Origin of the sequence: Methanoregula sp. (genome assembly GCF_052325125.1) — an archaeon.
Lineage (GTDB): Archaea > Halobacteriota > Methanomicrobia > Methanomicrobiales > Methanospirillaceae > Methanoregula.
Map to the genome: position 1 here is coordinate 56,750 of NZ_JBKQWO010000048.1, position 48,232 is coordinate 104,981.

Annotated in this window: 52 protein-coding genes and 2 tRNA genes; 36 read left to right on the top strand and 18 right to left on the bottom strand. The window is 53.9% G+C overall.

From position 1 onward, the window contains the following. Positions 1 to 41: 41 nt before the first annotated feature. Both ACLQMU_RS10760 and ACLQMU_RS10765 read right to left on the bottom strand, forming a co-directional pair. On the bottom strand, positions 42 to 368 hold the full coding sequence (locus tag ACLQMU_RS10760) for a hypothetical protein (RefSeq protein ID WP_422150533.1): 327 nt from the start codon (positions 366 to 368) through the stop codon (positions 42 to 44). A 172-nt stretch (positions 369 to 540) separates the two neighbouring features. Then, positions 541 to 810, bottom strand: a complete 270-nt coding sequence (locus tag ACLQMU_RS10765; protein WP_424040630.1) for a DUF1922 domain-containing protein — start codon at positions 808 to 810, stop codon at positions 541 to 543. A 193-nt stretch (positions 811 to 1,003) separates the two neighbouring features. On the opposite strand from ACLQMU_RS10765, the gene ACLQMU_RS10770 reads away from it, so the two are divergent. After that, a complete protein-coding gene (locus tag ACLQMU_RS10770; protein WP_422150531.1) occupies positions 1,004 to 1,756 on the top strand; it encodes a coenzyme F420-0:L-glutamate ligase in 753 nt (250 codons plus the stop codon). A 37-nt stretch (positions 1,757 to 1,793) separates the two neighbouring features. On the opposite strand, the gene ACLQMU_RS10775 is transcribed toward ACLQMU_RS10770, so the two are convergent. Continuing rightward, positions 1,794 to 1,964 (bottom strand): preprotein translocase subunit Sec61beta, encoded by a 171-nt coding sequence (locus ACLQMU_RS10775; protein WP_422150530.1) that lies wholly within the window; start codon positions 1,962 to 1,964, stop codon positions 1,794 to 1,796. A 48-nt stretch (positions 1,965 to 2,012) separates the two neighbouring features. Here ACLQMU_RS10775 and ACLQMU_RS10780 point away from each other — a divergent pair, with 48 nt between their 5' ends. The 7 genes from ACLQMU_RS10780 (at position 2,013) to ACLQMU_RS10810 (ending at position 9,238) form a co-directional block, all read left to right on the top strand. After that, the gene (locus tag ACLQMU_RS10780; RefSeq protein ID WP_422150529.1) at positions 2,013 to 3,059 is read left to right on the top strand and encodes an amidohydrolase family protein; all 1,047 of its coding nucleotides are present in this window, start codon (positions 2,013 to 2,015) and stop codon (positions 3,057 to 3,059) included. Between the two features lie 29 nt (positions 3,060 to 3,088). After that, positions 3,089 to 3,517 carry a universal stress protein gene (locus ACLQMU_RS10785; RefSeq protein ID WP_422150528.1) on the top strand — a complete coding sequence of 143 codons (429 nt, stop codon included), beginning with the start codon at positions 3,089 to 3,091 and terminating at the stop codon, positions 3,515 to 3,517. A gap of 5 nt (positions 3,518 to 3,522) precedes the next feature. After that, positions 3,523 to 4,371, top strand: coding sequence for a CBS domain-containing protein (locus ACLQMU_RS10790; RefSeq protein ID WP_422150527.1), 849 nt, complete (start codon positions 3,523 to 3,525; stop codon positions 4,369 to 4,371). 84 nt (positions 4,372 to 4,455) lie between these two features. After that, complete coding sequence (gene psmB / locus ACLQMU_RS10795) at positions 4,456 to 5,097, top strand: archaeal proteasome endopeptidase complex subunit beta (protein ID WP_422150526.1); 642 nt, start codon at positions 4,456 to 4,458, stop codon at positions 5,095 to 5,097. A gap of 24 nt (positions 5,098 to 5,121) precedes the next feature. Beyond that, positions 5,122 to 7,041 (top strand): beta-CASP ribonuclease aCPSF1, encoded by a 1,920-nt coding sequence (locus ACLQMU_RS10800; protein WP_424040632.1) that lies wholly within the window; start codon positions 5,122 to 5,124, stop codon positions 7,039 to 7,041. A gap of 12 nt (positions 7,042 to 7,053) precedes the next feature. After that, positions 7,054 to 8,145, top strand: coding sequence for an MFS transporter (locus tag ACLQMU_RS10805; RefSeq protein ID WP_422150524.1), 1,092 nt, complete (start codon positions 7,054 to 7,056; stop codon positions 8,143 to 8,145). 94 nt (positions 8,146 to 8,239) lie between these two features. Further along, the gene (locus tag ACLQMU_RS10810; RefSeq protein WP_422150523.1) at positions 8,240 to 9,238 is read left to right on the top strand and encodes a tetratricopeptide repeat protein; all 999 of its coding nucleotides are present in this window, start codon (positions 8,240 to 8,242) and stop codon (positions 9,236 to 9,238) included. A 179-nt stretch (positions 9,239 to 9,417) separates the two neighbouring features. On the opposite strand, the gene ACLQMU_RS10815 is transcribed toward ACLQMU_RS10810, so the two are convergent. The 4 genes from ACLQMU_RS10815 to ACLQMU_RS10830 form a co-directional block, all read right to left on the bottom strand. Continuing rightward, entirely contained in the window at positions 9,418 to 10,602 is a 1,185-nt protein-coding gene (locus ACLQMU_RS10815) for an ArgE/DapE family deacylase (RefSeq protein WP_422150522.1), read from the bottom strand. A 24-nt stretch (positions 10,603 to 10,626) separates the two neighbouring features. Further along, on the bottom strand, positions 10,627 to 11,136 hold the full coding sequence (locus tag ACLQMU_RS10820; protein ID WP_422150521.1) for a hypothetical protein: 510 nt from the start codon (positions 11,134 to 11,136) through the stop codon (positions 10,627 to 10,629). 99 nt (positions 11,137 to 11,235) lie between these two features. Then, the gene (gene moaA / locus ACLQMU_RS10825; protein ID WP_422150520.1) at positions 11,236 to 12,162 is read right to left on the bottom strand and encodes a GTP 3',8-cyclase MoaA; all 927 of its coding nucleotides are present in this window, start codon (positions 12,160 to 12,162) and stop codon (positions 11,236 to 11,238) included. Then, complete coding sequence (locus ACLQMU_RS10830; protein WP_422150519.1) at positions 12,134 to 12,715, bottom strand: RlmE family RNA methyltransferase; 582 nt, start codon at positions 12,713 to 12,715, stop codon at positions 12,134 to 12,136. The genes moaA and ACLQMU_RS10830 overlap by 29 nt, the downstream gene beginning before the upstream one ends. 92 nt (positions 12,716 to 12,807) lie before the next feature. On the opposite strand from ACLQMU_RS10830, the gene ACLQMU_RS10835 reads away from it, so the two are divergent. Together ACLQMU_RS10835 and priL are read left to right on the top strand one after the other, a co-directional pair. Then, positions 12,808 to 13,551 (top strand): DNA polymerase sliding clamp, encoded by a 744-nt coding sequence (locus ACLQMU_RS10835; RefSeq protein WP_422150518.1) that lies wholly within the window; start codon positions 12,808 to 12,810, stop codon positions 13,549 to 13,551. Next, on the top strand, positions 13,552 to 14,637 hold the full coding sequence (gene priL / locus ACLQMU_RS10840; protein WP_424039736.1) for a DNA primase regulatory subunit PriL: 1,086 nt from the start codon (positions 13,552 to 13,554) through the stop codon (positions 14,635 to 14,637). A gap of 349 nt (positions 14,638 to 14,986) precedes the next feature. Here the strand turns inward: priL and ACLQMU_RS10845 are convergent, their stop codons facing one another. Beyond that, complete coding sequence (locus ACLQMU_RS10845; protein WP_422150181.1) at positions 14,987 to 15,163, bottom strand: hypothetical protein; 177 nt, start codon at positions 15,161 to 15,163, stop codon at positions 14,987 to 14,989. Between the two features lie 489 nt (positions 15,164 to 15,652). On the opposite strand from ACLQMU_RS10845, the gene ACLQMU_RS10850 reads away from it, so the two are divergent. From ACLQMU_RS10850 to ACLQMU_RS10890, 9 genes are all read left to right on the top strand, one after another. After that, a complete protein-coding gene (locus tag ACLQMU_RS10850; protein ID WP_424039734.1) occupies positions 15,653 to 15,802 on the top strand; it encodes a hypothetical protein in 150 nt (49 codons plus the stop codon). Positions 15,803 to 15,862: 60 nt separating this feature from the next. Continuing rightward, positions 15,863 to 16,420: a thiamine-phosphate synthase family protein gene (locus ACLQMU_RS10855; RefSeq protein ID WP_424039732.1), complete on the top strand. Its 558-nt coding sequence runs from the start codon at positions 15,863 to 15,865 to the stop codon at positions 16,418 to 16,420. Positions 16,421 to 16,430: 10 nt separating this feature from the next. After that, positions 16,431 to 16,622: a 30S ribosomal protein S17e gene (locus ACLQMU_RS10860; protein ID WP_422150178.1), complete on the top strand. Its 192-nt coding sequence runs from the start codon at positions 16,431 to 16,433 to the stop codon at positions 16,620 to 16,622. 8 nt (positions 16,623 to 16,630) lie between these two features. Beyond that, positions 16,631 to 17,560 (top strand): 4-hydroxy-tetrahydrodipicolinate synthase, encoded by a 930-nt coding sequence (dapA, locus tag ACLQMU_RS10865; RefSeq protein WP_443673700.1) that lies wholly within the window; start codon positions 16,631 to 16,633, stop codon positions 17,558 to 17,560. A gap of 7 nt (positions 17,561 to 17,567) precedes the next feature. Beyond that, positions 17,568 to 18,335, top strand: coding sequence for a 4-hydroxy-tetrahydrodipicolinate reductase (gene dapB, locus ACLQMU_RS10870; protein ID WP_422150176.1), 768 nt, complete (start codon positions 17,568 to 17,570; stop codon positions 18,333 to 18,335). Positions 18,336 to 18,407: 72 nt separating this feature from the next. Then, positions 18,408 to 18,581, top strand: a complete 174-nt coding sequence (locus ACLQMU_RS10875; protein ID WP_422150182.1) for a DUF362 domain-containing protein — start codon at positions 18,408 to 18,410, stop codon at positions 18,579 to 18,581. 259 nt (positions 18,582 to 18,840) lie between these two features. Continuing rightward, positions 18,841 to 19,857 (top strand): aspartate-semialdehyde dehydrogenase, encoded by a 1,017-nt coding sequence (asd, locus tag ACLQMU_RS10880; protein WP_422150175.1) that lies wholly within the window; start codon positions 18,841 to 18,843, stop codon positions 19,855 to 19,857. A 26-nt stretch (positions 19,858 to 19,883) separates the two neighbouring features. Further along, on the top strand, positions 19,884 to 20,156 hold the full coding sequence (albA, locus tag ACLQMU_RS10885) for a DNA-binding protein Alba (protein WP_424039982.1): 273 nt from the start codon (positions 19,884 to 19,886) through the stop codon (positions 20,154 to 20,156). Between the two features lie 117 nt (positions 20,157 to 20,273). Then, positions 20,274 to 20,747, top strand: a complete 474-nt coding sequence (locus ACLQMU_RS10890; RefSeq protein WP_422150173.1) for a hypothetical protein — start codon at positions 20,274 to 20,276, stop codon at positions 20,745 to 20,747. 194 nt (positions 20,748 to 20,941) lie between these two features. Here ACLQMU_RS10890 and ACLQMU_RS10895 read toward each other — a convergent pair whose 3' ends face one another. From ACLQMU_RS10895 to ACLQMU_RS10910, 4 genes are all read right to left on the bottom strand, one after another. Beyond that, positions 20,942 to 22,075 carry a DUF373 family protein gene (locus ACLQMU_RS10895; protein ID WP_422150172.1) on the bottom strand — a complete coding sequence of 378 codons (1,134 nt, stop codon included), beginning with the start codon at positions 22,073 to 22,075 and terminating at the stop codon, positions 20,942 to 20,944. A 72-nt stretch (positions 22,076 to 22,147) separates the two neighbouring features. After that, positions 22,148 to 23,008: a coiled-coil protein gene (locus ACLQMU_RS10900; RefSeq protein ID WP_422150171.1), complete on the bottom strand. Its 861-nt coding sequence runs from the start codon at positions 23,006 to 23,008 to the stop codon at positions 22,148 to 22,150. A 473-nt stretch (positions 23,009 to 23,481) separates the two neighbouring features. Next, entirely contained in the window at positions 23,482 to 24,648 is a 1,167-nt protein-coding gene (gene ftsZ / locus ACLQMU_RS10905) for a cell division protein FtsZ (protein ID WP_424040874.1), read from the bottom strand. Positions 24,649 to 24,658: 10 nt separating this feature from the next. Next, on the bottom strand, positions 24,659 to 24,838 hold the full coding sequence (locus tag ACLQMU_RS10910) for a ribbon-helix-helix domain-containing protein (RefSeq protein ID WP_422150169.1): 180 nt from the start codon (positions 24,836 to 24,838) through the stop codon (positions 24,659 to 24,661). A 196-nt stretch (positions 24,839 to 25,034) separates the two neighbouring features. Between ACLQMU_RS10910 and ACLQMU_RS10915 the strand changes: the two genes are divergently transcribed. From ACLQMU_RS10915 to ACLQMU_RS10925, 3 genes are all read left to right on the top strand, one after another. Next, positions 25,035 to 26,033, top strand: a complete 999-nt coding sequence (locus ACLQMU_RS10915; RefSeq protein ID WP_422150168.1) for a pyridoxal phosphate-dependent aminotransferase — start codon at positions 25,035 to 25,037, stop codon at positions 26,031 to 26,033. After that, the gene (locus ACLQMU_RS10920) at positions 26,021 to 26,671 is read left to right on the top strand and encodes an NTP transferase domain-containing protein (RefSeq protein WP_422150167.1); all 651 of its coding nucleotides are present in this window, start codon (positions 26,021 to 26,023) and stop codon (positions 26,669 to 26,671) included. Before ACLQMU_RS10915 ends, ACLQMU_RS10920 begins: the two co-directional genes overlap by 13 nt. A gap of 97 nt (positions 26,672 to 26,768) precedes the next feature. Further along, the gene (locus ACLQMU_RS10925; RefSeq protein ID WP_424039357.1) at positions 26,769 to 28,001 is read left to right on the top strand and encodes an ornithine cyclodeaminase; all 1,233 of its coding nucleotides are present in this window, start codon (positions 26,769 to 26,771) and stop codon (positions 27,999 to 28,001) included. 466 nt (positions 28,002 to 28,467) lie between these two features. Here ACLQMU_RS10925 and ACLQMU_RS10930 read toward each other — a convergent pair whose 3' ends face one another. Then, on the bottom strand, positions 28,468 to 29,454 hold the full coding sequence (locus ACLQMU_RS10930) for an archaeosine biosynthesis radical SAM protein RaSEA (RefSeq protein ID WP_424039359.1): 987 nt from the start codon (positions 29,452 to 29,454) through the stop codon (positions 28,468 to 28,470). A gap of 30 nt (positions 29,455 to 29,484) precedes the next feature. On the opposite strand from ACLQMU_RS10930, the gene ACLQMU_RS10935 reads away from it, so the two are divergent. The 5 genes from ACLQMU_RS10935 to hypE all read left to right on the top strand — a co-directional run bounded on the left by ACLQMU_RS10935 (position 29,485) and on the right by hypE (position 32,593). Beyond that, positions 29,485 to 30,570, top strand: a complete 1,086-nt coding sequence (locus ACLQMU_RS10935; RefSeq protein WP_424039361.1) for a hypothetical protein — start codon at positions 29,485 to 29,487, stop codon at positions 30,568 to 30,570. Between the two features lie 132 nt (positions 30,571 to 30,702). Next, positions 30,703 to 30,787, top strand: a tRNA-Ser gene (locus ACLQMU_RS10940). A 247-nt stretch (positions 30,788 to 31,034) separates the two neighbouring features. Further along, entirely contained in the window at positions 31,035 to 31,259 is a 225-nt protein-coding gene (locus ACLQMU_RS10945) for a HypC/HybG/HupF family hydrogenase formation chaperone (protein ID WP_422150163.1), read from the top strand. Beyond that, on the top strand, positions 31,259 to 31,597 hold the full coding sequence (locus ACLQMU_RS10950; RefSeq protein WP_443673701.1) for a hydrogenase maturation nickel metallochaperone HypA/HybF: 339 nt from the start codon (positions 31,259 to 31,261) through the stop codon (positions 31,595 to 31,597). Before ACLQMU_RS10945 ends, ACLQMU_RS10950 begins: the two co-directional genes overlap by 1 nt. Then, positions 31,598 to 32,593, top strand: coding sequence for a hydrogenase expression/formation protein HypE (gene hypE / locus ACLQMU_RS10955; protein ID WP_443673702.1), 996 nt, complete (start codon positions 31,598 to 31,600; stop codon positions 32,591 to 32,593). A gap of 128 nt (positions 32,594 to 32,721) precedes the next feature. On the opposite strand, the gene ACLQMU_RS10960 is transcribed toward hypE, so the two are convergent. From ACLQMU_RS10960 to ACLQMU_RS10970, 3 genes are read right to left on the bottom strand one after another with little or no spacing between them, the layout of a single operon-like run. Beyond that, entirely contained in the window at positions 32,722 to 33,279 is a 558-nt protein-coding gene (locus ACLQMU_RS10960) for a DUF447 domain-containing protein (protein ID WP_422150160.1), read from the bottom strand. Beyond that, on the bottom strand, positions 33,267 to 34,073 hold the full coding sequence (locus ACLQMU_RS10965) for a triphosphoribosyl-dephospho-CoA synthase (RefSeq protein ID WP_443673703.1): 807 nt from the start codon (positions 34,071 to 34,073) through the stop codon (positions 33,267 to 33,269). Before ACLQMU_RS10965 ends, ACLQMU_RS10960 begins: the two co-directional genes overlap by 13 nt. Next, positions 34,060 to 35,199 carry a methanogenesis marker 9 domain-containing protein gene (locus ACLQMU_RS10970; protein ID WP_424040051.1) on the bottom strand — a complete coding sequence of 380 codons (1,140 nt, stop codon included), beginning with the start codon at positions 35,197 to 35,199 and terminating at the stop codon, positions 34,060 to 34,062. The genes ACLQMU_RS10965 and ACLQMU_RS10970 overlap by 14 nt, the downstream gene beginning before the upstream one ends. A 182-nt stretch (positions 35,200 to 35,381) precedes the next feature. Between ACLQMU_RS10970 and cfbA the strand changes: the two genes are divergently transcribed. From cfbA to ACLQMU_RS11000, 6 genes are all read left to right on the top strand, one after another. Beyond that, the gene (gene cfbA, locus ACLQMU_RS10975; protein WP_422150157.1) at positions 35,382 to 35,783 is read left to right on the top strand and encodes a sirohydrochlorin nickelochelatase; all 402 of its coding nucleotides are present in this window, start codon (positions 35,382 to 35,384) and stop codon (positions 35,781 to 35,783) included. 8 nt (positions 35,784 to 35,791) lie between these two features. Continuing rightward, positions 35,792 to 37,018 carry a coenzyme F430 synthase gene (gene cfbE / locus ACLQMU_RS10980; RefSeq protein ID WP_424040053.1) on the top strand — a complete coding sequence of 409 codons (1,227 nt, stop codon included), beginning with the start codon at positions 35,792 to 35,794 and terminating at the stop codon, positions 37,016 to 37,018. A 5-nt stretch (positions 37,019 to 37,023) separates the two neighbouring features. Beyond that, positions 37,024 to 38,100, top strand: coding sequence for a Ni-sirohydrochlorin a,c-diamide reductive cyclase catalytic subunit (cfbD, locus tag ACLQMU_RS10985; RefSeq protein ID WP_424040054.1), 1,077 nt, complete (start codon positions 37,024 to 37,026; stop codon positions 38,098 to 38,100). Further along, a complete protein-coding gene (gene cfbB / locus ACLQMU_RS10990) occupies positions 38,097 to 39,470 on the top strand; it encodes a Ni-sirohydrochlorin a,c-diamide synthase (protein WP_422149751.1) in 1,374 nt (457 codons plus the stop codon). The genes cfbD and cfbB overlap by 4 nt, the downstream gene beginning before the upstream one ends. A 623-nt stretch (positions 39,471 to 40,093) precedes the next feature. Continuing rightward, the gene (gene ilvE / locus ACLQMU_RS10995; protein WP_424040056.1) at positions 40,094 to 41,077 is read left to right on the top strand and encodes a branched-chain-amino-acid transaminase; all 984 of its coding nucleotides are present in this window, start codon (positions 40,094 to 40,096) and stop codon (positions 41,075 to 41,077) included. Positions 41,078 to 41,180: 103 nt separating this feature from the next. After that, positions 41,181 to 41,255 (top strand) — tRNA-Glu (locus tag ACLQMU_RS11000). Positions 41,256 to 41,489: 234 nt separating this feature from the next. Here the strand turns inward: ACLQMU_RS11000 and ACLQMU_RS11005 are convergent. Beyond that, a complete protein-coding gene (locus tag ACLQMU_RS11005) occupies positions 41,490 to 42,260 on the bottom strand; it encodes a hypothetical protein (protein ID WP_422148925.1) in 771 nt (256 codons plus the stop codon). Positions 42,261 to 42,509: 249 nt separating this feature from the next. Here ACLQMU_RS11005 and ACLQMU_RS11010 point away from each other — a divergent pair, with 249 nt between their 5' ends. From ACLQMU_RS11010 to ACLQMU_RS11020, 3 genes are all read left to right on the top strand, one after another. Then, positions 42,510 to 43,502, top strand: a complete 993-nt coding sequence (locus ACLQMU_RS11010; RefSeq protein ID WP_422148924.1) for a hypothetical protein — start codon at positions 42,510 to 42,512, stop codon at positions 43,500 to 43,502. A gap of 52 nt (positions 43,503 to 43,554) precedes the next feature. Then, positions 43,555 to 44,238, top strand: a complete 684-nt coding sequence (locus ACLQMU_RS11015; RefSeq protein ID WP_424039748.1) for a winged helix-turn-helix transcriptional regulator — start codon at positions 43,555 to 43,557, stop codon at positions 44,236 to 44,238. Positions 44,239 to 44,514: 276 nt separating this feature from the next. Next, complete coding sequence (locus ACLQMU_RS11020; protein WP_424039746.1) at positions 44,515 to 47,355, top strand: PAS domain S-box protein; 2,841 nt, start codon at positions 44,515 to 44,517, stop codon at positions 47,353 to 47,355. 484 nt (positions 47,356 to 47,839) lie between these two features. On the opposite strand, the gene ACLQMU_RS11025 is transcribed toward ACLQMU_RS11020, so the two are convergent. Then, a partial coding sequence (locus tag ACLQMU_RS11025; RefSeq protein WP_443673704.1) for an acetate uptake transporter occupies positions 47,840 to 48,232 on the bottom strand: 393 nt, incomplete at its 5' end.

The following is a 48,232-nucleotide window of genomic DNA, read 5'->3' on the forward strand; positions in this document are numbered from 1 at the left end:
AGTAGGGGTTCGTGTAATCATCCGGCCCCCATCATCCAATCTCACCGACAACGGTCGGATAAACCCGGAGCCTCCGCCACACCCGCTCGTGCTGCGTACGAAGCCGGATTTCTCCTTGGGAACCATGGAGGGAACGGCAGGGCACGGACCTCGCGGAGATCATCAGGAATCAGTTTTTCGCAGATCGTGTTCGGGTCGATCCGGTACCGGATCTGCCGGACACGGACGATGCAGGCCGCATCCGGCTTGAAGATAAAGTGGTCGTACGCAAGGTCCGGGTGTTCGTTTGTCTGCCAGCGGCAGCCCATCTTCTCCGCGAACTTTTTTGCCTCGTCAATGGCCGCGACCGGCTTTTTCCCCCGGGTCATTTTTTAGTGTGGGGGGGGGTGAAGGGTTTGTGGTCGGAGTGGTGGGACAGACGCTCCCTTTTGGTGTACTGGCCTTTTATCCGGCCGGACTTTAAAAAATCCCGCCGATTCCGGTTCCACCGGACCGGTTTTTCATGGATGCCGCAGCCTTACAGGCAGGCAAAAAACGGGTTTAATGGCACTTTTTCCTGAACCACTCGGCATAATGCCGGCGCAATTCTTCGGACTCTTCCGGGGTGAAATCCTTTTTTTTATTAGCGTGAAGGTGGTTTTCCATCTGCCGGATGATGTGCTCGGCATCGTGATAATCCTCCACCTCGAGGTATGCCGGGACTTTGGCCACTTCGTAGGCATGGCCGCAGACCGGGCACAGTTTCCACTTCTGGAACCGATCTACGTACGTAAAAGCCCTGCACCCCGGACAGCGGAGAATATGGTACATAAATATGAGGTCATCAGTGTATCCCGTATAAAAATATATTGATGATATGGTCCAAACGACCGGCCGGTCCGCAGCGTTATTTTTGCCAGAAGGAATCGATGCCGGCAGAGGGTTTTGTACCCCCACGGCCCCTTGCAGTAAAACGGCCAAACGAAATCCCTATATCGTGCCATCAACCCATAGAACCAGTACTATGGAAAATATTATTGTGACCGGGGTCCGGGGACTCCCGCTCATCAGGGCAGGTGATAATATTGCGGCGATGATTTGCGAACGGGTAACGGTGGAAGACGGCGATATTATCTCCTTAGCATCGACGGTGTATTCAAAATCGAAGGGCTATACAAAACCTCTTGCTGAGATCACGCCCTCGGCGCGTGCACTGCGGCTGGCAGAACTTAACGGGGAGGACCCCCGGTTTGTCCAGGCTGTGCTCGATGCTTCACAGGATATTATCATGGAACATCCTTTCATCCTCTCTCTCCTCCCGTTTGGCCATATTGGAGTTCGGGCAGGAGTGGACCAGAGCAATATAGATGACGGCATGGTAATCTTCCTGCCTCCGGATCCCATGAAAGCTGCGACAGAGTTGAGTGACGAAATCAAGGTGATCACGGGAAAAAAGGTCGGCGTAATTATCACCGATACCTGCGGGAGGTCATTCAGGCGCGGGCAGACCGGCCACGCCATCGGATGGAGCGGGTTTACCGCGATCCGGGATTTCAGGGGAGATACGGATCTCTTCGGTCATGAACTCAAGATCACGGAGGAAGCAGTGGTAGATGAGATCGCAGGGTTTGCTAATTTTGTCATGGGCGAGAGCAACAATGGTGTTCCGGCCGTCCTCTTCCGCAACTGCCCGCCATGGACCGGTCATGACAGCCTGTATTTCACAAAGAACGAGGATATTACCCGCAGGCTGCTCAAAAAAGCCTGTCCCTCATGAGGAAAAATGGTGATCCAGTCTGGTTGACAGACCAGAGTTATGCATGCGTTGAATAGAGGAGATTGAAGATCATGACGATAATACCGATAATGGCAGCAACAACCATGACCGTGATGGGACTGATGTGGATCGCCCGCCGGTCCTCGCTCTCGTAATAGTTAACGAGACCTGCCGATGAAAGTAATCTTCCGCCTTGTTTCTTTGCCATACATATATATTTCATTTTTCGATATATAAAAGAGAGTCACGATAACCAATGAACCCCACGCAGATTCTGTCCGGTCTGGCGCTGATCGGTGAAGAGCTCGCACTCCGTCCGGTAGATATTGTGATCGACGAAGGCCGGATCACCGCAATTGATGAAAGAACCCGGGCCCCCCCAATCTGGATCTGCCCGGCGTTTTTTAACGCCCATACTCACCTTGCCGATACTGTCGCCATGGACTGCGGGAGTACTGGCGATCTGGACAGTATGGTGACGCCACCTGATGGCCTCAAGCACCGGCTCCTCGCCACCGCTTCGTCCGCAGATCTTATCGCGGCGATGCGGGCGTCTGTCGCGGGTATGATAAGATCCGGAACATTCGGATGCGCGGATTTCCGCGAGGGTGGCAGGAACGGTGTACATGCACTCCAGAGGGCAGCGACAGGCCTCGACTTCCTGCCTGTTATTTTCGGCCGGGATGGTGGTGAAGATATTGCTGACGGCCTCGGAGTCAGCAGTACCCGCGATGTGGAGGGGGTGGAGCAGCAGGTTGCGGCTGCCCGGAACGCTGGCAAACGGATCGCGTTTCATGCCGGTGAGCGGGACAACGAAGACGTAGATGCCGCACTTTCGTTTGAACCGGATCTTCTCATCCACATGACCCACGCGACAAAAAAACAGATCCGGGCATGTGCGGAACAGGAGGTCCCCATAGCTGTCTGCCCCCGCTCCAACTGGGTGCTGGGTGTTACCGCATCGACCCGGTATCCACCCCTGAAGATGATGCTCGAACTCGGTTGTACTGTGATGCTTGGTACTGACAATGTGATGTTTGTGCCGCCGGATATGTTTTCAGAGATGGCGTTTGTCTCGACAATATACAAAATCGATCCAAAGGCCGTGCTCCGGTCTGCAGTGGCAGGCTCACGGTTTGCCGGCGCACCGTTTTTCATCCGCAAAGGGGCACGCGCAGCTCTTTTTACGCTCGATCCCACCCATTCTGCGCTTGCTTTCAGTCACGACCCCTTAACTTCCATTGTAAAACGTGCTCAACTTGGGACAATCGGGAATAACGTTTTTAATTTGAAAACTCAATAAAAATGGCATGTTTGTTTTGGGTGATGTCCGTGTTTACTAACATACTTGTTGCAATCGATGGTTCAGAAGCAAGCGACCATGCCCTCGAACAGGCAGTCGATGAGGCAAAAGTATGGAATGCCAAGCTTCATGCCGTTTATGTCGTAGAGACCGGCCTCTTTTCATCGCTCCCGTCAGATAGCACCGTAGAGATCATGTACCGCGTACTTGAGAATGAGGGCAACGCAGTTCTTGAGAAAGCAAAAAAGACTGCCGCAAAAAGCGGTGTTGTTCTTGTCACGCATATGAAACAGGGCCATGCAGGAACCGAGATCATCGCGCTTGCCCAACAAGAGAAGGTGGACCTGATCGTTTCCGGCTCCCACGGGAAGAGCCAGACCGATCGCCTTCTTATCGGAAGTGTCAGCACATACATTACCGCACACAGCACAGTCACAACCATGGTGGTGAGATCATAACGGATATGCTTGTTAAAGATTACATGACTTCGGATGTCGTCAACGTAGACATCCCCGGCAACCGTGACGATGTCCTCAAGATCCTCAAAAGGACCGGTATATCCGGTGTGCCAGTCCTGAAAAACAAGAAACTGGTCGGAATTATCACCCGCAAGGATCTTCTGCGCAAACCGGAAGAAACCCAGCTCGGCCTTCTCATGACATCAAAACCGATCACGATCGAACCTGATACGGATATTCACGAAGCTGCCAGGCTGCTCGTCACGCATCGCATCAGGAGGCTGCCGGTGGTTGAGGACAACAAGCTTGCCGGCCTGCTCTCGGTCGCAGACCTGATTCATGCTATCGCCCAGATGAAAATAAAAGAGGAGATCAAGGACACCTATACGAGCACGACCTTCGCACTCTGGGAGGATACCCCGCTCCCGCTCGTAGGGCGGGTCATGGAAATCTCGGGGGTGGATGCGATCCCGATCCTGAACTCCGACAGCGTGCTGCAGGGCATTATCTCGGAACGCGATCTCATCAGGAATTCAAGCATCGAGGATTCGGTGGGGGTGAGTGACTTCTCCAACGGCACCGATGACGACGAATGGACCTGGGAGAGCATACGGGACAACCATACAATTAGTTTCGGTATTTCCCGGGTACAGCTGCCAAACCGGCCGGTAAAACTTGCAATGGTCAAGAATGTCGTGGCTGTTCCCAAGAATTCTGAAGTCAGCGAGTGCGCGCTAAAGATGCGCCGGTCGCGGGTCGACCAGCTTCCGGTGGTCAACGGTGATAAGCGCCTGGTGGCCATGCTCTATGACCGTGATCTTATCCGCGTTCTCTGTAAAGAGGACGCAGAATAACAACCTTTAAATTTCCTGATATCATCTAATACCATAAAACGCTTTTAAATGATTTTTGGCGTTCATTTGTTTTTGAGGTGTGATATGCCTGAACAATACCAGGAATCTATGACAGGGACTACTACGGTGGGTCTGATATTTACCGGAGGGGTTATCCTTGCCACGGAGAAGCGTGCAACCATGGGATACATGATTGCAAGCAAGCGTGCAAAGAAAGTCTACCAGATTGCAAACCTTATCGGCATGACGATCGCAGGCGGCGTGGGTGACGCACAGCAGCTTGCCCGGATCATCACCGTCGAGTGCAACCTGTACCAGATACGAAGATCACGGGCAATCACCGTCGGGGCCGCTTCAACCCTGCTCTCCAATTACCTGAACCAGAACCGTTATTTCCCGTATTACGTCCAGCTGCTCGTCGGAGGTATCGATGAACATGGGCCCGGGGTCTATTCGGTCGATGCCATGGGTGGGGCAACAAAAGAAGAGGACATCGTCTCTACCGGTTCCGGTTCGCCTATGGCTTATGGTGTGCTGGAAGACCGGTACCGCTCCGGCATGAATGAGGACGAAGCCATCGAACTTGCAGTACGGGCCCTCAAGTCAGCAATGAAGCGTGATGCCGGTTCCGGTGAGGGCATCCATGTCGTTGTCATCACCAAAGACAAGTATCAGGAACTCAGCGAGGAGCAGCTCAAAAAATACCTCGCCAAAAATCCAGTATAATCTTTTTTTAGGACGTTCATTGTTATGTTGATTGAAGATCGGCTTAAAGAGCTCAGGGATAAGATTAACGAGCGGGTGCCCGCAGGTATAAGGGTTACTGAGGTTGAATTTGAAGGACCGGAACTGGTCATCTATATGGATGACCCCAAACGGTTTGCAGATGAAGCAGACCTGATCCGGGTCCTCGCCCGCGACCTCCGGAAACGGATTGTCGTCCGCCCGACTATCCTTGAAGACCCCGAGAAAGCGGTAACGGAAATACGGGCAGTTGTTCCCGAATCTTCAGGTATTACCGATATTTTTTTCGACCCGGACACCGGAGAGGTCTTAATAGAAGCAGAAAAACCCGGTGTCGTCATCGGGAAAAATGGGATCACGCTGCGGGAGATTACCAAGCACATCGGCTGGACCCCCAAAGTGGTCCGCACCCCCCCTATTGAAAGCAGTACCGTTAAACAGATTCGCCAGTACCTGCGCTCCGTTAATGAAGAACGTAAACAGTTCCTGCGCACTATCGGGCGACGGATCCACCGCGACATTCCGGGCCGCGACGAGGCAAACAAGGATGCGACCAGAAAAGATCAGTGGGTGAGGGTCACTACCCTTGGCTGTTGTCGCGAAGTCGGCCGGGCTGCTTTTTTGCTTACCACCCCGGACAGCCGCGTGCTCATCGACTGTGGGGAAAAACCGGACAACTCAAACGGTGCGCCCTACCTTTACGTTCCCGAAATCCACCCCCTGGCCCAGCTCGACGCTGTTGTCCTCACTCACGCGCATCTCGATCACTGTGCACTTGTCCCCCTTCTTTACAAGTACGGATACGAAGGTCCGGTCTATTCAACTCCGCCGACCCGGGACCTCTCCGCAATGCTCCAGCTGGATTATCTGGATGTCATCAACAAGGAGGATCGCAAGATCCCCTACAGCTCAAACGAGGTCAAAACCTACATCAGCCATTCGATCACGCTTAATTATGGCAGCGTGACCGACATTGCGCCGGATATCAAGCTCACCTTACATAACGCAGGACATATTCTTGGCTCCGCAATTGCCCATTTTCATATCGGCGACGGACTGTACAATATCGCGTTCACCGGTGATTTCAACTACAGCAAAAGCCGGCTCTTCAACCCCGCCATCAACCAGTTTCCCCGGCTGGAGGCGCTTTTTATGGAAAGCACCTACGGTGGTTCAAACGATTTTCAGCCGGCACGCTCTGATGCAGAGCTCAGGCTTTACGAGACCATTAATAAGGTGCTGTCGCGGGGCGGCAAGGTAATTATTCCGGCATTTGCCGTAGGCAGGTCGCAGGAGGTCATGCTCGCCCTTGAGGAGGGGATGCGCCTTGGCAAGATACCGCATGTCAAGATCTACCTGGATGGCATGATCCGTGAGGCCACAGCGATCCACACCACCTACCCCGAGTACCTCAACAACGATCTCCGGAACCTGATCTTCCGGGAAGGGATGAACCCCTTCCTCGCGGATTGTTTCCAGCAGGTAGATTCTTCCGATCTCCGTGAGAAGGTGATCAATGGCGATCCGTGCGTGATCATTACCACAAGCGGTATGCTCAACGGCGGACCGGTCATGGAGTACCTTCTTAATCTGGCAGAGGACGAGAAAAACGCACTCGTCTTTGTCGGGTACCAGGCTGATGGCACTCAGGGACGGCGTATCCAGAAAGGATGGCGCGAGGTGCCCATGGGCCGTAAAGGTACGATCACCATAAACCTCGAGATCGATACCATCGACGGGTTCTCGGGTCATTCGGACCGCCGGCAGCTGATGAATTATATCGGCCAGATCCAGCCGCGACCCGAAAAAATCTTCTGCATCCATGGCGATGAGAACAACACCATCGATCTTGCCAGCTCCATCTACAAGCGGTACCACATCCAGACGCACTCGCCGATGAATCTTGAGACATACCGCATGGTATAGCCCGGATCCGCCATGAGGGCGTACCTTCTTGTCGTCTGCCTGGGCGTCTTTTGCGTTATGGCGCTCTCAAATGCGATTGTCCCGGTCCTGCCTGCATTTGCCACCGGGTCCGCATGGGAGGGTGCCATCTATGCCGCATATTTTCTGGGCGCGTTTATCTCGACGCTCCCTGGAGGATTCCTTTCCGACCGGTATGGCAGGACACCGGTCATCCGCACCGGTCTTATGCTGACCGTCATAAGTGGTATCCTTCTTTATTATACCTCCGGACCTCTTCCTGTAATCACGCTGCGGTTGCTTGAAGGGCTCGGCGCCGGTCTCTTTATCGCTGCCGGGATGTCCTACGTCAATTCGCAGCCGGATCATACCCGTATGAGCGGTTATTATCTTGCGATGCTTAACATCGGGCTTGTATCGGGGCTTGTTGCATCCGGCTGGCTTGCCGTACGGTTTATGCAGCCTGCTCTTGGGATTGGATTATTTGCTGCACTTTCATTGGTAGTACTGGTCGCGGGTATTTTTACCCGCGAGATCCCGGAACAAATCTTCCAGCCGGGTATCCAGACTCAAAAACCTGCAGGGTGCTACAGACAGGATCTTAAGGAGCTTGTCTCGCTTGTCACATCCCGGAGCCGGTTGTGGTATTCCGCAATTGTCCTTGTCGGTATCACGGGAGTCGTTTCCTCGTTATACCCGGAGTTCTCCGGTCAATCCGCGGATATCCTTGGTCTCTGGATTGCCGGTATGAGTGTTGCAACCATTGCAGCTGTCCTTATCGTGTCCCGGTTTACGGTTCACGCAATCCCGGTCATCCGCTGGTCTGCAGTGTTCATGACAGGCGGGGCCCTTCTTGCTTACCTGTCCCCGCTCGGGTTTATCGTGCTTGGCGCTCTTGCCGGAATTGTGATGATCGCCCAGATGGCAATTCTCGCCGAGGAGCGGAACCGCCAGGGACTCGTCATGGGTCTCTTTTCAACATTCAGTTACCTTGGCATGACGATCCTTCCCTTTATCGCCGGACTGGTAGCAGCTGCTGCAGGTTTTTTCGATGCGTTCCTTGTCGCTGCATTACTTGGTGGAACGGTTGCCCTCTCGATTGGCTAAGCGTACCCCCAACCGGCGCAATAAAACCTGCATCACCTGCCGGCGTGCTAAAATATACAATAGATTCATCTGTTTTAAAAGAGAATTTTCGGTTATGCAGACGAGCGCAAAAGTTGGCATACTGCTTGTTATTGTTATTTTTCTCATTCCTGCCGTGGCAGCTGAGGATTCCCTTGAGTGGTACACAAAAGCCCAGAATGCGGCAGTGAACGGGGATTACACGGATGCAGTTACTTATTATAACAATGCGATCGCGCTAAATCCCACCTATGACGCGGCAATGGCCGGAGAGGCAGATGCGCTCAATGCCCTGGGCCAGTACTCAGCAGCACTTACGGCAGCAAACCAGGCGCTCGCCATACAATCGAGTCCGACTGCGCTGGGTGCCCGTGCAGATGCACTCTTCAACCTTGGCCAGTACAACGATGCCATTGGTGCATATGTGAATTATACAGCAATCGTAACAAATCAGGCAGATGCATACTGCAATCTTGCCTACTCGTACGCACAGGTTAATAATTCCAATATGGCGCTCACAACCTATGCCCAGTGTACGAATCTGAACCCGTCAGACCCGCTGATCTGGAACCAGATCGGTCTCGTGGACATGTCCCTCGGCCAATACCAGGCGGCCCTTACCGCTTTTAACAAGGCAACCGGTCTCACGATCACCAATGCCGAGATCTGGAATAATAAAGGGGAAGCTCTCGCTGCCCTCGGCCAGTACCAGGATGCGATCAGTTGCTTTAACACCGCGCTCAGCCTGAACCCGGCCTATACCCAGGCTCAGGAAAACAGGAATGCATCGCTCGGGAAGGGACAGACCGTTATCATCACGGGCAATCCAACGCCTACGATGGCGCCATGGTACCTTGGCGGGGTGGCCCCGACGAGCGTAACGACAACCCCGGCTGTAGCGACACCAGCAACAGTAACCGGATCGCAGGCTGCCCAGACAACCACAATATCCCAGACAACCATGGAAACGCCGGTTGCAACCCGGACTACGTATTCACCATTGTCACCGGCCCTTGCCCTCGCAGGGCTTGCAGCGGCGGCAGTTACACTGGCATGGAAAGGGAAAAACAGGTAAACCCGGATGGATCCGGGAGCAAATGCATCAGGACCCTTCTTTTTTTCCAACCAGCAGGATCGCCCGTGGTGCATTGACGGGCCATGGGAAATATCGACACGCGAAAGATATCCACCGGGTTCTTTTCTGAAAATGCCGGGAATCAGGCACCCGCCCTGCTGATCAATAAAAATCCCGGTTCAAACCGCCTGACTGCGTGAACCATATACCCTCATGATCCGCAGGTAGATTTCTGCAGATTTTTCAAGCGCTGCCACCGTGACCCGTTCATTGGTGCCGTGAAGCGTGGTAAGTTCGCCCGGGCCGTATTCGATCACCCGGAAGCCCGCAGATCGCAGGTGACGGGCATCACTCGCCGCCCACTGGAGAATGGGAGATGCCGGTCTTCCCTGCACCGCTTCAATCTCCCTGCAGACAATCGAGACAAAATCGCACGAAGGATCGGTCAGGGATGGTTCGTGAAGGGTCTCTTTTACGATGGAGGCATAGGGGGCATGCACCATGATCTCCCTGGTCAGATCCCGGATATCGCATCCCCAGGGAATACGCATCTCGAGATCGAGATCGCAGTGCTGGGCCACGATGTTGACCTTCTCCCCCCCGGCAATAACGCCCGGGTTAAACGTGACCCGTTCCAGGATCTCGCTGCCCTTGTCCATCATGAACTCCCCGGCAAATACCTGTGAAGATGTCCTGATAATCTCCAAGAGGTTCTCATCCATGGGAAATTCCCGTTTGTGGAGGGATTGCACATAATCAAGCAGCTTTGTTGCCTCCATCACCGCACTGATACCGACAAGGGGGTACAGGGATCCATGACCGGGCGTGCCGGTGAACCTGAGTTCCAACCGGCAGAGCCCCTTCTGGCCTATACACGGATGGAGTGCAGGGCTTGGCTCGGCGATAAGGCAGTCACAGGGAGAAAGCATATTTTTTTCAAGCAGGTACCTGATCCCATATTCTCCCCCGGTTTCCTCATCACAGACAAATACAAGGGTCGCCGGAAGGGCTTCTCCTGCCTCTGCCAGCTCATCGCACGCGGAGAGGATCGCTGCACAGCCGCCTTTCATATCGCTTGATCCCCGGCCCCAGACATACCCGCCTTCTATGGTGCCGGAAAACGGTGGATGGATCCAGCCTTCATCAAGGGCCGGTACAACGTCCACATGCCCGCAGAGCATGAGCGGTTGTGGTTTCCCTGTGGTCACCAGGTTGCACCGCCCCCCCGGGGTACAGATGACCTGCACCCCGATGCCCCGGGCTTCAAGGAAATCCCTGATGTATTCGATAGGCCCCGAGGTATCACCCAGCGGGTTCTCGCTTCGGAGAGCGACAAGGTCCGAACAGATCTTCTTGGGCTCCATCAAGAGGGATTCTCCGCACCGGGGTCAGGCTTTTTTCTGTGCAAGGAATTCGACAAGGAGCCGGGATAGCGATGCACCCTCATACAGGCTCTTGAGGAACTCCTGCTCGAAAAATTCGTCGATAACGATGAGAAAGAAATTGGTCGGTACGGCCTGCTTGCTATCCGGATCGGGAACGATCCGGAAACTCCGGTAGCTGGCAGGATCTTCAGGGTCGTAAATGATCTGCCAGAGCGCAGGCAGTTTTGCAAATTTCTCCGGCCGTGCCCCTTTCAGCCACGCTATAAAAGCGGGAAAATGCACGCGATCTCCCTTCTTTTCCTCATCTATACGCCAGCGCATGTACTCTGCGCCCATAATATTTTTCGGTGACTGGTAGTTGTATGCGTAGATGCTGCAGGTGTAGTCAATATGGGCAAGGGCATCGACAAAGAAGAAATACAGGGTCTTGTCAAAAAGCGACGTATCATGAAGGATCAGGGATTTTTCGTAGAGATGAGCTAGGACATGGACGTACTCATTGTCAGTGGTCATACGATCCTAGTGTATGCCGGAATTGTAGATAAATCCCAGTAACTATGCACCTGGTCAGGAACGTCCATGACCGGCCATCACCTTCCGGTTGCAGGATGGTTATTTGAAAAACGGTTCCCGCTGTTCGACCGCCTGCCGGAAGAGGGCTTCGAGCTCTGCACCCTTCTTGCCCCGGATCGTGATATGGTTATCAGTCCTCAGCAGGCATGGCTTGAGCTTGCCATCAGAAGTGACCCGGAGCCGGTTGCAATAGGCGCAGAATTCGGTATTGTGGAGCGGGCGCACCACCTCGACCTCGGCACCGTCTAGACAGTACTTTTTCCGGTGGTGCATCCTGCGCGTGAGTACCTCGCTCGATCGTGAGGCCAGCATCGCCTCGACGCCGCGCAGGTCACCGTGATAGTCGCAGTCATTGAAATGCATCAGCTCGATGAGCTGGAGGACGAGGTCCCGGTTGCCCCTCACGAAATTCAGGAAATCATCGATTTCGTTATCGTTGATCCCGGAGAGGATCACCATGTTGAGTTTGACCGGGGTGAGGCCAGCCCTGAGCGCTGCATCGATCCCGGCAAGAACCTCGTCCAGCCGGTCGCACCCGGTGATCCGCTTGTAGGTCTCCGGGTTCAGGCTGTCGAGACTGACGTTGACCCTGCGAAGCCCGGCGCTTTTGAGATCCTTAGCCATGCCTGCAAGCAGGATACCGTTTGTCGTAATGGACGACTCGATCTCTTTGGGAACCGCCCGGATTATATCGAGAATATCCGGCCGTATAAGGGGTTCTCCCCCGGTAAACTTGATGCTCCGGATCCCGAACTTTGCCGCGACATTCATGATCTCAATGATCTCTTGTGCGCTCATTTCAGCAGCCGGGTTCTTCTCCCCTTCGGCATGGCAGTAGATACAGGAGAGGTTGCAGCGGGAGGTAAGACTGATGCGGAGGTTGGTCACCGGTCGTCCATACGTGTCCTTGAGCGTCGCGATCGTGGGCATCACCTTTTCAGCCTTTGAAGTTCTTTCCGATAACATAAATCTCTGTACTCCCCTTGCGGGTTGCTTTGGCGGAGTACGTTTTCACGACATAGAAGTGCTCTCTTGTCTGACCAAGGAGTTCGGGAAAATCCACACCCTGGAAGGATTTGATCACAAAGTTGCCGCCGGGCTTTAGTACGTTGCAGGCAAAGGCGAGCGCCTCTTCGCCGAGCGCTATGGCCCGGGCCTGGTCGTAACTTTTGTGACCGGAGAGTTTTGGGGCTGCATCGCAGACTACCACGCTGACAGAGCCAAGCATTTCGAGTGCCTTCTGCTGGATCACCGGTTCGGTAAGGTCTCCTTCGATAGTGTCGATACCCTCGAGGGTTGCAATCGGGTTCAGGTCTATCCCAAGGACTCTCCCGTCAGTGAGCGTGCGCAAAACCTGAAGCCAGCTCCCCGGGGCAGCACCGAGATCGATAATATTATCGTCCCTGCGTATAATGGCAAACTTGTCCTGGATCTCGATAAGCTTAAAAGAAGCACGGGATCGGAACCCTTCATGTTTTGCCCGAAGATAAACCTTGTCCCGTGACCATTGCGAACCCATACCAGACCACCAGAAATCCTGAAAACAAACCCAAAACGCTATAATTAAAGTATGACGATATACTGTATAAGACAGTTGTTAAGGGGAAAGCGATGTTAAAAGCAACCATTGACGCAGAGATATTCCGGGAGGCCATTGACGCGATCTCGGCACTCGTTCCCGAGTGCCGGCTGCACACGGCAGAAGACGAGATCTCGACCCGTGCTGTGGACACCGCCAATGTCGCCATGATCGCATTTACGCTCAAAAAAGAGGCGTTTGATACCTTCAAGGCAACGAAAAGCGAGCTGGGGGTCGATATTTCCAAGATGAAGAACATCTTCAACATGGGCGGGAAAGGCGATCTTATCAGTCTTGAGCTCGCGGACAATGCCCAGAAAATGGCAGTCAGCGTCCACGGCTACCACTACTCGATCACCCTGCTGGACACGAATACGATCAGGAAGGATCCCAACTCCCCGACTATCAACCTCCCGGGAAAGGTGGTGATCGCTGGTGAAGACCTCAACAACGCGATCAAGGCCGCTGCGGTAATATCGGATAAGATTGCCATGGGCATCAACCCGAAGGACCAGACCTTTTACATGGTAGCCGAAGGCGATACCGATCATATCCAGCGCGAATTCGGAAAAGACGAACTTAAGTCCCTCATTCCGGTTGAGGCACGCTCGCTCTTTTCCCTTGACTATCTCCGGGACATGGGCAAGGTGATGTCACATGCAGCCGAAGTCGAGGTCTGCCTTGGCGTCGATCACCCGGTCCGGTTCTCATTTGATATTGCCGGCGGCAACGGGCACGTAGAGTACCTGCTTGCGCCTCGCATTGAGGCTGAATGAATGGAATTTGTGCCTTCCGGCAAGGAACTTTCCCATTTTCCGTTTTTAAAAAAAGCCCAGGATCCAATCCGATCCCGTTTCGCATCTCTCGGTAAGCTTCTTGGCACCCCGAAAGGTGAGATCCTGGTTTCAGAGGCAGTAACCCGCATCCGCGAAGCGGTCACCCCGAAAAAAACACGGGTACCGGAAGTGCTCGCCAGTCCTGAAGACGAGATTGCCGCGTATGCGCTCGCACGAATCATTGTCTCCTGCATCAACGATAAACAGCTTATCGACCGGCTTACAAGATATGAAGCCGAACGTGCTTATTATTTTCTCGTGAATGAAGAGGAATGGAACAGTAGTTACGTGCAGGGTGATGGGGAGTATTCAAGGTTATGGGGGGCGATCGCAGACGAACTAAACATACGAATCGCACAGGACCGGATGCCGGTCCCCGATTACGTGGAGCTCGTCGCCCCCCTGCACGATGACCGGTACCGGCTTGTCAACCGGCATGTGGTACAGGGATTTGTCACTGTCAACAAGAACGAGCGCTACGAACTCTTAAGGGAGCGTATCCGCGTACTCCTGCGCCGCGATCTTCCCCACCGGGTGCCAAAAGATATCTGCGAGCAGCTCGCACCGCATGCGGCGGATATCAAGAAGGTGTACCAGGAGCAGATGTTGCGGCAGTTCGGCAGAGTGGAAGAAAGTGCCTTTCCGCCCTGTATGCAGGCACTCATTACTGCCCTTTCTGCCGGCACAAACCTCACGCATGCCGGCCGGTTCTCGCTAACGGCTTTTCTCCACAATATCGGTATGGATACAACCGGAATTGCTGAACTCTATGCCCGTTCCCCGGATTTCGATATTGAGAAGACCATGTACCAGGTCGAGCATATAACCGGACGCGGGGGGTCCGGCACCGAGTACACGACCCCGGCCTGCGCTGCGATGCAGACCACCGGTCTGTGCGTCCACCGTGATCTCCTCTGTGAAAAGGTCAGCCATCCGCTCAGTTACTACAAGGTGAAAAAATTGCGACCGCTTAAACCTGCACCTGCGAAACTACAGGTTCCTGATAAAAATTTGAAAAATTCCTGAATAATGGCCTTGAAGAAAACCTTGATTTCCTCAATAAACAGAAATATGTTTTTCCGCGCATTTTAAAAAAATCCGGATCTGCACATAGTACTTAACCTTACAGCTGAGCTGTAACTTAACAGTTAAGCTGTAAAGTTACAAACTATCTCACGTCAGAGATGGGGGAAAAAAGAGTACAACCGCGATCTCGTTACCAGGAGCGACCGTAGAAATCCGGATCTTCCCGCTCCGCAAAAACAGCTCCTGATCCAGAATATTTTTCTACGCGATCATTTCCTGAAAAATCTGGTTTTAACAGCCTGTGACTGTTTAAACAAAACCCGAAAAAAGAAAATCCGTTTTTTGTTTTTCAGGTAATCTTTTCGTTGACCATATACCCGGCACCAGAGAGAAACAGAATAAAGACGATAATGGCAATCAGGTAGGCTGGTCCGGCGCTGATAACCAGCGGGAGCACCGCGAGAAGAATGACCAGTACCACAAAACCGGTCACGCCTATAAGAACATCAAGCAGTCGTGCATCCATCCAGACCATTTTGGCGTTTATCGGTTATATGCATATCCGTGAGGGAGAGCCGTCATGCTGATGATACCGGGCGGCATATCTTTGTTCAGGGACCGCTCCGCAGCGATTGCTTTGCTTGAACAGTATGTACATGATACCAGGCTCAAAAAACATTGTCTTGCCACCGGTGCCGGGATGAAGTCGCTTGCCGCGCATCTTGGGGAAGATGAGGCAGTCCGGGAGACAACAGGTCTCCTGCCCGACATCGATTTCGAACTTGTGCGGGGGGATATGCAGCTGCATGGTGAGAAAGGTGCGGAGATCCTGGAGGGAGCAGGGTATCGATCCCGGTCTGGCCCTGATTGTTCAGCGGCACAATCACCATCTCTATTCAGGAACTTACGAAAAACCGGTAGAGATTGCGCTTCAGGCTGCAGACAGTGCATCCGGCCTCGTGATTGCGTGCGCGCCTGTAAAAGGGGGCAGACTTTCTGACTGACTGTAAAGACCGTGACAAAAAAGGCAAATGAAAAATCCCTCGCTGCCGGGTGCGACCGCGGCCGTATCGCGCTGATTGCGCCTATTCTGGCGCTGCCGGAGTTCTATGCCGTTGCAATCGAAGGGCTGATGGGAATACGTGAAGAACCGGGTCTTACCTGACCTGCCTGAAGCTCGCCGAAGAGCATAATAATCTCCCGGATCAACAGAGGTGCGGGTACTATGACCAGTCCGGAACAGCAAAGAAACGAAGTCCTTACCCATCTGACGCGTGCCGTGATCCTCCTTAAGGAATCGATGGATGTACGACTGGTTGCCGGCACCGGTACAAACATCTGTTATGCCGTCAGCGGGGCCAGGGACAGTACAGGTGTGGCTACTGTCTCCGGGGGGCTGGTGGTTCAGGGCAATACCGTCAATGCAGCAGGCGCGTGCGGGTTTGGTGCGGATGTCCGTATTGCAACAATCCTTCTCACGGCCTTAAAATTTAACCCTGATATACGTTGTGTGGCAACGATCCGGTATACTGACGCTGTCGGTCGCATCCTCGAAGATATGTTCCTTGAGTGCTGCACTATTGACAGCCGCATGAGATCCCCCGGGGTAAGTACGATGGACTGGGGGGTGGCCTCCTGCTGCAAAGAGGGCGTACCGGAAGCAATTGTCGATCCGGGCATTTCAAAAAGTGCGTCTGTTGTCCACCTGTTTGGTGAAAAACCTGCAAATGTCGCGGGCAATATTATTATGTTGTCGAACCGCATTATACGTATAGAACTTTGAGGAATATTTCATGGGAATAAAGCCATCGTATATCAAGACTATCGGCACCGCACTCCTTTCCACGCAGAAAGAGAACTTTTCAAACAACTTTGACGCAAACAAGCAGCAGCTGGGGGCATCAGCATCAATCGAGAGTAAGCGTGTCCGAAATCGCGTCGCCGGGTATATTACAAGAAAAATTAATACAAAAAGACACCCATAACGCTAGTTATGTTCGAAGGTGTCCTTCCCGCAATAATTACCCCTTTTAAACGTAATTCCGCGATGGACCTTGACGTACAGGGTCTGGAACGAAACATTGAGTATCTCTTGTCCTGTGGAATCCACGGGATCGTGCCCTGCGGCTCGACCGGCGAGTCTGCAACACTCACGTTCGGGGAACACGAAAAGGTAGTCAATGTTACTATTGACACCGTCAACGGCAAGGTACCCGTCCTCGCCGGGACGGGTTCAAACAATACGGCGGAAGCAGTCATTCTTACGAAGGCGGCTAAGGACGCTGGTGCCGATGGTGTGCTCGTCATCAGTCCGTATTACAACAAACCTAACCGTGCGGGGCTTGTAAAGCATTATACAAAACTTGCCGACCTTGACATCCCGGTGGTCATCTACAATGTCCCCGGCCGCACGGGCCAGAACCTCGAACCCGAACTGATTGCCGAGCTTGCACAGCACTCAGGTATTGTCGGGATCAAGGAAGCCAGCGGCAACATCGGGCAGGTCTCGCGGATTATCGAAATGACCCGGGATGAGGACTTTGCCGTCATCTCCGGCGATGACAACCTCACCCTCCCGATTATGGCTCTTGGCGGTAAAGGCGTGATCTCAGTCGCTGCAAACGTGGATCCGAAACGCATGGTTGCCATGTGCGAGGCGGCTGCAAAAGGAGACTGGAAAAAAGCGCTTGCCCTGCACTTTGCTCTCTCGCCGCTCTTCCGCTCGATGTTCATCGATACCAACCCAATCCCGGTCAAAAAAGCCGTGGAACTCGTAGGTATGGCAGGGGGACCGGTCCGGCTGCCGCTTGATAACCTTGACGAGAAAAAGACCGCAGACTTAAAAAAAGTCCTGGCAACGATCCCGGCAGCAAAAAAGACTGTCGCAAAGAAAAAACCGGCCGCAAAAGGCAGCCGGAGGTGAACCGATCATGGTCAGGGTCGTTATCTGCGGCGCCTCCGGCCGCATGGGCCAGACGCTGGGAAGGATGGTTAAGGAATCGCCGGATCTCGAACTGGCCGGCGGGATCGATCTGCGCCCGGGCAGTTTCTTTGGCGCAGAGATCGTAGCAGCACAGGACATCGAAGCGCTTCTTAAAAGCAAAAAGCCCGATGTGCTGATCGATTTCACCGTCGCCCACGCGGCAGTGGAGAACGTAAAAGCCGCGGCAAAGAACAACGTGGCCGTGATCGTGGGGACAACCGGGTTTACGCCGGAACAGCGCGAGGTTATGGCCGCGGCCATCGAAGGTCATGTCCCCGCCGTGATCTCAAGTAATTTTTCAGTCGGGGTCAATATCTTCTGGCAGCTCGTGCGGGAAGCCGGGAAACTGCTGGGGGATTACGACATCGAAGTAATCGAGGCGCATCACCGGAACAAGAAAGATGCCCCGAGCGGCACGGCAAAGACAATCCTGCAAATCCTTGATGATGAAATCGGCTCGCGCAGGAAGCTCTACGGACGCGAAGGTATGATGGAGAGGGGAAACGAAATCGGCGTTCATGTGATCCGGGGAGGAGATATTGTGGGGGATCATACGGTGATGTTCTCGAAGAACTTCGAGACGATCGAACTTTCCCACCGGGCATACGACCGGTCAGTCTTTGCAAGCGGGGCCCTGCGGGCTGCCCGCTGGGTGACAGGCAAAAAACCGGGCATCTATGGCATGAACGATGTCCTTGGCCTCCAGAAAACCTGACCGGCCGTCACCCTGTCTAAATCGAAACCTATTTTTTATCTCTGACCGCATTATAACGATGGAGTGAACTCTTTGGTAGCAGTTGTTGATACGACAAAATGTACCGGATGCGAAACCTGCGTGAGTGAATGCCCGGCATCTGCAATATCCATGGAAAACGAAAAAGCCAAGGTTGACAAGGATATGTGCGTGGACTGCCAGACCTGCGTGGATGTCTGCCCGTCTGAAGCGATCCATATGGAATAATTTTCTCTCAGCACAGCGATCTTTTTTTGACCGCCCCTGCGGGATTTTTAACGGTACAAACGGGAAAGGACGACATGTATTTCCGTTTCGAGACCCCTGCCGTATCCTGATCATCCGACAGGATTTTTTGGCTTTTCAGGAAAACAGATGGGCAAACGTTAAAAAACAATGTTTTTATTATCGCAGGTGAAATGGGATTTTACAACCCGCCATCATTTCAAACGGGAAACACAAAAATCACACACAGGACCTGTCACCTATGATCAATGTTGGAGTGCTCGGGGCTACGGGCGCGGTTGGTCAGCGATTTGTCGAACTCCTTGCGGATCATCCCTGGTTCAATCTGACAACCCTCGCGGCCTCGGAACGAAGTGCGGGAAAGCAATACGGAAAAGTAGTAAACTGGCGTCTTGAAACGCCCTTTCCGGAGAAAATCGCGAAACTGAAGGTCACCAGCATCACCCCATCCGCGATGAAGGATGTGGACCTTGTCTTCTCCGCGCTTCCTGCTGAAATCGCAACGGATATTGAGAACACTTTTGCCGATGCGGGCATCGCGGTCTGCAGCAACGCGAGTTCTCACCGCATGGAACCGACCATCCCCCTTGTAGTGCCCGAGGTTAATCCCGAGCACCTGGGGTTAATCGATGTCCAGCGGGACGCGGGCAGGGATGGGTTTATCGTGACCAACCCCAACTGTTCAACAATCATGCTTGTCACGGCCCTCGCGCCATTGAGGAAATTTGCGTTCACCGATATCCGGGTCGCCACAATGCAGGCAATATCGGGAGCCGGTTTTGCCGGTGTGGCGGCAATGGCCATCTATGACAATGTCATTCCCTACATAGGCAAGGAAGAAGAGAAGATGGAAACCGAGACCCTCAAGATCATGGGTACCCTGAAAAGTAAAAAAGTAGTAAATGCAGCATTCAACGTGAGCGCAAGCTGCCACCGCGTCCCGGTCATTGACGGACATACCATGGCGGTCTGGGCAGATATTAAAGAACCGGTTGAAATGGTAAAAAAAGCCTATATCGATTATAAGCCTCCCATCAAGGGCCTGCCCACCCAGCCGGCAGAATCCGTCCACCTGTTTTCTGAGGATGATCGACCTCAGCCCCGGCTCGATCGGATGCGTGGCCATGGCATGACCGTCTCAGTCGGCCGGTTGCGCGAAGGCCTCCGGTTTGTAGCCATGGGACACAATACGATCCGCGGTGCGGCGGGAGCAAGCGTGCTGAATGCAGAACTGATTGCAAAGAAAAAGTACCTGTGATCTTTATGGAAAACACCATGCAACCGATGAAGGAAAACACCGTGTTTGTGGGAAACAAGCCGGTGATGAATTACGTACTTGCAGTCGTGACACAATTCAACAACGGTGCAGGCGAGGTCGCCATCAAGGCCCGGGGCAAGGCAATCTCCCGGGCGGTCGATACGGCGGAGATCGCCTTAAACAGGTTCCTGGATGGTGTGACAAAAAAGGATATCGTTACCTCAACCGAGGTCATCGATACCGACACCGGCAAGACCAACGTCTCGAGCATCGAGATTATTCTTGCAGCAAAAAAGTAAATTTTTTCAGATCCGTGTTCATTTATTGCAGGTATTATTAGCCTGCGATATGGCGAATATACAGATGCGTATATTAACCGTAAACCATTTAACTGGTGCCTTCAAATTGTTAGTGCTATGGGTGCACGTGCTGCCGCATTTCTCTGTCTCTTTTTCGTAGGACTCATTATTGCGCCGGCAATCGCAGCCAATGATGAACGATACGGCTATATCACCGTCGATTCCGTACAGGTCCAGTTAATGAACGATACGGCACTCGTCGATGTCCATTATTCTGTTGATGAAGGAACGCGACTCATTTTCTTTTTGCTGGGAAAACAGGATCTCAAAAACAAATTGCTGAAAATACTCAATTATAATGATGCCCAGATGCAGCATATTGATCTCACTGATGCCGAGTTTGTAGTAAACCAGGTGGCATACTCATATGGCGACGGGATATACTGGTACCCCGCACACCAGTTCAACGTCGTTATTCCGAAACTGACGGTCATATCGCCTCAGGTTATACGGAATTACACCAATACGAACCTGTTCCCGGATGGAATGGGATATTTTGGGACGTCAACGATAAATGAAACGTCAGCCTGAACAGGTGCCGGGAAAAAGATCTGCAGCCGTTTGCGAACGAATTATTTACCTGTCCTTAATCAGGATTCCGCTTTTTTACGCATTTCCCGGGAACAATTCATATCCCGGCATTATTCCGGTTTTCTCGTAAACCATCGTATTTTTCGGTAAAAAAAAAGCTTTCGATAAAATACTGCAGGCGATCTGATGGAAGATCAGATGGTCTCGATAATGGCTTCTTTCTGTTCTTCGGCCAGTCGTTTCGCAAGGACATACTGCACGAAGACACCGACGATTGCACAGGCAAGCCCGAAGAGTGTCGAGTACATAATATACATGCCGGCGGCTGCAGGTCCTACCGGAAAGTCCGAGACGCTGCTGACGGCGAGGATATAGGTGCTGGCACCGTACAGGATGAGTCCGATTGCTGTTACAAAAAACGGGAAAACGATAACTTTTACAAGATTCTCCCGCTCGTTGATGTAGACGTCAATGATTACACCAAGCGATGTGACCAGACCGGCGACGATCAGCCACATGATTGCCCCATACAGGAAACTCATGACGTACAGGAGGACACCCAAGCTATTGTCGGCTGCATAATAATTCAGGACCGTAAAAAAACCGATGGTAAATCCTATGACAACAAGCACGATGGTGGTCGAGTACGTAACAAAGGAAAATTTACCACGGGACATAGACGCCCGGAGTGCATTAAGAATTCCGTGGATAATTTCATCCAGGCCAAAACCCTTGTAGAGCAGGTACATCCCGATCACCCCGATCACGATAATGGTTGCCGTTCCCGGGTACCCGAGGATAAAGGCGCTTGCGTACAACAGCATGGCAAGGCCAAGGGGAACAAAAACCACTCTCGAAACTTTGGGATCGTCGAGAAGTTTTTTCAGGATATAATACGTCCCCTCCAGGTTGGGCATCTGGCTGACAATCACCCGGCGGATACTCGCCACCGGAATCCTGGACTGGATGATAGGTATGACGTATTCATCTTCTGCGCCGTCAGAGACAAGGATGCAGGAAGTCGGTTGTGTCTTTTTTATGATATCATCGAGAGTCGATGCGATCTTTCGGTCCCCTTCAACCATGTGAAGGTGGTTGCCGGCGATTACTGCAACGATCGCTTCTTCACCTTTAGCGATGAGTTCGTCATAGATTTTTACCGCGGAAAATATTGCATTGACATCGGAGTCTTCCGGGTCGGCAAGGGCAAGCCCGTCAGCAGCTTTCAGGCACTCCTGTCTCCCGATAACCGGGCTTTCGATCTTTGCCTTCCACCCGATATCATCGTCCCGATCTACACTCAGAACAAGAGTCCGGCCTTCAGTCATTCGTATATTAAAATCACCGTAAATCTATTAAATTATACCTACGGTAAGAAAAAAGAATTAACAGGGAGGGGATCAGATGAGTTTTGATCGCTGGAGCAGGAGAATATCGTCCGTCGTAAGTTTTTCCCCGGCCCGGAAGTTTTTGAACAGGTGTTCGGCTTCCTGGCGGACTGCTTTTTGCTCTTTAGTCACTTTGACCTTCTTTGTTTTCTTGCGCAGGCCGGATATGACCTTGTCATAATCGCGCAGTTCTTTCTGGCAGGCAATGAAGAATTTGTGCTCAGCGTCAGCTGATTCCTGTGCTTCGACAAAACTCTTGTGGGCCGCATCAGCAGCCTCGCGTGACTTGTCTGCCTTACGGTAGGATTCGACCATCAGATCGTGATGTTTCTGGGCAAGTTCCGCGAGTTCCGTCACTTTTGCATGAAGATCGGATGCCAGCTTGCGGAAATCCCGGGCAGAGGAAATCTTCGTGCGCATTTCCTTGTTCTGCTCGAGTTCGGCTTCCTGCTCCCTGACCTGGCCTTTCATCTGCTTGATCTTTTCGATAAGCTCGCGCTCTTTGTCGGTAGTAAAGACCTCGGTCTGCTGCCGGTACTCCATGTATTCTATCTGCTTCTGGAGTTCCTTGATACCCCGGTTCTTGAGCGACCCGTGCTCTTTTTTAAAGGCCTCGATATCTTCGAACAGCACATTTGCCTTATCGTTTAATTCGTTACGCTGTCCTTTGAGGTCAAGGACTTCTTGGTTGTACTTATCCCGGAGATCCTTGTTCTTCTGGGCCTCTTCCACAAACTCCCGAGTCTGGTTGTTGAGCGTGTTTCTTTCCCGCGCAGATTTGCTGGCGGCGGCATTGAGCTCGTTTCTTCGGTTCTTGTGCTGTTCAGACTCGGCGAGGATCTTCTTTCGCTTTTCCATTAAGTCATTCAACATGCGGTACCACTCCTCATCCTATCTCCTGTAAGGGATGTGCAGGCACAGTGTCAGAGGCATTAACCAGCAGGAGCACGCGCAAAAGATGCGCATCTCTCCTGTGACCGCTCTGCATACATGATGCAGGGCGAAAAACATCAGAAAAGGATCGTTGCGAAGATTGTTTGCAAGACTTCCAAGAGAAGCCTTTGTTCGACACACGGTTCATGATGTTCAACTCCCGGTACACGGATGACACCCTTGAGGGGTGTCGCCCACCATTCTCCCTCCAGATGATCTGGTCGAATGTACTATATTTTAAAGGCGGGGACTCCTATTAAGCATTTCGCCGGATTCTCTGGCGAGAATTCCGGTAATGCGGGGGAAAGGGGATTTTCAAATAATTCATCGAAAAATGCCCGGTAGCGGTGGCATACTGCCAACGCTCCCGGAACCGGGGTAAATAGTTTTTTATTTGTTGTTGTGCGTGGATCTCATCCGACCCATTCGAGGACGCCGCCACCGCTGGTCTGGTCGCGTGGTGCAACCTTCCGGCTCTGGGGCATCTCGACCTGTTTTGGGCTCGAGCGCTTGACATCCATCTCCTGGACCATGGTCTTGTAGGACTGGCGGGTACCGAGGATCTGGGCGCTCTTGACGCCGGTCATAATGGCGAGGACCCGGATCTTGCCTTCCATGTCGGGCCTGACACGGGCACCCCAGATGACATCTGCGTGGGGATCCAGTTCGTACGTGAGCGAGGTTGCGACCTCTTCTGCATCCTGCAGGGTAAGGTCGGTACCACCGGTGATATGGATCAGGCTGCCGGTTGCGCCGCGGTAATCGATATCAAGCATCGGGTTGCTCAGGCACTCGCGGACGACGCTCTCTGCCTTGTTCTGCTGCTTGCTCTCCCCGACAAGCATGGATGCGACGCCACCCTTGGACATGATCGCCCGGACATCCGCGTAATCGATGTTGATGAGCGAGGGTTCTGTAATGGTCTCGGAAATACCCTTGACCGTTTCACCGATCAGCTGGTCCATGACGGAGAAGGCCTGGCCGAGCGGCAGGTTGGGAACGAAGTTTTTCAGCCTGTTGTTGTCGAGAACAATGACCGAGTCCGCTGATGCGGCAAGCGCTTCAAGTCCTTCCTCTGCACGGATCAACCGGGCCTTCTCGACCTGGAACGGATAGCTGACCATACCGACCACGATTGCGCCCTGCTCCTTTGCAACCTGGGCAACGACCGGGGCGGAACCGGTACCGGTACCTCCACCCATACCGGCGGTGATGAACACAAGGTCTGCGGATTCAAGCAGCGCCTCAAGAGTCGGGCGGGCCATCTCGGCTGCACGCTTACCCACATCGGGATAACCGCCCGCGCCGAGACCACGGGTCAGGGATTTCCCGATAAGGACACGTTTGTCGGCCTGGATCATGTCCAGGTGCTGCTTGTCGGTGTTGATGGCAATCGTTTCCGCACCGGAAACACCCATGTGGTGGATACGGTTTACCGTGTTGTTCCCGCCGCCACCACAGCCGATAATCACAATTCTTGGCTGCCCGAGGAAGTCATCATCCGGTGCATTCGATCCGGACTTGTTTACCTCTTTTTCAAGTTCGGAATTTTTTAACGCATCGTTAATTATGCTCTGCATTTCTACCCTCTCATACCTTGAATGAAACCTGGTCATTATCCTTTAAGACACGGCCCGATCGTTTCTCAACGAGCTCACGGACAGCGGCCCGGACCGCTTCTGAAACATTGGGATACTCGCCCGCGTCCACCATCTGCTGGAGCAGGCTAATCTGTTGTTCGGGTAACCGGAGCGTGATTCGTTGCATCATCGTATCTCCATTTCCGACATATGTCTGCTTTATGTCATTCATATGTCTGACAAGGGGAACTCTTGTGTCTGACTTAACCAGATAAACCAAAATGAAACACAATGATATAAATACCTTCCGATTTGGTTTCGGTCTCTTCTCCAAACGCATTTATGACTTCCCGGCCAAGTATTTTTGAAAAAAAGCGGGCGATTCGATGGCTGTTGATTTCCCAAAACCTGTAGTCCACGGAGGAACCGGAAAGCGACAGCGGGAAAATACAGGTAAAAACCTGCTGGATTTCAGCGCAAGCCTCAATCCCCTGCCCCCCCGGTTTGCATGGAGCTGCGATCCCGCGTACCTTTCATCATATCCGGATAACGAATATACCCGGCTCAAGGAGTGCATAGCGAAGGCATTCCACCGGAATCCTGAAGAGATCTGCGTAGGGAACGGCTCCATCGAGCTTATCCGTGTCTTCTGCTCGGTCGTGCTCTCCGGGAAAAAGACCTATTTTACTGAATCCCCCACGTTCGGGGAGTACGCGCTCTCCGCCCGTCTCGCAGGCGCGGCAGCGGCGGACACATCAAAGGCTGCCACGGTCTCCTTTATCTGTAATCCCAACAACCCGACCGGCGAACTGCGCAGCCGTTCCGGACTGACGGCATGCCTCAGGGATGCATCGTCACACGAAGGTCTGCTCTTTATGGACGAGGCGTTTATCGAACTTGCAGACCCGGCCGAGAGCCTGGTGGATGTGCGCGGGGAACCGCTCTTTGTCCTGCACTCGCTTACCAAGAGTTTTGCTGTTCCCGGTATCCGCTTCGGGTATGGTTTTGGCGAACCGGACCTTATTGAAAAGATCGAGACCGCCCGCCCGCCCTGGAGCGTGAATGCCTATGCAGAAGCGTTCGCCCTTGAGGCATTCCGTCATCTGGATGACCTGAAAAAATCCCGGGACTACATCCGAAAAGAACGGGACTGGCTTTTCTTGCGGATCGGCGAACTCGGGCTTCGGTGCCACCCTTCATCTGCCAATTACCTGCTCGTGGACTGCTTCCGCGATGCGGGACCGCTGTGTGCGAAGCTTGAGACCCACGATATTCTTGTCCGCGACTGCACATCGTTCGGCCTCGCATCCTGTATCCGGGTTGCCGTACGCACACGCGAAGAAAACAAGATGCTCATCGAGGCATTATCCGCATGCGTGCGCTGATCATGTCCGGAGGCGCCGGAAGCCGTCTCAATCTCGGGGAAAAACCACTTATCCTAATAAACAACCGGCCGATGATCCGGTACGTCATCGATGCCTTTTCCGGGGCAGGATGCGAAGTGGTTGTTGCAACGTCGCCCAAAACGCCCATGACCCGGAACTGGTGCCGGGCAAACGGCATCGATTCATACGGTGCAGGAGGGGCGGATTACATTACCGACATGATCGAAACGGTGCAGGCGCTCGAAGAGAAACACCCGCTTTTTGTGAGCGTCTCGGATATTCCCTGCATTGATGCGGAAATCATCACCACGATCCGTCATACGTACCGTGAATCGGGAAAAGACGCCTGTTCCACATGGGTTCCTTCGGATATTGTCAAATCCTGCAGGGGAGGCCTGACCTATCGCACGAAAATCCGGGACATCGAGGCCTGCCCGACCGGACTCAACATCCTGCAGGGAAACCGCATTGCCGAACCGCAGGACGAGCTCCAGCTGGTGCTTGCCGATCCGGGGCTGGCTATCAACGTCAACACCCGCAGGGATCGTACAGCGGCAGAAACATTCCTCAATAAACAACAGAAGGTTACCCTGACCGTGTGTGAAGATCCTACCGGCACGCACCGGAATACTGGTTAACTGACCCCAATCCGTGCCGTTACACCCAAAAAACGGCAGATGCTGCCGTATTTAATACGAATGAATAATAAGGTGCGGGGTCAAATATATCCCTGTTATGGTGGAGTCGCAGGAGATCGAGCTGCAGGGTCACATTATCGACTCGGGCATCATGACCCAGCTCTTCGACCGGGTCATGGACATGGGAGGGAATTTTGAGATCCTTACCTTTGACGTGGGTAAGAAAAAGACCGATCCCAGCTATGCGCGGCTAAAGATCGTGGCGCAGGATAAGGAAAAACTGCGCTCCATCCTGTCGGAGCTCCACCGGCTCGGCGCCCGGTTTCCCCCGGTGCAGTCCGTCCATTACGTTGTGGCGGCCGGGGATCGGAACGCTCCCCGGGGATTCTATACAACGACCAACCACCCGACCCAGGTGAGACTTGCAGACGAATGGGTTCCGGTCGAAGGAATCGAGATGGATTTCCTGATAGTCGTCGATCCTGATAAAAAGCAGGCCCGTTGCGTGCCCCTGGGAAAAATCAGGAAGGGCGATCCTGTTGTTGTCGGTGAAGAAGGCGTGCTGGTGAGTTATCCTGACCGGCCCCGGACGAGCAGCACGTTTGAGTTTATGCACGGCACCGTTTCATCAGAGCGCCCGAGCGAGACCCTGATTGCGCAGATTGCAAAAGAGCTGCTCGAAGTCCACAGGACCGGCGGGAAGATCATCCTTGTGGGAGGTCCCGCAATTATCCACACCGGGGCTGACAAGGCTGTTGCGGAGATGATCCGTAAAGGATACATCAACGTCCTCTTTGCCGGTAATGCACTTGCCACCCATGACGTCGAGTACAATCTCTTCGGGACGTCGCTTGGGATGGATATAAAGACCGGAAGACCGGTGATGGGGGGGCACCGGCACCATATTTACGCGATCAGCGAGATTATGCGGGCCGGCTCCCTGAAAAAAGCGGTCGAGGACGGGGTTCTCACCGGGGGCATCATGTACGAATGCGTGAAGCACAACGTGCCCTTTGTCCTTGCCGGTTCGATCCGCGATGACGGTCCGCTGCCCGACGTGATCCAGGATACGATGGTGGCGCAGGATGAGATGCGCAGGTACATTCCCGGGTGCAAGATGGTGCTGATGGTCGCGACCCTCCTGCACTCGATAGCAGTGGGCAACTGCCTGCCTTCCGGTGTCAAAACCGTCTGCGTGGATATTAATCCCGCATCGGTGACAAAACTGATGGACCGCGGCACGACCCAGGCCATCGGGGTCGTCTCCGATGCCGGGACATTCCTCCCGCTCCTTGCCGAGCAGATCGAAAAACAGAGCCGGAAGAAGTAGGAGATACTTTCTACCACCTCATGGGCTTCCTGCCTTGGGCGGGTCGCATTTATCGTATTTTTTTATGGTGATTATCAACAATCAGCCCCCAACATGGTGAAAAACGTATATTTTCAGTCTGTAGAAAAGCGTTTTCGGGTGTCCTTCTTGCCCCCCTCTTTGCACCAATGCGTCCCCCGAGGGGGACGGGGCGATATGAGCGATTGGCACCAGAACCGGTAATACAGCACTATCGCAAGGGGAGTGCCCAGGCGGCGGGGGCGCAAGCCCCCGAGAGCGAATTTTTCATGCTTTTGAATCTTTTAACTTCAATTTATTGAGTATCGGATTTTCCCATTATCTTTTGGGGGCGGATGCTTTTGCAATTACCTTTTTTTATTTCAGACCCGGGATCCGTTACACCGGAGACCGTTAATTCGGGTTTGTTAAAAAAAGCCGGGCCATACCAGATCTGCTTAAACCATTCTTACCGCGTCAGCGGCATGCAGTACGGCTGCTCGCGGGCGAGCACATATTCCCACTCGCTCTTACAGGGGCAGTCCGTATCCAGAAGCGCCCCGATCAGGTCGCGGTCGGCAGTAAGTGAATAGTCGCGGATACCCCGGGTGATCTCATAGTCGCACGTCCCGCAGTTGTGGGGCCCCCGTTTCTTTCCGCCCCCCAAGGGATCGCAGGTCACCTCGAACGGTGCGTCTTTTAAGAGAGCGAGTACACTCCAGAGATACGGTGGCCGGTACGCCCCCTGACGCCAGTACACTTCAAGTTCGGTCCGTTTCTGTACCGTGCAGGGATTCATCGAGACCATCTCCACATGACCTGCAAGCCCGTCAAACGATAACCGCATGTCAGCGATTGCCTCGGATTCAGTCAGGAAAAGCGGCTTGAAGAGAAGGTATGCCTTCACGCCCGCCCCGGCTCCATGGGCAGCCGCCACGGCCCGGTTAAAATCCACGTACGTGAACCCTTTATTGATGCACTTCTCCCGTATCTGATCGCTCGTGGTCTCAAGACCGATGGCACAGTAGAGCGGGGTTGCATGAGTGCCATTGTCGAGATCTGCGACAAAACCTTCGACAGTGTCAGGTACTATATATTCAGGCCTGCTCTCGGCGATCACGATTTTCCCCCTGAACGCCTGTGCAACCTCTGACCGGAATACGGGCGGCACCTCCTGTGGATCAAAGAAACTTCCCGAGGTGAAGATCTTGATCATAGAAAACTCGTCAAGCGCAAACTGCGATAGTACCCAGCCAAGCTGTGCGTGCAGATGCCGTGCAAGTTCGTCGCATGACTGCGCCTGGTACCTCTCGTGACGGTAACTGCACATCCGGCACCGGGCCCACGAACACCCACCGGACTCAAAAATGATGGTCAGGCATTCGACCGTCCCGCCGTTATACCGCTCTTTCCCCCGCCAGCACGCAAGAGGTTTTTTTAAATTTTCAGAAATCATTAACAGCCTCATAGTTGATCTTGTACATAGATGAAGAAGATCGTCCTGCTGGCACTGGGGATCGTGTTTCTCGCCGGCAGCGTATCGGCATACCAGGTCAATATTTATGCACCTGATACCCTGACCGTAGGTTTGCCCCTGGTGGTGAACGGGACAGCCACCTTCGGCATCGGGACGCCGATAGATGTGGTTCTCTACCAGCAGGTGACTACCAGTACCGAGATCGAGCGCAAGGTTGCCTATATCCAGTCTGATAGCACCTTCCGCGTAATCTTTGATACTACCCTCCTCCCCAAAGGGATCTACAAGGTGGAGGTCCCGGCAAGCGGTACGGGCGATTCCATCAGCATGCGACAGGTCAGGCTCGTCGATCGTTCGGATGAGATCTCCCTGACCTCCCCGACAACCCAGGTGTCCTCCGGCAGGATGTACATCGACGGAAAAATTGGCGTGGATGCAAACTCCGGTGTCCAGATTGAAGTGATCGGGCCGGACAACGGTATCATTTTTGGTCCGAAATACGTGGGTACCGACTCACAGGGAGGGTTTGATGTGACGATCCCCGTCAGCCAGACCGGTGATTATGAAGCAAGTTTTACCGATGATAGCGGATACGTGGGTTCACGGACGATCAGTATCATCGGGGAGAATGAAACAGTTGCGCCGGAAACGACCGCGACGACCGGCACCATCCTGTCTGCCTACGGGAGGTCTTCCCGGGACAACCCGGCCTATTTTATCGTGCAGCCGGCCGGTGACGGACCGGTCACCGTCTCCACATCAGCGTCCGTGGACTGGGTAGTGGAATATGTGGATGCGGACGGGAACCTCCAGACGGTCAATGACCAGGGAGAAAACGCCCCTGAGGTCGTTGTAGTAAACGGTGATGCCAGGCCCCTGTATTTCAAGGTATATCCCTACAAGTATTCGGTCAATGCAGTAGTCTACCTCAACGCGGAGAATGCGGATTCGGTTGAGGTCAGTCCGACAGTACCCGGAGTGTTCGGGACAAACCCGCCACCTGATAAAACAACGACAAAATCCCCGCTTGCGGCTTCAGGCAGCGTGGCTGCCGTATGCCTGGCGGCTGCCTGTATGTACCTGCGCAGACGCTGATTATGCGTGATGCCTTTTTGAGGATTACCTTATCCGACGCCCTCCCTCCCAGGCATAATGGCGAGGACCGGAAAGTCCGGACTTGTAAAGAAGCCTTTTTTATATTTCACGGCCAAAAGAGTAAAAACACATGCCGGGGTAGTCTAGTCCGGTAAGGCGGTGGCCTTGAAAGCCACTGGTGCCCTGCACCTCAAGAGTTCAAATCTCTTCCCCGGCGTTTTGTTATTTTTTTTGTTTTTGTTTTTTGTGATTATCCTGTTCATGGCAGAGACTACGCCTAGATACCGTGACCCGATTGCACCTTTGTGAACCTGCCACAGAGTGACCCCGCGATAAAAATCCAGAGAACTGGACATGATGGGAACAGGCACCACGACAACGGGAAGGGAGTATGGGGCAATATCACTGTTTTTATGAGGGAGGAACACCTACAGAGTATAACCGGATACAGGTGTGAACCATCAATGTGCGTTGCAGTTCCTGCTGAAGTGCTGGAGATCAAGGACGGGAATATCGGGGTCGTGGATTACGGCGACCTCAAACAGGAAGTCCGGCTTGATCTCGTGGATGTCAAGATCGGGGAGTTCGTGCTCGTGCACGTAGGTTTTGCAATCCAGCGTCTTTCCCGTGAGGAGGGGCTTGAGACCCGGGAAATCTTCAGGCAGGTCTATGCCGCGCTGGAGGAGTGATGCACGAATATAGCATCGCTTACGACTTGTACGCAACGGCAAAAAAAGCAGCGTTTGATCACCGGGCCACCCGGGTAAAAAAGATCAGCGTCGATGTGGGAAAGATGGCAATGGTAAATCCCGAACAGGTGATCTTTCTGTTTGATACCATAAAAGAGGACGACCCGCTTTTTTCGGCGGCCGTCCTTGATTGTACCGAGGTGGAACCGGCGACGAAATGTTCCTGCGGCTACGCGGGAAACGAGATCTACATCTGCCCCCGCTGCGGCGCCCTGCCGGAAGTAGTCCGGGGCCGTGAGATTGTCGTAACCAATGTCGAGATCGAGGTGGCGGATTAGATGAAAGTCAACCTGATGCATGGCGCCGGGGGAGAAGTAATGGGCGAGCTCCTGCAGACGCTCACGAAATTCACCCACAACAATGCCGGCGGGATCGGCCTTGAAGCGCTGGATGACGGCGCCGTGATTCCCATCAACGGCACCAATATCGTTTTTACCACCGATTCCCATGTGGTGCGCCCGATCTTTTTCCCGGGGGGGGATATCGGCAGGATTGCGGTCTGCGGCACGGCAAACGACGTTACGATGATGGGCGGGCGTCCCGTGGCACTCTCGTGCGGTATGATCATCGAGGAGGGTTTTGATGTGGCCGACCTGGCACGGATCGTTGCTTCTATGGACGAGGCGCTCGGCGAGGCGGGAGCGTGCCTTGTCACGGGGGACACCAAGGTCGTCGAGAAAGGGGCGCTTGACGGGATTGCCATCAATACCGCCGGGATCGGCGTCGCAAAGACCATCGTAAGGGACAACGGCCTGATGCCCGGGGACGCGATAATCGTCTCGGGAACCCTTGGCGATCACGGTATCGCCATCATGGCCCACCGCGAGGGTTTCGACCTCGGCGAGCAGATCCTGTCCGATGTCGCCCCGCTCTGGGGAATGATGGAACCGGTCCTCGAGGCAGGTACCATCCATGCGATGAAAGATCCAACGCGGGGCGGTTTTGCGAGCGCCATCAACGAGATGGCAAAAAAGAGCCGGGTGCAGGTCAGGATAGAAGAGGATCGCATCCCCATCCGCAGGAATGTAAAAAGCGCGGCCGGGATGCTCGGCATCGACCCGCTCGAAGTGGCAAACGAGGGGAAAGTAGTCATGGGGGTGCCCGCCGCGGATGCGGATGCCATACTTTCAGCGCTCCGTTCGCACAAGTACGGCAAAGATGCCGCGATCATCGGGAAAGTTGTTGCCGGGTCCCATGTGATCATGGAGACCGCGATCGGCGGCGAACGGTTCATCGAACCGCCCATGGGCGACCCGGTGCCCCGGGTGTGCTGAACGGTACCGGTCCCTTCCAGCGATACCTGATTTTTTTATTAAGCCTGTTTACCGGTTGACATACCCCTGCACAGTCTCATGTCCTGAAGATTAAAACGGAACGCAGGGCAGCGATTTTCTTATCCCGCTCACTCCCCGATATACTTCATCAGTATCCCGAGTGCCTCAAGTTCGTGCTTCCCGCCGCACTTCCGGATAATGCCTGCATGGTAGTCAATGAGTTTCTTTAATCCCGGGTCCCGGTTCTCCCGGTACCGGGTTGCATGCACGGTCGCATCGATGATGCTGTTGAACCCCCGGTTCACCGGGTGAACTGCCACCTCTTCAACGATCTCTTTTTCCTGCGTGAGCCGGACCATCATCGCCCCGCCGGTTGTGCGCTCCACTGTTGCAGTGAACGCGACCCAGGCCTCGGCACCGGCAAGCCGGCACATCGTTTTTCCCGCTACCGGTTCTTCCACAAATGCATTGTGGGGGAGATCCTCAAATGCAGTCTTCACATACGCCACAGGATCGTGGACGAGGTTTGCGACCACCCAGCCGTAGCGCTCGATATTTTTCGCAGTGTGGCTGCCGGGAAACAGGATCATGGTTGCCATTTTGTCCCGGTAATGGATACCGATAGGTGCCGCATTGAAATCGGTAGTAGCGATCACTTCGTTGATACCGCCTTTTATGAGTCCCATTCCCAGCCCTCGCCCAGCGCGATGTAGATCGCCGCGATCGTGATATCCGCAATCGAGCCCGGGTTGATGCCCGCATCAATACACTCGGTATCAAATGTTTCGAGCACCCGCCGGCCGGCGAGCACCTCGCGGGCCTTTGCCATGGTCTGCTCAGCGACAGCCCGTCCGTGCTTTTTAATGATGAACGTGTCCGGTTCTGTTGCAAGCAGGGTCAAAAACATCTCGACAATCGCTCCGCGGCCCGGCCCTACCTGGTGGAGGATATCGGCACCGCGCCGGGTCAGCATGAAACCGTTGATCCACTCGCGGGCGACCATATCGTTTGCTGCCGAATGCTGCATCACGTCCAGCAGGTTCATGCTGCGTTCGCGGAGCTCGTCGAGAGCCTGCGGGTCGTTCACGTCCAGCTCGTCGTCCGCGTTCATCCGTACACGGGTAAGCGCAAATGCCTTGTAGAACGCTACCGCATCGGAGACATCGGTTTTCGCGACTGCCTTCTCCGCACCCTCGATACCGCCGCCATACATGAGCGGGACGAGGAGGATAAAGGCACCAAAATGCGTATTGCCCCCCGTGTGCACGTTCGTCTGCCGGACCGCATGACCGATGATCTCGCCGATCCTTCCTTTTCCGGACGCGGCCTCTTCCAGTGCCGGACGGGCGAAGATTACCGATGCCAGGAAATGTTCGAGCCTCGTATCGGAGTAATCATGGCACCGGTCCACGTTTCCGGGCTTGGGGAATGCGCAGACCTCAAGCATCATCGCCAGCTGTGCACGTTCAGCTGCACTCATCAGGTGGGACGTCATGGAACACACGGCTCATTATGGTATCTGATAGCTCACGTTTCCGGCGCATATACTCTTTCTTTGAAATTTTGTCCTGCGCAAGGGTCATATCCCGGAACATGCAGGGAGAGGAGGTCTTGCAGCACCACGCAAGGCTGCCAAAGCAGGTGTTGGGGCCGCATTCAAGCGGCGTACCTTTCACCGCGTCCAGTTTTAACCTGACATACTCCTCTTTCGAGAGCCCGGTGCGCGAGAGCGAGGGTATAAGCGGGCACTCCTTGACCGGCATACAGCAGAACGTGAGCGCCCTGACATCGCCGCCCCGGCAGAGCTGCTTTGGGGAGTTGTACCACCCCTCTTCGTCCGCGTACCGGGTGATGGCCGCATCCAGCCCGGCGAGCGTGCGCTCGTCAGACTGCCTCGCCAGTGAGACGAGATCGGCGCCGTGGGAGAGCATCTCCCGCATCCGGTCAAAAGTAGTGATGGAATTGTTTGCGATGATCAAAAGAGGACAGCTGTTCCGGATCTGCCGGAGTTTTGCCACACCCGTATCCATGAGATCGATATGCAGGATATCGGCCCCGGCTCCCCACAGCGCCCGCACGAGCGCCCGGTCGTCGGCAGCGACCCCGACCCGCATCTTCACCGAGACGGTCACCTCTTTTTCCCTGAGGGCTTTGACAACGGCGACAAGGGCACCGGGATTCTTAAGATAAAACTCCCCGGCACCGGCTGCGACCATAGGCGCCTGCCGGCAGTGTGCGTCAATCTCGTAGACCACCTCGTCCCCGAACGCATCGGCAAGAGCAGCAAAAGAGGCCGGGGAACTGCCCCGCAGGTTGATACCGGTGACGACATCGCTCTTCTTAAGTAAATCGATCTCCGCACGCAGCGCGGCCACCGGATCGTCATACAGGAATTCCCTGCGCTCCCCGCCGGCCGCTATTTCACGCGCTGCATCCATGGTGGGCCGGTCAATTGCGTACCCGCCGATGAACGCAACCCCCGCGTGCGCTTTCCGGTCGAGCACGTACCGGGCATCCACAACCCCTGCCATGGATGCAATGGCTACCGGTGTCCTGACCACGTGATCGTTGACGATAAGGCCGAAGCGCTCGAATGCATCCATCATAAGTTCATATCTTTTGCAGGTCGCACAAGAAATGTCTTTGGATCGGACATCATGATCCTGACAGGGGTGCCTTCAGTCCTTATTGCAAGCGGCATACCGTAGTCATCTGTTGTCATGGAAAGCACCTGCAGGAAGATTGTTTGGTAATAATTTTTAACAATTACCGTAATACTGTTTGTTATATGGTTACTAAGGGAATGTTACTTGTAGGCCATGGCAGCACGATGCCCTACAACAAGGAGCTCATTGAATCGACCGGAAAACTGATTACGGCGCAGACCTCCGAGTTTGTGGTCAAATGCGGTTTTATGAACATCAATAAACCCTCCATCAGGGATGCACTCGCCGAGTTCAGAAAAGAAAATATCGACACGCTTGTGGTCGTCCCTCTTTTTCTTGCAAAAGGCGTCCATATCGAAAAAGACATTCCCTCCGAAATCGGTCTTCCCGAGGGCACGAAGAAAGGTACGTTTGCACTCAACGGAAAATCCATTCCGCTCGTGTACGCAGATCCCATCGGGATCGACCCGCTGCTTGCAGAGCTGATGGTTAAAAACGCCCATAAGGCGCTCACGCTTATCTGAAACGGTATATGCGGATCCTGGTACTCGATACGATCCATGGCGGCTGCGGGATCGGGAGAGCGTTTGCCCGGGCCGGCAATACCGTAGAGATGGTGGACGTGTACCGGGGCACGACGCCGGAAGCGGCAGAACGGGCTGCACTTGAGACATATGATCTCGTTGTGGCTCCGGTGCACCTTGACCCGGCTCACCCGCTGCTTGCCGGACGCAGCGCTTCGGAACCGGTGATATCCCATCACGAAGCGGTGCGGCAGCTGCTGTCCGGCCATGTGCCCCGGCCGATGATCGAGATCACCGGGGCACAGGGAAAGACGACCACGGCCCATGCACTCGCGCACCTGCTGCCCGGCCCCGGGGTCCTGCACACCTCGACCGGGACCTATGCGATGCCAGGCCGGCGGCTGCTCTTTAAAAAAAGCATCACCCCGGCCTCTGTGCTTGAGGCCGCGGAAAAGGCAGCGTCCCTCAATGGCTGGCTTGTCGCTGAAGAGTCTCTCGGGGTGACCGGCGCCGGCGACCTTGCCATCATCACGTCGCCATCCGATTACCGGTGCGCCGCCGGGAAAAAAAGTGCGATTGCAGAAAAGGTCGCATCCGCACAAAAATGCCGGCGTCTCCTGCTTGCTCCCGGTATCCCGGTGGTGGCGCATACTGATGCCGTGCGGCTGGACGATGCCGCACGTGTCTCCGGTACGACATGCACTATTACGCTGGACGGACAGACCGCAGGGTTTACAAGCCCCCTGCTTGCCCGGACCGGGTACCGCATCCCGCTTGCCCTTGCCGGGACGGCTGCCGCGATGCTCGGGTACGATCCCGCCCCGCTCTGTTCCTTTGAAGGGGTGGCGGGAAGGATGTCGGCAAGAAAGCAGGGAAACATTCTTGTCATCGATAATGCAAACAGCGGCACGACGGCAAAAACAACCATCGAGGCTGCCCGGTATGCACGTGCGTGTGCAGGTTCACCCGGGATTACTCTTGTAATCGGGACGGTCACAGGCGATGGCGCAGTCTGCGAAGGGTTTCCGTACGAGCAGATCGTATCTGCAATCGGGACGATCCGGCCCCGCTCGGTTATCTGGGTGGGCGACCCCCCGGAACATGGCAGGGAAACCGGGTCTCCTGCCCCGTGGAAGATCGACGCAGTCTGCCCGACTCTTGAAGAAGCAGAGCGATGCGCTCTTGAAAGAACAAAGACCGGCGCCATCGTGCTTGCGGTCAAGACATGGAGATAAAAAGTATGCCAGCAGCACGATTCATGCATCCCCGCCCGAGTTCGATTGTGGCCGCATTGTATACTGCACGCGATCTCGAGGTGAATGTTGCGATCCTTCATGGTCCCTCGGGCTGCTCGTTCAAGCACGCCCGGCTTCTTGAAGAGGACGGGATGCGGGTGCTCACCACGGCCCTTGCGGACAACGAATTTATCTTCGGCGGCCAGAAGCCGCTTGAGGCAGTGATGCGGTACGCCGAAACGCATTTCGCACCAAAGCGCATGGCCGTGATCGGCACCTGCGTCTCGATGATCATCGGCGAGGATCTCGTGTCGGCCATCGACAGCGCCGGCATTACCACCCCGACGATTGCCGTGGATATCCATGCCGGCTTTCCCGAGAACATCTCCGGCGTGCTTGCGACCCTCGACGCGGCAAAAGAGGCCGGCTGGATTACCGGGGACGAACTCTCCCGCCAGCACCGGCTCATGGAAAAGGCAAACGAGGTTGAAAAAATCCGGGGCGCCGCATCGCAGGAGTACATCGAACCGTCCCGGGGCGATTTAAAACACGTCGCCGCACAGCGCCTCATCGCGTGCGCGAGAAGCGGGGCAAAGGGAGTTGCGATCCTGAATGCGAAAAAAGAGACGGCATACATGTTTGCCGACGAGCTCATCGCACTTCATGACGCCTGCCCGGATGCGGATATTACGTATATCGCAAACCTCGACAACCGGGGCCTGCCCAAGGTGCGGGCGGATGCCCAAAGGATCCGGGACGAGATGGCAAAGCGCGGCGTGCCGCCGGAACTCGTCGGTGCGCTGGACGAGTACGGGGCAAACGGCGATGCGCTCGGGGCCCGCATCCGTGAGATCGCGCCGTCGTTTGCGCTCATCGCCGGCGTCCCGCACGCGATCCCACCGGAGTACACGAACGGGATCGAGTGTTTCTCGGTCACGAACGGCCCCCGCCAGGTCGCGCCGCTCCACGCGATCGGGCACCAGCACGTGCTCGTCGAGATCGACCTCCACCCGAAGACGCTGGGCGTCCGGGAGATCGTGGAGAGCGAGTTTGGCGCGGTGACGAGGAGCCTCGCCCGATGAAAGCGCTGCTCATCACCGGCGACCGGTCCGGCAGCGGGAAGACGAGCATCACGCTCGCCCTTGCCGCCCTCCTGAAAAAACAGGGTGTTGTCCAGACCTTCAAGGTCGGGATGGACTACATCGATCCCTCGTATCTTGCCGCGGTCTCGGGCCGGCCCTGCCGGAACCTCGATAACTTTGCCCTTGGCGACGGGCAGATCCGCGACATCTTCTCGTTCGGGTGCCGGGGTGCCGATGTCGCGCTTGTCGAAGGGGTTCGCGGGCTGTACGAGGGGGCCGAGGCACTGGACGATACCGGCAGCACGGCCGCCATCGCAAAAGTCCTCGACCTGCCGGTCGTGCTCGTGGTCTCTGCGCAGAGTATCACCCGGAGCGCCGCCGCCATCGTGAAAGGATTCCAGGCATTCGACCCCGGGGTCAGGATCGCAGGCGTCATCCTCAACCAGGTCAGGGGCGGTTCGCATAAGGAAAAGGCGACCCGGGCTATCGAGCATTACTGCGGCGTGCCGGTGATCGGCGCGATCCCCCGGATGGAGGAGATGCAGCTGACCATGCGCCACCTCGGTCTTGTCCCGTACCGGGAGGGTGCGGGCCGGGGCGATTTTGACGAACGGATCCGTACGATCACCGACATGATCGGGAAATACGTTGATCTCGACCGGCTCCTTGCGCTTGCACAGGAGATCCCGCCATCCCGGAAGTCCTCGCAGCTTGACCCGGCACCGGCATCCGATGTGCGCATCGGGGTCGCGTACGACGAGGCATTCAACTTCTACTATGCCGATCTCTTCGACGTCCTCGCCTCGCTTGGGGCGGGCGTCGTGCAGTTCAGCCCTGTCCACGACCGGCTGCCGGACGCGGACGGCTACATCATCGGCGGGGGATACCCGGAGCTCTTCGTCCCGGAACTGGAGGCAAACGACCGGATGCGGAATGCGATCCGTGACGTATCAAAGAACGGCACGCCCATCTATGCGGAGTGCGGCGGGCTCATGTACCTCACCGACCGGATGGTGCTCAAAGAAGGCTGGCAGGGCCGGGATAAGGAACTCTCCGGCGCGATGTGCGGGGTATTCCCGGGCGAGACCCGGATGCCGGCCCGGCGCGTGGTCAGCTACGTGGAGGGGACGAGCGCGGCCGGGTGCCCGATGGGTGCCGCACGGTTCCGGGGCCACGAGTTCCATTATTCGGAGGTGGTGCTCGAACCTTCGACAAAATTTGCCTACAAACTCTCGCGGGGGATCGGGATCAGGGAAATGCTGGACGGTGCGGTGATCGATAACACGCTCGGGAGTTACACGCACCTGCACCCGGTGGGAAGCCGGGACATGTTCCGGAACTTTGTCGATGGTTGCCGGGGCCGGCGCTGACGGTCCGGCCTTATCGTTGGCAGGCCGGTTTCCATTGTTTCCTTTCGTTTCATATTTTCGGAGCAGAAGAGGGTCGGGTTTTTTCGCGGTCTTTGGGCATGTGTCTGAAAGACGAACCTGGCTAATAACCGGATCCGGCATCACCGGCGAGCAAGACCCGTGTAAAAACATGCGATGTCCCCCCCGCCTCAGGGCCCCTCCGGGGCACGGCGGGGCAAGGGAGTTTTTTCTTTCCGTCATGGATCCGCCGCGGGGGGCGTCCCTTCGGGGGCGGCGGCGTTCATCGCATATGTGGAGAAGCGACGAACTCCATACCGTATCTGAATGAGTTTTCGAGGGCACCCACCAGGAAATTCCTTTGAAGACCCCGCGGATTCCGGTATAATCTGCTTCTGCTCCTCTCCGCTTCCCGGCATTCCCCATCGTTCGATACCTCCCAAAACGGTACTACATTCATCATTACATCGCGTATGAGGAGGCCATAGGGGGGAGAGTTACAATTCCTTTCCGTCATCATGTGCATGGCCACGTGTCGAAAACGCAGATTTTCTCCAGTATCCTCTTTTTCAACCGCAGCGCATCAAAGAAAAAACTACAAAACCACCAACGCCCCATCACATGTTATGATCATTTACCTTGACGGGAAATACCTGCCCGAAGACCAGGCAAAGGTCTCCGTGTTCGATCACGGCCTGTTATACGGTGATGGTGTTTTTGAAGGGATCCGCGCCTACAACGGCAGGATCTTCCGGCTCAAGGAGCACCTCGACCGGCTCTTCGACTCGGCAAAGACAATCGATATCAGGCCGCCGATCTCAAAGGAGGAGATGGCCGAGGCGATCTGCGAGACGATGCGCCGGAACAACTTAAAAGATGCCTACATCCGGCCGATCATCACCCGGGGCATCGGGGACCTCGGCCTCGACCCCCGCAAGTGCAAAAAGGCGTCGGTTATCGTGATAGCCGTGACCTGGGGCGCGATGTACGGCGACCTGTACGAGAAAGGGCTCAAGGCCATCACGGTCTCGGTGCGGAGGAATGCCGCAGAGTCGCTGCCGCCCAACGTCAAAAGCCTCAACTACCTCAACAATATCCTCGCAAAAATCGAGGCGAACTACAAGGGCGGCGACGAGGCGATCTTCTTTGACACGAACGGGTACGTGGCTGAAGGCTCGGGCGACAACCTCTACATCATCAAGAACGGCGAGATCCTCACCCCGCACACGCTCAACAACCTCCGGGGGATCACCCGGATGGTGGTCAAGGAGATTGCCGAATCGCTCGGGATCACATTCAGGGAGCAGAACCTCGGCTATTTCGATCTCTACACCGCGGACGAACTGATCTGCACCGGCACCGCAGCCGAAGTGGCGCCGATCACCTGGGTCGATGGCAGGGTCATCGGCACCGGCAGGCCCGGCCCCATCACCCGGCAGCTGATGGCCGAATTCAAGATCGTAACTGACAAGGAAGGCTACCCCATCCATGGTAAGGCCGGCACAAAAGCGGCGGCAAAGCCAAAGGCAACAACGACGGTAAAGGCAAAGGCTGCGGTAAAGAAGGCTGCACCGGGCAAAGCAAAGAAGGCCGGCGCCCGGAAGAGATAATCTTTTTTTTTACCAGCGGCGGCGGGAAACAGCGGGCGGGCCCTCCGGCTGTCCGTTTCCATAACCTATTTATCAGGCAGAGTAAAACTAGTTAGAGCAACGCGCTGCTATAGTGTAGACCGGCCAATCATGCGGGCCTTTCACGCCCGCGACTGGGGTTCAAATCCCCATAGCAGCATCTTCTTTTGCGAGGTGGGATGCTTACTGTATACAGATAAATATCGGGTGTTGTTGCATTTACGGGACGCTTAAATACAAACTATCCAATTCTCACGATGGTATGATTTTCTTTAAATCCCGACAACGCAACGGAACGATAGTGTGTTTTTCTTGTCATGCAATTTCCATGGTAAAAAAAGGTGGATTCACTGGGGGTGATCGTTTGCCCTCTCTTATGCCCCCTCACCGGCATCTATTGTCCGGAAGAACGCATGACAACGAGTGCGACGCCATTGGATCCCGCAGTTCCACACGGTGTGACTTCCTTGACGTATGCAGGCGCTGCAGTAAACCCAAGTGCATCTGCTAATTGCTGCTGGGTGATGCCAAGCTGTTTGGCGGCCGAATTCAGGTCCGTGGTTTTACCTGTCGGAGTGTTGATGTTGAGGGCATCTGCCAGGGTCTGTTCGGAAACGCCCAGTTTTTCGGCTGCATGTGTCAGGACGGTGACATTTGAAATATCAGCAAAGATCCCGGTATTTCCTGAGGTAACGGTTACCCGGCTAGGTAATCCCAGTGCATCCATCAACTGCTGCTGGGTAACGCCGAGTTGTCCGGCTGCAGATTTTAGGCTCACCGGCGTATTTGTCGTCACATTAAGTGCGTTTGCGAGTGCCTGCTCAGTGACACCGAGTTTTTCAGCTGCCTGAGTCAGCATGGTGGCGTTATCTGAAACCGAGATAAACGGCCCTTGGCCGGTAGTGGGTGCAATGCCTACGACTTTCGTGATTGCGGCCCCATTGCTGAAACTAAGTGATCCTTGAGTGGCGATTACATAGCTGTTCGCCGGATCAAAGCATGTACCGTTGACCAAGGCCTGAGTCACTGTCGCTGCCCCGGCAGTACCTATACTCAGTCCCATGACTGCAAGGATAATGCAAAGACCGGTAAAAAGCCTGGCATATCTCATTTCTTTTTTCATGTTCTCCTCCTTTTGTAAATAACCGTCCCGTTGGGACTTCATATGCGGAATTATGTTTCCGCATTTCACTGATATCGCTGGCTTATTCAAAAGGAACTCTGGCACATTTCTTAACCTCACCGACAATAAGAAAACGTTTGTGCCGGATAAAATATATACTATTTAATTCCCGCTGCGGAATTTCATTTCTTTTTTCGCGTAAAACCAGTCTCCTGCCGCACAAAAATTACTCCTGATGAGTAGAGACTTGTGTCAGATATCTTATTTATCGCGTCTACCGAATAGTGTATCATGCGTTATCGGATAGCAGCAGGACTGGTATGCCTTCTTCTGGCGTTCTGTATCCCCCTCGTATCCGCAGCCCAGGTATCCGGTATTCTTTTTCCCGCAGCACCTGCCGGAACCGTTAATACGACGGTCACTTCAGCCGATCCGAATTTTAGTCCTGGAAATTCCGGATTTGTCACCGGTTTGGCATTACGTACCGGCCTGAACACCAATACAGTATTTGCCCAGACCGGATCGACTGCGATCGTTTTCCAGGCTCAGGGGAATACATCCCAGCCGGTTGCTAGGTTTACCGCACTTGAGGCACCTGATCCAATGGATATATCAGCACATTCCGGTCTTTTTGTCTGGACTTCCGGAAGCAGTGCCAGCCTCGCTACTGAACTGCCTTCACTTCCCGGTAATGTCATAGTAATCAAAAGCGGAAAGGTAGTCACATATGCTGGACCGCCCGGGACCGGAATAACCGTAGGGGCAGTGACGACTATTTCAGAAAACCCTGGAGTACATTACTATTTCCTCGGTAACGTCAGCGAAATTCGTCCGGTCACCACTACAGCGGCGACCGCAGCAGCGAAAGTTATTGTCATAGGCACCAATGCGGTTCCAACAATCGTTTCTCCATCGGCCAATGCGATCTATTTCGCAAGGGGTATTTCTGTAACTACGCCGGGCCAGTCGCTGCTGACAAACAATGAACAATTTGACATCGGTCCATCATCGGTAAGGTATTACGAGGATTCAGTTCCTGCGGGTAAACAACACGAATGGATCGACATCAACTGGACGGATCCGGATAAAAATCTGGAACTTACGATTTATGCTCCGGACGCCACGCTTGGCCTGTTTAACGATTCTTCAGATGGAAGAAAAGATGGCAGGATTTTCCTTGACGTAGCTGGCATGGCAAACCTCACTGCCGGGAACTGGTTCATCAAAGTGCAGAACGATGACGGCGAAATCGTTGATTACACGCTTAACACGTATTCAGCCTGATGGGTATATGGAACGACCTTCTTTTATCTTGGGTATTGCGCTTCTCCTGATTATGGTAGGTACCGCCGGGGTTTCTGCTCAGGAATATACAGTCCGGTCAGGATTCCAGAACCCACCTCCCCCAGATGCAATTCCTCGGACTCCCGCACCGGTCAGCTTCTTTGATCTTCCCTTATGGGTAATTCTGGCCCAGGTTGCCCTCCTACCCCCGGAATTATTTCTCTCAATAAAACTCTGGGTATTTCTTGGATTCCGGCGGGTTTCAGAAGAAAACGTGCTCGATCAGGGCGTTCGTGCAAAAATCTACGAATATATCCGAAAGAATCCGGGCATTCATTTGAGAGGCCTAGCAGAAGAAATGGATATCAGTATGGGTACGCTCCGGTATCATCTCAATATCCTCAAAGATACCCATAAGATAACGCTCAATGAAGGAGTGGCATCAGTCAGTTTTTATGAAAATAACGGATCCTATACGCCAGCTGAGCAGCATATTCTCAAACACCTCCGCAACGAAACCACGAAAAAGATCCTTAAGATCTTGATAACTTCACCGTCATCTACGAGAGCAGATATTGCACATGAAATCGGGGTGACCGGGCCATCTATAACCTGGCATATGAAAAGACTTGAGGACGATGATATATTGGTCACTCATCGGGAAGGACGAAAGATTTCATACGAAATCCTTCCTCACATTGCAAGTTACCTTTCACGAAGGCTCACACCTCTCTGAAAACAGTGCTGTTGCATCTGCAGTTGATGACCGTTATTCCATCTCGATTAAATTCAATTATCAACCGCCAACGCATCAGCACCGACGGTAGTTTGAATTCCCATGCACTAGCGTCAAAGATCAATAACCACCGGCACCTTTGCAGAACCAGGAAGCCCATCAAAATATTTGGGAAATCTGCTGATAACGTTTGATTTTACAGAATTTAAAGATTAAAAACGTATAATAAGCACAGAAAGGAAAATACCCTATGTTGTCAATCAAGGATGTTGTAACTTGTATAGTGTTCTTTATGTTGACGATGAACCAGGACTGCTTGAGATAGGTAAACTTTTTCTTGAGCAGAGTAGCCGGTTCAACGTTGACACCATTACTTCCGCTCCTGATGCACTAACTCTACTGAATTATAAGTCATTTGATGCCATTGTCGCCGATTACCAGATGCCGGGCATGGATGGCATCGAATTTTTAAAGAGGGTAAGATCTTCGGGGAATACCATCCCGTTTATCCTTTTCACCGGACGAGGCCGTGAAGAGATCGTCATCCAGGCATTGAATGAAGGCGCTGACTTTTACCTCCAGAAAGGTGGTGAACCCAGGTCACAGTTCACCGAGCTCGCGCACAAGATCCGCCAGGCTGTCGAGCACAGAAAGGCGGAAACCAGTGTCCGTGATCTTGAGCGCCGGGAAGCGGATATCATCAACTTCCTGCCTGACGCAACCTTTGCCGTCGACGTCAATGGCGTTGTTATTGCCTGGAATCGTGCCATTGAAGAAATGACGAATGTTTCGGCCGCGGCGATGCTCGGAAAAGGGAATTATGAATACTCAATTCCGTTTTACGGGCAACGGCAACTGATCCTGATCGATCTAATCAATGAATCTGATGAGGTCATCGCCACCCACAAATACGTACATATCCATCACGACAAGAACTTCCTGATAGCTGATACAACTCTCCTCCGCGATGAGGGAAAGTCAATAACGCTCATGTGCAAAGCAAGCCCGCTTTACAACCGGCAAGGCGAGGTCGTCGGTGCGATCGAGTCGATCCGGGACATTACCGTGAGGAAACTGGCAGAAGACGCACTGAAACAAAACGAGTACCGGCTTAATACGCTTGTCGCTTTTTACCAGATGACCTCTGCTCCTTTAAAAGATTTGATGATCTTTGCCGTGGAAGAGGCTGTGAAAATAACCGCCAGCTCGATTGGATATCTCGCATTTGTGTCTGATGATGAATCTGTTCTTACAATGTACGCCTGGTCTTCACAGGCGACGAAGGAATGCCAGATTCACAAAAAACCCATTGAATACCCTCTCAACACAACCGGATTATGGGGAGAAGCAGTCCGCCAGCGCCGTCCCGTGATCACAAATGACTATGCCGCTGAAAATCCTTTAAAAAAAGGATATCCCAAAGGGCATGTTCCCATTATCAGGCACATGAATATCCCTGTTTTTGATGGTGCCCGAATCGTGATGATTGCAGGTGTAGGGAACAAAACTGCGGAGTATGATGAACAGGATATACGTGAACTCACCGTCCTGATGAGTAGTTTATGGAGTGTCATTAAACAACGGAGGGCAGAAGAGGAACTCAAAAAGAAAAATGAGGAACTTACTGCCTCCTATGAACAAATTTCTGCCGCAGAAGAGGAACTCCGTGCCAACGTAGATGAATTGACCCACCGGGAACTGGCGCTGCGGGAGAGCGAGAAGAAGTACCGCTTGCTCCTTGAGGGTCTTTACGACAGTATCCTCGTGCACCGGAATACAAAGATACTTTACCTGAACCCGGCATGTGAAAAAGTGCTCGGGTATTCCCGGGACGCGCTGTTAGGCCAGTCCATCATGCTCCTTGTCCCTCCTGAATTCCGGGAGATGGTCACTATTGCCGTCAGGAACCGGATGGCCGGGAAAACTTTTGAGCCCTACGAACTGGATCTCATCCGGGGGGATGGCAGCCGTATCTCGGTTCTCATGAGCGGGAACCTGGTTGACTTTGAAGGAGCTCCTGCATCCATCAACCTGATCATCGACATTTCCTCACGCAAACGGGCAGAACAGGCACTGCAGGAAAGCGAAAAAAGATTCCACGAGCTTACCGACCTCCTGCCGCAGATCATCTATGAAGCGGATGCAGATGGCAACCTGATATACGCGAACCGCATCGCATTCGACCGATTCGGGTACACAGAAGAAGACTTTAAGCACGGGCTCAATGTCCGGCAAATGTTTGCTCAGGACGATCTTGAACGGGTCTCGGCGGATTTCCGCACCATGATTGAAGGAAAGGGCGGGCAGGAACATAAGGGCGAATACATGGCTCTCCGGAAAGACGGCAGTACATTTCCCGTCACTATCCACTCATCACCGATTGTCGTGAATGGCAGGATCACCGGCCTTCGGGGGATTATCATTGATATCACGGAACGCAAGCGGGCCGAGGTGGCAATCCGGCAAATGAACAAGAAACTTAACCTCCTCTCGGTCATCACACGACACGACATAACAAATCAATTGACTATGCTTGTTGGATTTCTCCAAATTCTGGAAATGAAGCAGCCGGATTCCTTAACCAATGAATATTTCCAGAAGGCCAAAACCGCTGCAGAGCGCATCTCTGACACGATCAGGTTTACCAAAGAATACGAGAACCTCGGCGTCCATGCCCCGTTCTGGCAGGACTGCCACACACTTGTTGAAACCGCAGCAAAGGATGCTCAGCTCGGATCGGTCACGATGAAAAACGACCTTCCTGCCGGTTTTGAAGTGTTTGCCGACCCGCTGATAGTTAAGGTTTTTTTCAACCTGATAGACAATGCGTTACGATACGGCGGGAAAATTACAACCATCCGGTTCTCTGCAGAAGAAAGTGATGGCGATCATATCGTAGTGTGCGAAGATGATGGTATCGGAATTTCTGCAGTGGAAAAAGAGAAGATCTTCGACCGGGGATTCGGGAAGAATACCGGGTTGGGGCTTTTCCTTGCCCGTGAGATCCTCGACATCACGGGTATCACTATCCGGGAGACCGGCGAGGAGGGGAAGGGCGCCCGGTTCGAGATCATGGTGCCGAAAGGTATGTGGCGAATGGCTGAAAAAGGTTCATGATGGCGTTAAAAAAAGAAAAAAACAGATAAAAAAAGACACGGGTTCTGCATGACGCAACCATTTTTTCCTTTTAAGGGAGGAAACGGATGTTCATTTTTTTTGCGAAAAGGCTGCTACTACCGCCTCTCTGTTGTATAAAGTAGTATGGCATGGCCGCGGAATCGCGCTCCATGGACCCGGTAATCACGAAGAGGCGATTGCCTTCTACGACAAAGCTATTGCCCTCAACCAGGATTACGCAGAATCCTGGTGCAGTCGTATAAGAGCATTAGCTCAATAGTGATCAGTCATCCGATGCAGTTGTATCGCATGACAAAGCAATCGTTCTTAACCCTCATTACACTCCAGCATGGACCCGTCGGGGAAACGCCCTTAATCATCCCGGAGAGTATTCAGGTGGGATTGACTCGTCTGACAGGGCTATTGCAATGTGCCCGGATGACGCTGGTGCCGCAGACGTTTTCGTTGTATTACCAAAAAAAGATCAGACCGGAATGATCCTCCGGTTGTGGACTTCGTTTATTACCTGGCCTAACCCGATATAGATCGCAAGACCGCCGGCGATAATCCCCATCACGCCACCGGCCAGTTTGACAAGGCCGCTTTCCGTCAGCTCTGCTGCAACCAGAAGAGCGATCGTCAGGAACACCGCAAGGACGGTCACCTGGAGGCTCCGGTGCATGTTCAGGGTGCAGATCAGGAGCCCGAATGCAACGATCCCCCAGACGGCAAGGAACGCGGCGAGATCAGCTGGCCCCGGTGCCTTGGCAAGGCCGAGAACCGGCAGCATGAGGACGCCGGCAAAGGTCATCCAGAAGAACCCGAAACTCACGAAGGTCAGAAACCCGAAGTTGTTGTTCTTCTTCCATTCCATGAG

Coding starts and splice junctions, on each gene's coding strand:
- ACLQMU_RS10760 (WP_422150533.1), bottom strand. CDS start 368: ATGACCCGGGGGAAAAAGCCGGTCGCGGCCATTGACGAGGCAAAAAAG.
- ACLQMU_RS10765 (WP_424040630.1), bottom strand. CDS start 810: ATGTACCATATTCTCCGCTGTCCGGGGTGCAGGGCTTTTACGTACGTA.
- ACLQMU_RS10770 (WP_422150531.1), top strand. CDS start 1,004: ATGGAAAATATTATTGTGACCGGGGTCCGGGGACTCCCGCTCATCAGG.
- ACLQMU_RS10775 (WP_422150530.1), bottom strand. CDS start 1,964: ATGGCAAAGAAACAAGGCGGAAGATTACTTTCATCGGCAGGTCTCGTT.
- ACLQMU_RS10780 (WP_422150529.1), top strand. CDS start 2,013: ATGAACCCCACGCAGATTCTGTCCGGTCTGGCGCTGATCGGTGAAGAG.
- ACLQMU_RS10790 (WP_422150527.1), top strand. CDS start 3,523: ATGCTTGTTAAAGATTACATGACTTCGGATGTCGTCAACGTAGACATC.
- psmB (WP_422150526.1), top strand. CDS start 4,456: ATGCCTGAACAATACCAGGAATCTATGACAGGGACTACTACGGTGGGT.
- ACLQMU_RS10800 (WP_424040632.1), top strand. CDS start 5,122: ATGTTGATTGAAGATCGGCTTAAAGAGCTCAGGGATAAGATTAACGAG.
- ACLQMU_RS10805 (WP_422150524.1), top strand. CDS start 7,054: ATGAGGGCGTACCTTCTTGTCGTCTGCCTGGGCGTCTTTTGCGTTATG.
- ACLQMU_RS10810 (WP_422150523.1), top strand. CDS start 8,240: ATGCAGACGAGCGCAAAAGTTGGCATACTGCTTGTTATTGTTATTTTT.
- ACLQMU_RS10815 (WP_422150522.1), bottom strand. CDS start 10,602: ATGGAGCCCAAGAAGATCTGTTCGGACCTTGTCGCTCTCCGAAGCGAG.
- ACLQMU_RS10820 (WP_422150521.1), bottom strand. CDS start 11,136: ATGACCACTGACAATGAGTACGTCCATGTCCTAGCTCATCTCTACGAA.
- moaA (WP_422150520.1), bottom strand. CDS start 12,162: ATGTTATCGGAAAGAACTTCAAAGGCTGAAAAGGTGATGCCCACGATC.
- ACLQMU_RS10830 (WP_422150519.1), bottom strand. CDS start 12,715: ATGGGTTCGCAATGGTCACGGGACAAGGTTTATCTTCGGGCAAAACAT.
- ACLQMU_RS10835 (WP_422150518.1), top strand. CDS start 12,808: ATGTTAAAAGCAACCATTGACGCAGAGATATTCCGGGAGGCCATTGAC.
- priL (WP_424039736.1), top strand. CDS start 13,552: ATGGAATTTGTGCCTTCCGGCAAGGAACTTTCCCATTTTCCGTTTTTA.
- ACLQMU_RS10845 (WP_422150181.1), bottom strand. CDS start 15,163: ATGGATGCACGACTGCTTGATGTTCTTATAGGCGTGACCGGTTTTGTG.
- ACLQMU_RS10855 (WP_424039732.1), top strand. CDS start 15,863: ATGACCAGTCCGGAACAGCAAAGAAACGAAGTCCTTACCCATCTGACG.
- ACLQMU_RS10860 (WP_422150178.1), top strand. CDS start 16,431: ATGGGAATAAAGCCATCGTATATCAAGACTATCGGCACCGCACTCCTT.
- dapA (WP_443673700.1), top strand. CDS start 16,631: ATGTTCGAAGGTGTCCTTCCCGCAATAATTACCCCTTTTAAACGTAAT.
- dapB (WP_422150176.1), top strand. CDS start 17,568: ATGGTCAGGGTCGTTATCTGCGGCGCCTCCGGCCGCATGGGCCAGACG.
- asd (WP_422150175.1), top strand. CDS start 18,841: ATGATCAATGTTGGAGTGCTCGGGGCTACGGGCGCGGTTGGTCAGCGA.
- albA (WP_424039982.1), top strand. CDS start 19,884: ATGAAGGAAAACACCGTGTTTGTGGGAAACAAGCCGGTGATGAATTAC.
- ACLQMU_RS10890 (WP_422150173.1), top strand. CDS start 20,274: ATGGGTGCACGTGCTGCCGCATTTCTCTGTCTCTTTTTCGTAGGACTC.
- ACLQMU_RS10895 (WP_422150172.1), bottom strand. CDS start 22,075: ATGACTGAAGGCCGGACTCTTGTTCTGAGTGTAGATCGGGACGATGAT.
- ACLQMU_RS10900 (WP_422150171.1), bottom strand. CDS start 23,008: ATGTTGAATGACTTAATGGAAAAGCGAAAGAAGATCCTCGCCGAGTCT.
- ftsZ (WP_424040874.1), bottom strand. CDS start 24,648: ATGCAGAGCATAATTAACGATGCGTTAAAAAATTCCGAACTTGAAAAA.
- ACLQMU_RS10910 (WP_422150169.1), bottom strand. CDS start 24,838: ATGATGCAACGAATCACGCTCCGGTTACCCGAACAACAGATTAGCCTG.
- ACLQMU_RS10915 (WP_422150168.1), top strand. CDS start 25,035: ATGGCTGTTGATTTCCCAAAACCTGTAGTCCACGGAGGAACCGGAAAG.
- ACLQMU_RS10920 (WP_422150167.1), top strand. CDS start 26,021: ATGCGTGCGCTGATCATGTCCGGAGGCGCCGGAAGCCGTCTCAATCTC.
- ACLQMU_RS10925 (WP_424039357.1), top strand. CDS start 26,769: ATGGTGGAGTCGCAGGAGATCGAGCTGCAGGGTCACATTATCGACTCG.
- ACLQMU_RS10930 (WP_424039359.1), bottom strand. CDS start 29,454: ATGATTTCTGAAAATTTAAAAAAACCTCTTGCGTGCTGGCGGGGGAAA.
- ACLQMU_RS10935 (WP_424039361.1), top strand. CDS start 29,485: ATGAAGAAGATCGTCCTGCTGGCACTGGGGATCGTGTTTCTCGCCGGC.
- ACLQMU_RS10945 (WP_422150163.1), top strand. CDS start 31,035: ATGTGCGTTGCAGTTCCTGCTGAAGTGCTGGAGATCAAGGACGGGAAT.
- ACLQMU_RS10950 (WP_443673701.1), top strand. CDS start 31,259: ATGCACGAATATAGCATCGCTTACGACTTGTACGCAACGGCAAAAAAA.
- hypE (WP_443673702.1), top strand. CDS start 31,598: ATGAAAGTCAACCTGATGCATGGCGCCGGGGGAGAAGTAATGGGCGAG.
- ACLQMU_RS10960 (WP_422150160.1), bottom strand. CDS start 33,279: ATGGGACTCATAAAAGGCGGTATCAACGAAGTGATCGCTACTACCGAT.
- ACLQMU_RS10965 (WP_443673703.1), bottom strand. CDS start 34,073: ATGAGTGCAGCTGAACGTGCACAGCTGGCGATGATGCTTGAGGTCTGC.
- ACLQMU_RS10970 (WP_424040051.1), bottom strand. CDS start 35,199: ATGATGGATGCATTCGAGCGCTTCGGCCTTATCGTCAACGATCACGTG.
- cfbA (WP_422150157.1), top strand. CDS start 35,382: ATGGTTACTAAGGGAATGTTACTTGTAGGCCATGGCAGCACGATGCCC.
- cfbE (WP_424040053.1), top strand. CDS start 35,792: ATGCGGATCCTGGTACTCGATACGATCCATGGCGGCTGCGGGATCGGG.
- cfbD (WP_424040054.1), top strand. CDS start 37,024: ATGCCAGCAGCACGATTCATGCATCCCCGCCCGAGTTCGATTGTGGCC.
- cfbB (WP_422149751.1), top strand. CDS start 38,097: ATGAAAGCGCTGCTCATCACCGGCGACCGGTCCGGCAGCGGGAAGACG.
- ilvE (WP_424040056.1), top strand. CDS start 40,094: ATGATCATTTACCTTGACGGGAAATACCTGCCCGAAGACCAGGCAAAG.
- ACLQMU_RS11005 (WP_422148925.1), bottom strand. CDS start 42,260: ATGAAGTCCCAACGGGACGGTTATTTACAAAAGGAGGAGAACATGAAA.
- ACLQMU_RS11010 (WP_422148924.1), top strand. CDS start 42,510: ATGCGTTATCGGATAGCAGCAGGACTGGTATGCCTTCTTCTGGCGTTC.
- ACLQMU_RS11015 (WP_424039748.1), top strand. CDS start 43,555: ATGGTAGGTACCGCCGGGGTTTCTGCTCAGGAATATACAGTCCGGTCA.